The following is a 55632-nucleotide window of genomic DNA, read 5'->3' as shown; positions in this document are numbered from 1 at the left end:
CAGCGATCAGAGCGGTACAGGCGAAGATGTTCAGAAGAACAGGCGCTGCAGCGGCGGCTGCAAATCGCCCCGTTGCGTTCAGAACGCCCGAAAACAACGCCGCCATTGACATGAAGAGAATGTAGGGGAAGACGACATAGCCATAGTCGACCGCCAGATCGAAGCGTTCATCGCCGTAAAACCCCTCGGCCGTCAGCCAGACGAGGCCGGGCATGAATACCATCGCCAACCCGACCAGGGCCAATACTGCGGCGACCAACAGGTTGAAAGCGTCTTGCGCGAACCCTTGCGCGTTCTCTCCGCCCTCTAGCCGTTTGGAAAACATCGGCACGAAAGCTGCGTTGAAAGCGCCTTCGGCAAAGAAGCGGCGGAACATGTTGGGCAGGCGGAAAGCCGCGACAAAGGCGTCCATCACTGGCCCGGGACCGATGAAAGCGGTCAGCAGGATTTCACGCAGAAAGCCTAGAATGCGGCTGGCCAACGTCCAGAAGCCGACCGTGAAGAAGCCGGAAAACAGCCGGATCTGCTTCATGACGCCGCGCGCTCGGCGCCCTCGGTGATGGCTTTGCGCAGTTTGGTTTCAAGCCCGCGTTGTTTGCTTTCCGAGTGGTATTTCAGCCCGAACATGTCCTTGACGTAGAATGTATCCACCACCTGCTCGCCATAGGTCGCGATCACGGCGTTGGCGATATAGACATTGGCCGCTGCCAGCGTGCGTGTCAGGTCATAAAGCAAGCCGGGGCGGTCGCGGGTATCAACCTCGATGATCGTGTAGATCTCGGACCCGTCATTGTCGAAGGTGATATGGGTCGGCACGTTGAAGGCGCGTTCGCGTTTCTTGATCTTGTCGCGCGATTTCAACGCCTCGCGGGCCACGACCTCGCCCTTAAGCGTTTTGTGGATCATCTGGGTCAATCGCGGCAGACGGCTGGCTTCGAACGGGTGGCCTTCGGCATCCTGTATCCAGAACGCATCCGTGACGTAGCCATCCTTGGTGGTGTAGCTACGGGCATCCACAACGTTGGCACCGACCAAGGCCAAGGCCCCCGCGATCCGCGCAAAGATACCGGGGTGATCGCCCATGGCAAAGCAGGCGCGGGTGGCGTCGCGATCCTCGTCCGGATGCAGGCGGATCTCCATCGCGCCGGGATCGCCGCTGTGTTCCAGCGCCCGTAGCATCTCGGCAAATTCCACGTGTGTCGAGACGTTCAAGCCCTGCCAGTACGGGGCATAGTGCCGCCCGGTTTCTGTCTTCAGATCGGCCTTGGACCATTCGGCTAGTTCGGCGCGCAGCAGTTTCTTGGCCTCGGCCCCGCGATTGGCGCGGTTCAGATCCTCCATGCCCGTTTCCAAGGCACGTTTGGTTTCCGCATGCAGCGCGCGCAGCAACGTGGCCTTCCAGTTGTTCCACGTATTGGGCCCGACACCGCGAATGTCACAGACGGTCAGCACGGTCAGCAGATCCAGCCGTTTGACCGTTTGCACAGCCTTGGCAAAATCCCGCACGGTCCGAGGGTCCGAGATATCGCGTTTCTGCGCCATATCCGACATGAGCAGGTGATACCGCACCAGCCATTCGACCGTCTCGGCATCGGATTTGTTCAGCCCCAACCTGGGGGCTACTTTCCGCGCGATTTGCGCCCCGAGGATTGAGTGATCTTCGGGCCGTCCCTTGGCGATGTCGTGCAACAGCAGCGCAACATAAAGGACCTTGCGATTCACGCCCCCTTCAAGGATCGAGGACGCCAGCGGCAGGGATTCAACCAGCTCTCTGCGTTCGATCTGGGCGAGGTTGACGATGCACTGGATGATATGCTCGTCCACTGTGTAGCTGTGATACATATTGAACTGCATCATCGCTACGATCGGCTCGAATTCGGGTATGAAGGCTGATAGCACCCCAAGTTCGTTCATCCGGCGCAGGGCGCGTTCCGGATTGCCATGTTTCAGCATCAGATCGAGGAAGATGCGCTGGGCTTCTTTGTCGTTGCGCATATCTTCGTCGATCAGGTGCAGATTGGCCGTGACCAGCCGCATGGCATCCGGATGGATCAGCATACCTGTGCGCAGGCCTTCCTCGAACAGGCGCAACATGTTCAGCTTGTCGGTCAGGAATGTATCCGGATCGGCAATATCCAGACGACCATGAACCATGCTGTACCCGGGTTTGACCCGAGGGCGGCGGCGGAAAATCCGCTCCAGCAGCGGAGCACCTTTCATGTGCAGGGCTTCCAGCTTGGTCAGGAAGATCCGTGTCAATTCCCCTACGCTGGTGGCATGGCGGAAATACCGCTGCATGAACACTTCGACGGCTCGCCGCCCGGCCCGATCTTCATAGCCCATGCGCGCCGCGACCTCGACCTGCATGTCGAAGGTCAGTTGCTCGGTCGGGCGCCCCGTGACCAGATGCAGGTGCGAGCGCACGGCCCAGAGGAAGTTTTCGGCTTCGGCAAAGGTCTTGAATTCATCGGGCGTGAACAGGCCCAGCGGGACCAGCTCGGCCACGTCTTGCACGCCGTAGATGTATTTCGCGATCCAGTAGAGCGATTGCAGATCGCGCAGCCCGCCTTTGCCCTCTTTCACATTGGGCTCAACAACGTAACGCTGGCCCTGCTTGAGGTGGCGTTCGTCGCGTTCCTGAAGTTTGGCCTCGATGAAATCGCGCTCGGTTCCCTTGAACAGATCGGCCTTGAGGCGTTGGTCCAGCTCCTTTGCCAGGTTCGTATCACCAGCCAGATAGCGCTGTTCCAGCATCGCGGTGCGGATGGTGAAATCTTCGGTCCCCAGACGCAGGCAATCCTTGATCGTGCGTGAGGAATGGCCGACCTTCAGGCGCAAATCCCACAGGATATAGAGCATGGATTCAATCACACTCTCGGCCCAGGCGGTGATCTTGTAGGGCGTCAGGAACAGCAGGTCGACATCCGACGCGGGTGCCATCTCGCCGCGCCCATAACCGCCGACCGCCAGAACGGCGATGCGTTCCCCCTGCGTCGGGGTGGCAAGAGGGTGCAGATGCTTGCTGGCGACGCGCATCGCAGTGCCGACCAGACAATCCGTGAGGTAAGTATAGGACCGGGTCAGAGGGCGCGCGTCGAATGGGCGGGCGGCAAACGCCTCGGCAATGGCGGCGCGCCCGGCCTTTTGCGCCTCACGCAGAATGCGCACCGTTTCAGCACGCAGCGTGGAGTTGTCAGTGCCTGCCTCGAACGCTGCAGCAAGCTGAGCGTCAACGCGGGCGCCGTCGAAAATATCCTCTGGCGGGCAGATAAGTGAGTTTTCAGGCACTGCGGTCAGGTGAGGCTGGTCAGAAACCGGCCCCTGAGAAGCTTTGAGGGGCAGGGTCAATCACAACCACCTGTTTGTTCTGGATCGTGGCAACCGCCAGACCGCGTTCATTGGTACCGTCCGAGCGCAGGCGGAAGATGCCGCCAACGCCCTGAAAACCGGCGCTCTGGGTCAGCGCAGCCCCGGTCAGAGCGTTCGATTTGCCCTGGCTAACGAGCGCCCCGATGGCGGCGATCCCGTCATAGGCCAGCCCGCTGATCGGGTGAGGCGCTTCGCCATAGGTCGCATTGTAGCGCTGACGATAGGCTTGCGCTTTTGCGGGATCAGGCAGGGCAAACCAACCGCCTTGAACACCGGGCAGTTCAAGAGTTTGGGCGGGAATGTCCCACCGTGTCAGACCGATATACTGAGAGGTCGACGGCGACACCCCCGCTTCAGGCAGAAGCTGCGAGAACAAGGGCAGCGCGCCTGCGGTGGTTGCAGTCAGGAAGACCGAGTCCGCCCCAGTAGAATCCATGGCGGATTTGATGTTGGGCACCGCATTGATCACGCCCTGCTGCGACCGGTCGTATCCGACGCTACCGGCGTTGTTCATACTGCTGCTGGCCAGCGCATTGGCTATGGCCGAGCGGCCAGCCTCTCCGGCGGCATCATTGCTGTGTACGATGATTGCTCCGGTCTTGCCCTGTCTTCCGCCATAATTGGCCAGTCGATTGGCCGTGTTCTGGAATGTCGGCCCCAGCACAAAGACATTCCCGCCCGCGATGCTGGTGTTGTTCGAGAAGGACAGGACGTTCACGTTGTTGTTCAGCACCGCAAGGCCGGCCGCGTTGGCCGCCTGTGCATAGACCGGTCCGATGATGATCTTGGCACCGTCCGCCACAGCCTGTTGCGCCACGCCTGAGGCCGTACCCGCATTGCCTGCCGTATCATAGACACGCAGGTCGATTGTAACGTTCGGCAGGTCCGACATCGCCAGACGTGCTGCATTTTCAAGGCTTTGCGCCAGCGCCGCGTCACCAGACTGGCCTGATCCGCGCGGAACCAGAAGCGCAACGGGCACCGGTTCCGAGGTGTTGATCGAGGGGCCTCCGCCGACGCCCGTGGTTTCACATGCGGCCAGAAAAACGGCGGTGGTCAGGGCGATCGTGGTTTTGGCCAACTTGCTAACGGACTTGCAAACGGTAAACATCTAAAAGAAAACTCCCTGATCCGGCGGCTTGCGACGCTGCTGTTCTATCGAGCCGCGATAATAAACGTCACGCTGTGAGGGTCCAGCTTTGAATTTCCAAAACATAAGTTTGGCTGCTGGCCTGTACTTTGTTGCCACTCCGATCGGTACGGCGCGCGATATTACGCTCAGAGCGTTGGATGTGCTGGCCTCGGCCGACATGATCGCGGCAGAAGACACCCGCAGCCTGCGCCGGTTGATGGAAATCCACGGTATCCCTTTGGGCGGACGTCGTATTCAGGCCTATCACGACCACAGCGGAGCAGGCGCACGCGGCAAGATCATGGATGCTTTGGCTGCGGGGCAATCCGTTGCCTATGCGTCCGAGGCCGGTATGCCGCTAATCGCCGACCCGGGCTACGATTTAGGGCGGCAGGCGGCCGAGGCCGGGCACACCGTCACTTGCGCACCGGGCCCGTCCGCCGCGCTGACGGCGCTGACGCTGGCGGGCCTGCCAACGGATGCGTTCTTTTTCGCGGGTTTTTTGCCGAATGCGTCTGGCGCTCGTCGCAGCCGAATCGAGGCGTTGCGGGATATTCCCGGAACACTGGTGTTCTACGAATCACCCAAGCGCGTCGCTGGATGCTTGTCCGATCTGTCCGACATCCTGGGCGCCGACCGGCAGGCGGCTTTGTGCCGCGAGTTGACCAAGAAGTTCGAGGAAGTCCGACGTGGCTCTTTGCAAGAACTGGCTGAGGCCTACCAAGACCAAACCCCCAAGGGTGAGGTCGTTCTGCTGGTGGATCGCAGCCATTCGCCAAGCGTTAACGAATCTGACGTAGAAGAGGCTTTGAAACAGGCCTTGCAAACCCATTCGGTTCGGGACGCGGCGGATTTGGTGTCAAAGATGTATGATCTTCCTCGACGCCCCATTTACCAGCAGGCCCTCAAACTGGGAAAGGGATGACATGACGCAGCGTGCGGTGCGGGGGTCGGTATCTTATCATGCGGGGCAATCTGCGGAATTGCGGGTTGCAGCCGATTACGAACGCCGCGGATTCTCGATCGCTCACAGACGCTGGCGCGGTGCCGGGGGTGAGATTGACCTGATTGCGCGGGGTGACGAAGGGCTCGTTTTCATTGAGGTCAAGAAAAGCACCAGTTTCGACAGGGCTGCGGCTCGGATCACCCCACGGCAGACCCAGCGTATCTGCGCATCAGCGGCGCAGTTTCTTGAAAATGAACCCGGCGGGCAATTGACGAATGTTCGGTTCGACGCGGCGCTGGTCGATGGCACGGGCGCTGTTCAAATCATCGAAAACGCCTTCGGACCGGTCTAAGCCCCATTGAACCCCTCGGCCTGCTGCGCCATGTATCTGGCGTGAAGTTGAGGGACATGCCATGAAAATCGCCTTTCAAATGGACCCGATCGGGGCCGTGGATATCAACGCCGACAGCTCTTTCCGCCTCGCGGAAGAGGCACAGGCCCGCGGGCATGAGCTGTTCTTCTACGGGCCGGATCAATTGGCCTATCAGGAGGGGCGGATCACCGCGCGAGGACAAGACATGCAGGTTCAGCGCGTTGCCGGAGACCCCGCGGTCCTCGGTCCCGAGCGTGAAGTTGATCTGGCTGAGTTTGACGTGGTGTGGCTACGTCAGGACCCGCCGTTCGACATGCATTACATCACCTCGACGCATCTGCTGGATCGGTTGAAGGGGCAAACTTTGGTGGTCAATGACCCGTTTTGGGTACGCAATTACCCCGAGAAACTACTGGTTCTGGATTTCCCCGAATTGACTCCTCCGACCACGATTGCGCGGGACATGCAGACCATCAAGGCCTTCAAGGACAAACATCAGGACATCATCCTTAAACCTCTTTATGGAAATGGAGGGGCTGGGGTGTTCCGGTTGGATGCCAATGACCGCAACCTGACCTCGCTGTATGAGCTGTTCACCGGATTCTCGCGCGAGCCGTTGATTGTTCAGAAATTCCTGCCGGATGTGAAGAACGGCGACAAACGTGTGATTCTCGTGGACGGAGAGCCGGTGGGTGCCATCAACCGCGTCCCGGCCGAAGGTGAGACGCGTTCCAATATGCATGTCGGCGGGCGACCCGAAAAGATCGGTTTGACCGAGCGGGATCTCGAAATCTGCGCGGCCATCGGCCCTCTACTAAAGGAAAAAGGCCAGATTTTTGTCGGGATTGACGTGATCGGAGACTACCTGACCGAGATCAACGTCACCTCCCCCACCGGCATTCAAGAGCTTGAGCGTTTCAACGGTGAGAACATCGCCGAAAAGATCTGGCAGGCAATCGAGGCCAAAGTCTAAACGCTACAGGCGTTGGGCGGCGCTTAGCTGTTCGATACGGTCCGTTCATTGGAATGCACGGTCGCACTGAAGGTCGAGTTCCTCGCTTGAACATGGCGCAAGCGGTAAGCTGCCGGACTTGTCTAGGACGACGGCAATGATCAGTTCCGCCGTAGTTTGTATCCCAATCGGCCTCGCAACATACTGAGGGCGAACATCTAACCCATGGCCCGTGCGCTGATCCGAAAACTTAGCGCTTCGGCCACGTGTGGTCGCCGGATATCAGCGGAACTATCCAGGTCGGCTATGGTGCGTGCGACCCGTAGGATGCGATGAAAGGCGCGCGCTGACAGGCCGAACCGGTCGGCGGCCTTGAGCAGCAGCTCTTTGCCCTCAGCATCTGGGGCGGCGACGTCTTCCAGTAATTTACCCTCGATATCAGAATTTTGGCGTACGCCCTCGTGACCTTCAAGCCGAGCGCTCTGAACGGCACGTGCCTGCTCCACACGCGTGGCCACAGTGGCCGAACTGTCGCCAGACGGCGGCAGATCAAGGTCGGTGAACGCTACCGGAGGCACTTCGATGCGGATATCGAACCTGTCCATCAGCGGACCCGAGATGCGGTTCAGGTAGTCCTCCCCACAGCCCGGTGCGCGCGAGCAGGCGCGGGACGGGTCGGTCAGGTATCCGCATTTGCACGGGTTGGCTGCCGCAACCAGCATGAAACGGCTGGGGTATTTCACATGGGCGTTGGCGCGGGCGACCATGACCTCTCCGGTCTCAATCGGTTGGCGCAGGGTTTCCAAAACGGTGCGGGGGAATTCGGGGAACTCATCCATGAACAGCACCCCGTTGTGGGCCAGAGATATCTCTCCAGGTTTTGCACCGCGTCCACCGCCGACAATCGCCGCCATCGAGGCGGTGTGATGCGGTTCGCGAAAGGGCCGCGTCCGGTTGATGCCGCCTTCGTCCAATAATCCGCAGAGGGATTGGATCATCGACGTTTCCAGCGCCTCGATCGGGGTCAAAGGCGGCAGAATGCCGGGCAGGCGCGCGGCGAGCATGGATTTGCCCGATCCCGGCGTGCCGATCATGATCAGGTGGTGCCTTCCCGCCGCAGCGATCTCAAGCGCGCGTTTGGCGCGTTCCTGTCCTTTGACGTCGCGCAGATCGCGGGTGTTGGAGGACAGGCTGACTTCGCCCGGTGTAGCCGCTGCCAATGGGGCCTGACCAGAGAAATGGCGCACCACGTCGCCCAGCGAACCGGCTCCGATGACCTGAGTGGCGTCCACCCATGCAGCCTCGGCGCTTGAGGCGCGGGGGCAGAGCAGGGCGCGATCCTCGGCCGCCGCCGTCATCGCGGCAGGCAAAGCGCCCACGACCGGAACCAGCGATCCGTCCAAGGATAATTCGCCCAAAGCAACAGTGCCCTCGGCCGCGTCTGCCGGGATGATTTCTAAAGCGGACAGGAGAGCGACGGCGATGGGAAGGTCGAAATGGCTACCCTCTTTGGGCAGGTCAGCGGGGGACAGGTTGATGGTGATCCGCTTTGACGGCAAGGCGATGGCCATGGAACCAAGCGCGCTGCGCACTCGATCTCGCGCCTCGGACACTGCCTTATCCGGCAGACCGACGATAGAAAAGGCGGGCAAGCCCGGAGAGACGGCGCATTGCACCTCGACCGGGCGGGCATCAACCCCTTGAAACGCAACCGTATGAGCGCGGGCGACCATGGCAATCCTATTCTTGGTTAACAGGACGTTGCTGCCATGGCGGCGGTTTAGGAATGGTTAACGGCTGCGCGCATTGCGGTGAATTTGGGCCAGGCGTCCGGATCTGCGACTGTTTTGTCGCGGCAGAACGTGTTGCAGAACCCCCAGCGCTGGCCGTCGAGGTCGAGGAAATCGGTAACCGGGTCGCCGGAATACGGGCAGTGCGCGTTGACCGAGGGGCCTTCTTCGGCGGGTCGGGCCTCGGACGGTTCTCCAACGGTCCAGTGGGCCGAGGGGGAATATTCCGGGTAGGGATACGGATTGTATTGAACCGTCAGCCCCATCGCGCGCCATTGTCGGACCGATGTATCCGACAGCAAGCTTAGGCAATAGTTGTGACTTTCGGCTGAGACCGGCAGATCATACCCAATAATCCGAGCCGCGACGGGGGTGTAGAAGACATCAGCCAGCGAGTAGGCACCGAATAACGGCCCTTCTGACGCGCCCGAGATCGCCCGAGCATGCGCCCAAAGAGTCTCAATCCGTGAGAGGTCTTTCAATGTGTCGGCCGACGGCTGAAAACCCTTCCAAACATGCGCCAACTGCATCGGGCATTCACCGCGCAGTGCGGTAAAACCCGCGACCATTTCGGCGCACAGCCAACGGGCCGTTGCGCGCGCGGCTGGGTCTGACGGCCAAAGGCCAGCTTCGGGGTGCCGTTCAGCCAATGTCTCGGCCATCGCGAGGCTTTCGCCCACAACCGTACCATCGGGCAGACGCAAAGCAGGGACCAGACGGGCCGGGGCAAGGGATACCATATCCGCGGCCATGGTGCCGGAATAGAGGCCAACTAAGTGGCTGCGATAGGGCAGGCCGAACTTCTCGAGCATCAACCAGCCGCGCATGGACCAGCTGGAAAACAGGCGGTCACCGATAAAGAGATCATAGGTCATGATCAAAGGATGACGTAGCCGGAAGCGCTCGTAAATCAGTGATTTGTGACCTGCCGGATCACGGAAGATGATTGATGGCGCCGACGGACCATTCGCCCGCGTTATAGGCGATCTGGGTAACCGACAGGTTGTCGATCCGGTGTGAGAAAGCCTGTTGCGCCTCAATATTCAAAGCGCGCTGTACTTGCGTCAGGATCACTCCGAAATGGGCAACAATGACGAGATCCGCGCCCTCATGTGCGGCCATCAGCGCATCGACGGTTTTGTCGACCCGTGCGCGGACGTCGTTCCAGCTTTCTCCGTTCGGAGGGCGCACTTCGCCGGGATTGTCCCAATAGGCAAAGGCAAGCTCGGGGTCTTCGGCTTCGATCTCGGCGAAACCGCGCAGCTCCCATGTGCCGAAGTTGATCTCGCGCAGGTCAGGATGGTGGGGCAGACGCGGGCGCTGGCCTTGGATCGCCGTTGCCGTATCCGCGGCGCGCGACAGGTCTGATGAAACGACAACCGCGTCCGCTGGGATGTGATCGTGCAACCGCTGCAACGCGGCCTGATCGCTTAGATCAGCGGGCAGATCGGACCAGCCGACCATCGTTTTAGCATGGGTAGGACCGTGGCGGACCAGGTGCAGACGCGTCATGGCAAGTGTCCCTTCAAGACCATGGGCAGCCCCGCCGTGACTTGAATCACCAGGTCGGCCTGTGCTGCTAGCGCGATGTTCAGCCGGCCCTGTGCCTCACGGAACCGGCGGGCGAGAGCGTTTTCGGGCACGATGCCATGACCAACCTCATTCGAGACGATCACAAGCTGCGCCGGGCAGCTGCGCAGGGCGCTCATCAGGTGGGCTTGGGCCTGATCCAGATCGTTCTCGGCCAGCAGATGATTGGTCAGCCACATCGTGGCGCAATCAATCAGGCAGGCGTGATCTGGGCTGAGTTCGGCCAAAACCGGGGCAAGGTCGAACGGTGCCTCAATGGTTTCCCAGCCGGACCCGCGTTGTTCGACGTGGCGATCGACCTTTTGCTGCATCTCGCCATCAAACACTTGTGATGTCGCAAGATAGATCCGGTTTTTCCCAGAGGATACAAGTAGTTGTTCGGCATAGGCCGACTTACCTGATGCAGCCCCACCCAGCACAAAGGTTAAATTGGCGGTCACAATTCTTACCTTTCAAGTGATCCACTTGGTGATGATCTGCGTATCGACCCTAAGTCGGCAAGGCAAGCCCGGCTGATGCCTGCAAAAAGGGAGAGTTTCATGGCACTGGACAACGCATCCGATTTCTCGATGTCCCGCAAAGCGATGAAGGCCGAACTGCTGGACGCGGAAACCGAATTGCAACTGGCCTATGCGTGGCGTGACAACCGCGACGAACAAGCGCTGCACCGACTTATCACCGCGTACATGCGATTAGCTATCTCGATGGCGGCCAAGTTCAAGCGCTACGGTGCACCGATGAATGATCTGATCCAAGAGGCCGGTCTTGGATTAATGAAAGCCGCAGACAAGTTTGACCCTGATCGCGGTGTGCGGTTCTCGACCTATGCGGTGTGGTGGATCAAAGCCAGCATCCAGGATTACGTGATGCGTAACTGGTCGATGGTGCGGACCGGTTCGACCTCATCCCAGAAATCTCTGTTCTTCAACATGCGCCGCGTTCAGGCACGGTTGGAACGTGAAGCCGCCACCGAGGGGCAGGAGTTGGATCGGCATCAGCTGCACCAGATGATTGCCACGGAAATCGGTGTGCCCTTGCGCGATGTCGAGATGATGGAAGGGCGTCTGTCCGGCTCGGATTTTTCGCTCAACGCGGTGCAGTCAGCGGATGAAGATGGGCGTGAGTGGATTGATGCGCTGGAAGATGATCGTGAGCAGGCCGCCGAGGCGGTCGAACATCGCCACGACACCGAGCAGCTGCGCGAATGGTTGCTGATGGCGATGCAATCCCTCAATGACCGGGAAAGATTTATCGTGCGTGAACGCAAGCTGCGCGAACCGGCCCGGACCCTTGAAAGCTTGGGGAATGAGCTGGGTTTGTCGAAGGAACGTGTACGCCAGCTTGAGGCCGCAGCCTTCATCAAGATGCGCAAGAACCTTGAAGCCCAATCGCGTGAGGTGCAACACTTCATCGCATGACAAGATTTGCGATTCTGCTGTGTGTGCTGGCGTTTACAGCCAGCGCTTTGCGCCCGGTCCAAGCCGGTGAGTTGATCCCCGAGGATGTCCTCGCAGCTATGCAGGACGCAGATGTGGTGATCCTTGGTGAAATCCACGATAATCCGCGTCACCACCTTGTGCAGACCGAGGCGTTGGGCGCGATTTCTCCGTCGGCGGTGGTGTGGGAAATGGTCACCGAAGAAGGCGCGCAGCGTCTGGCGCAGACCGCCGCCTCCAACCCCGAAGAATTGTCTCGGATCCTGCGCTGGGCGGAGTCGGGTTGGCCCCCACTGAGTATGTATTACCCAGTCTTTCAGGCCTCGGACGCGCCGGTCTATGGCGCCATGGTTCCACGCACAGCTGCGCGCGCTGCGATGGAAAAAGGCGCGGCCACGGCCCTTGGCGCCGACGCCGCACGCTATGGCCTGACCGTTCCACTTTCGCCCGAAGATCAGGCCGCGCGCGAGGCGGATCAACTGGCAGCCCATTGCGATGCTCTGCCAGCCGAAATGTTGCCGCAAATGGTCTCGATCCAACGTCTGCGAGACGCTGTGCTGACCCGTGCGATCCTGCGTGCGGACGAGGAAACCGGTGGTCCGATTGCTGTAATCACCGGCAATGGCCACGCTAGGACTGACCGGGGTATCCCGACCTTTCTGTCGCGCCTGAAGCCGGGGCTGAAGGTCTTTGTGCTAGGCCAGTCCGAAGGCGGCGCAATCGACGGGACCTTTGATGCGGTGATCGACAGCCCGGAAATTGAGCGTGAAGACCCTTGCAAAGCGTTTGAGACGCAGAATTAACCGCTGGAACTACCCGGTGGCCTTGCCTAATGTCGGGACCGACAGGGACGGGAAGGGCTGAACATGCTGGCATCCAAACGCATTCTGCTGATCATCGGCGGTGGCATTGCGGCCTATAAGTCGCTCGATCTGATCCGAAGGCTGCAAGAGCGCGGTGCGCAAGTCACTCCCGTTTTGACCCGCGCCGCCGAGGAGTTCGTGACGCCGCTGTCGGTTTCCGCACTTGCAGGTCAGAAAGCTTATCGCTATCTCTTCGACCTGACCGATGAGGCCGAAATGGGGCATATCCAACTGTCGCGCTCGGCTGACCTGATCGTGGTTGCCCCAGCTACCGCAGATATGATGGGCAAGATGGCGGCTGGTCTGGCCAACGATCTGGCCTCGACCCTTCTGATGGCCACGGACACGCCGGTTCTGTGTGCGCCTGCTATGAATGTGCGCATGTGGGACCACCCGGCGACCCAGCGCAATCTGAAACAATTGCAGCAGGATGGCATCCGCTTTGTAGGACCCAACGAGGGCGACATGGCCTGTGGCGAATATGGTCCGGGCCGGATGTCCGAACCGCTAGGGATCGTTGCCGCCGTTGAGGCGCAACTGGCTGATGGGCCGTTGACGGGTAAACGCATCCTTGTGACCTCCGGCCCGACGCATGAACCCATTGATCCGGTGCGCTACATCGCCAATCGCTCATCCGGGGCGCAAGGGACTGCCGTTGCCTGCGCCTTGGCGGCGCTTGGGGCCGAGGTCGTATTTGTCACGGGTCCCGCCGACGTTCCGCCGCCCCAAGGCGTGCAGGTCGTGCAGGTTGAAACAGCACAGCAGATGTCGGACGCAGTGGATGCGGCACTCCCTGTGAATGCAGGTGTGTTTGCCGCAGCAGTCGCCGACTGGAAAGTGGCCAGCGCCTCGGATCGGAAACTGAAGAAAAGCCGCGATGGTCTGCCATCGCTGGAGTTCGCCGAGAATCCCGACATCCTGAAACGCGTCTCGCAGATGGGTGCGGGTCGCCCTGATCTGGTTGTGGGCTTTGCAGCGGAAACCGACGATGTGATCGACAACGCGACTGCAAAGCGCGCCCGCAAGGGATGCGACTGGATCGTGGCAAATGACGTCAGTCCGGCAACCGGCATCATGGGGGGCTCGGAAAATGCAGTCGTCCTGATTTCGGATCAAGGGGTCGAGAGCTGGCCGCGCATGGGCAAAGACATGGTCGCCGCGCGTCTGGCACAAAAGATCGCCGACGCGCTGGCCGGATAAGACAGAAGGAATACAGATGGTAGCTATCCGCGTGATCCGGGAAGAAGGGGCTGATACCTCGGTTCCCCTGCCTTCATATGAGACCTCAGGCGCAGCCGGCGCTGATGTGCGCGCCAACCTGCCCGAAGGCGCGTCGATTTTCCTGGAGCCCGGACAGCGCGCCCTTGTCCCAACCGGCCTGCGAATCGAGATCCCGGCGGGGTATGAGGTGCAGGTCCGCCCACGCTCCGGGCTGGCATTGAAGCACGGTATCACCCTGCCCAATACGCCGGGGACCATCGACAGTGACTATCGCGGCCCGCTGGGTGTGATCGTTATGAACGCAGGGCAGGACCGGTTCGAGGTCACCCACGGAGAACGCATCGCGCAGCTGATCGTCGCGCCTGTCGTGCAGGCCACGTTCGAGCTGACCGAAACCCTTGGCGAGACCGAGCGTGGCGCTGGCGGGTTCGGCTCTACCGGGCGCGGCTGATGCTGCTGGTTCTGGTCCTTGCTGCGGGTCTTTGGGGCGTCGGCTATATCGCGGGCGTGTCCCGGACGGCGCGTGTGACCTCGGTCAGTGTGCTTATGGCCGGGGTGATCCTGTCGCATTTGGTTTTGCCAAGCGGTCATCCCCTGCGCGAAGCAACCGGAGGATCGGCGGCGCTGTGGCTGATGCTGGCCGGAGCGGCTGCTCTGGTCATGGTCTATGGCAAGGGGCTGAAAGCGCTGCGAAACCGGGCGCAGCCCGAAGCGGATCAGGCCGAGGTCAAACCCTCGGACCGGTTCACTGAGACAGAGCTAGACCGCTACGCCCGCCACATCGTTCTGCGCGAACTGGGTGGACCGGGGCAGAAACGGTTGAAAAAGGCGCGCGTGCTGGTGATTGGGGCCGGGGGTCTCGGCGCTCCTGCCTTGCAGTATCTGGCGGCAGCGGGTGTTGGCACGATAGGGGTGATCGACGACGACGTGGTCGAAAACGCCAATCTCCAGCGTCAGGTCATCCACCGCGATGCCGATATCGGAATGCCCAAAGTGTTTTCGGCCAAGCAAGCGATGGAGGCACAGAACCCCAACGTCATTGTCCTGCCCTACAATCGTCGTCTGAGCGATGATATCGCGAACGACCTTTTGGGCGACTTCGACCTGATCCTAGATGGCACCGACAATTTCGAAACCCGCTATCTGGCCAATCGCACGGCCGTTGCGTTGGGCAAACCGCTGATCTCGGGCGCGTTGTCTCAATGGGAAGGACAGCTGAGCGTCTTCGATCCGGCCAATGATGCCCCCTGCTACCAGTGTATTTTCCCCGAAGCCCCCGCAGCCGGTCTGGCCCCATCCTGTTCCGAGGCAGGCGTGATCGGCCCCTTACCGGGCGTGGTTGGGTCCATGATGGCGGTTGAGGCGATCAAGGTGATCACCGGGGCCGGCCAAGCGCTGCGCGGCGAAATGCTGATCTACGACGCGCTTTATGGTGAAAGCCGAAAGATCACCCTCTCCAAGCGCTCTGACTGCCCGATTTGCGGCGCGGGTGGTGAATAAACGCCGTGTTGCTCTGGATCATCTGACCGGCCCTTCCTAGGTTGTGGCCAAAGGAGATCTGAATGACCAACCCGATCCTGTCCGACTGGACCACCCCGTTCGAAATCGCCCCTTTTGCCAAGATTTCGGATGATGATTTCGCCCCCGCTTTGGATGAGGCGCTGCAGGCGCATAACGCGCAGATTGACGAAATCGCCGCAAACACTGAGGCCCCGAGTTTCGCCAACACGATCGAAGCGCTTGAGGCGGCGGGTGAGCAACTGGACAAAGTGCTGTCGGTTTTCTTTACAGTTGCGGGTGCGGACAGCAATCCGAAACGAGAAGAGCTACAGCGGGAATTCTCGCCACAGCTGGCGGCGCATTTTTCGGGGATATCCTCGAACAAGGCGCTGTTCAAACGCGTGGCCAACCTGTGGGCGCGGCGCGATGATCTGGGCTTGAGCGAAGAACAGGCCCGCGTGTTGATGCTGTCTCATCGCGGTTTTGTCCGCGCCGGCGCGGCGTTGGAGGGCGAGCAGGACGCCCGGATGCAAGAGATCAAGGCGCGGCTGGCGTCACTGGGAACCTCATTCACTCAGAACCTGCTGGCGGATGAGCGCGACTGGTTCATGGACCTGTCTGAGGATGATCTGCAAGGCCTGCCGGATTTCGTTGTTGATGCTGCGCGCGCGGCGGGTCAGGAAAAAGGCGCCGCTGGTCCCGTAGTCACCCTGTCGCGGTCGATCATTGTGCCGTTCCTGCAGTTCTCCCCTCGTCGTGACCTGCGGGAAAAAGCCTATCGCGCCTGGACCGCGCGCGGAGCGAATGGTGGTGAGACTGACAACCGCGACATCGCAGCCGAAATCCTTAGCCTGCGCGAGGAACGCGCCAAGCTGTTGGGCTATGACAGCTTTGCTGACTACAAGCTGGAAACAGAAATGGCCCGCTCGCCCGACCGTGTTCGCGACCTGCTGATGCAAGTGTGGGAGCCTGCGAAGGCGCGCGCCGACGCAGATGCCGAGGTGCTGACCGCGATGATGCAGGAGGATGGTGTCAACGGCCCTCTGGCGGCATGGGACTGGCGCTACTACGCCGAGAAACGCCGCAAGGCCGAGCATGATCTGGATGAGGCCGCACTGAAGCCCTACCTGCAACTGGACCGGATGATCGAGGCCTCGTTCGCCTGCGCCAACCGTCTGTTCGGATTGGAGTTCAAACCGCTAAACGTGCCGCTTTACCACCCCGATTGCCGGGCGTGGGAGGTGACGCGCGACGGCAAGCATATCGCGGTCTTCATCGGTGACTATTTCGCACGTGGGTCCAAACGGTCGGGCGCATGGTGCAGCGCAATGCGGGGGCAGGCGAAGTTCCCCAAGAAACAGGCTCCGGTCGTGATCAATGTGTGCAACTTTGCGAAAGGCGATCCGGCGCTGCTGTCTTATGACGATGCGCGCACTTTGTTCCACGAGTTCGGACATGCCCTGCATCAGATGCTGTCGAATGTGACCTATGAAAGCATCTCGGGCACTTCCGTGGCGCGCGACTTTGTCGAACTGCCAAGCCAGCTCTACGAACATTGGCTGGAGGTCCCCGAGGTTCTGGCCGAGTTCGCCACCCACGCGGACACCGGTGAGGCAATGCCGCAGGAAATGCTGGAGAAAGTTCTGAAAGCCGCGAATTTCGATCAGGGGTTCCAGACGGTGGAATATGTCGCCTCGGCCTTGGTGGATCTGGCCTTCCATGAAAGCGCGGCCCCGGTGGACCCGATGGTGAAACAGGCCGAGGTTTTGGAGGACATCGGCATGCCCGCAGCCATCGGCATGCGCCACGCGACTCCGCATTTCGCGCATGTTTTCGCGGGTGATGGCTATAGCTCGGGCTACTACAGCTACATGTGGTCCGAAGTGATGGATGCCGACGCGTTCGAGGCCTTTGAGGAGGCCGGAGGGGCCTTTGATCCAGAACGCGCCAAAGCTCTGGAAGACAACATCCTATCCACCGGCGGCTCGCGCGAGGCTGAGGAGCTGTATCTGGCCTTCCGGGGTCGGATGCCGGGCGTTGAGGCCCTGCTGAAAGGGCGCGGTCTGATCGCAGCGTAAACTCTTCGCCCCCGATCCTAGATCGCTTCGGGTAAAACCTGCGACACGAATACCCTGCCACGCTTTCAGCGTTCTCGGGACATTCGTGTCACTTGATGATTCAGGTGAAACCCGAAAGGCTTTAGGTCAGGGGATCAATACCCCAGCTGGCGATCCACTAGATGAACAAATGGCTCGCCAGCTTCCCCGCGCCGGATATTTTCGACAATCACCTGCGCCGCTGTGACCGGTCGGGTTTCCGAGGCGATATGTGGCGTCACCGTCACGTTCGGATGCGCCCAATAGGAGTGATCGGCGGGCAGAGGCTCAACCCGGAACACATCCAGCGTGGCATGTCCGATCTGGCCTGTGTTCAACGCCTCCAATAGCGCGTCATCGTCAATCAGAGGCCCACGTCCCGGATTGATGATCCGCGCGCCTTTGGGCATCAAAGCAAGGGTTTCGGCGTTCAGGGTGTTCTCGGTCGCCGGTGTATCAGGCAGCAACAAGACGGCGATCTCGGCCTTTGACAGAGCCTCTCGCAACCCGTCTTCGCCGCTCAGGCAGGTTACTCCGGGGACGTCTTTAGGGGTGCGGCTCCATCCGGTGACGTTGAAATTCAATGCAGCCAGTGCTTGGGCTGCCTCCTGTCCCAATGCGCCAAGGCCCAGAATGCAGACCTGACGTTCGTTCGCCAATGGCGGCGCGTCAGGCGACCACACACCATCTTGCACTTTGATGTGCTGGTCCATCCCCAGATGATAGCGCAGCACATGCCCCACGACCCATTCGGTCATGCCTTGGGTCAGCCCGTGATCCACCATCCGCGCCAGAGGCACGGACAGCGTCTTGTTCCCCGCGATCTTCTCGACCCCGGCCCAGAGACTGAGAACCGCTTTCAGCTGGGTATAGGGCGTGAAATCCAGCAGCCCACCGCTTGGGGCGTAGACGATGTAGTCCACCTCATCCTCGGGGAATTCGGTTGCCAGATTGAACGCGACGCCTGCCTCTCGCAGGCCTTCGGTCAGAAGCGGCTGGTACACCGACCAAAGCTCAGGACGTGCGGAGAACAGGATATTGACGGGCATGGAGGGGCTTTCCGATCAGCGGGGGCGGTGGATATGGGCGCTTTGCACAACGCCGAAGGCAGCCATCAAAACCAGCATGGCCGACCCGCCATAGCTGACCATGGGCAAAGGCACCCCGACAACTGGGGCCAGCCCCATCACCATCGACATGTTGACCGCAAAGAACAGGAAGAAGTTCAGCGCGATCCCCATGGTGACCAGTGACGAGAACCTGTCTTTGGTCGACAGTGCGGTAACCATGCAAAAGATCAGAATCAGCGCGTAGAGCAGCAATAGGGTGATGCCGCCGACAAAGCCGAACTCTTCGGCCAATGTGGTGAAGATGAAATCGGTGTGTTTTTCAGGCAGAAAGTTCAGCCTTGATTGCGTGCCCTGCATGAACCCGCGCCCATTCCATCCACCTGATCCCAGGGCGATCTTGGACTGGGTGATGTGATAGCCCGCGCCCAGCGGGTCGGTAGACGGGTCAAGAAACGTATCGATCCGGCGGAACTGGTAGTCTTTCAACAACTGCCACTCGGTACCTCGGCTGTTGAAGACGGCCGCAATCAGGCCGACCACGGCTGCGATTACGGCTGCGAAATAGGCCCAGTGGACACCGGCCAGAAACATCAGCCCTCCGCCAGCGGCCAGCAGCAGGATCGAGGTCCCAAGGTCCGGCTGGCGCAGTACCATGAAGGTGGGGATCAGGATCAGCACGACTGGGATCAGAACCCAAAGTGGGCGTGAGGTTTTGTGCGAGGGCAGCCAGTCGTAGTAGGCGGCCAGCAGCATCACCAGCGCGACTTTCATGACCTCGGATGGTTGCAAACGCATGAATCCAAGGTCGATCCAACGCTGTGCGCCCATGCCGATGGTGCCGAACAGCTCCACAAACACCAACAGCGCGATCGAGGCCAGGTAAGCCAGTACCGACATGTTGCGCCAGAACCAGATCGGCACCAGCGCGACGATGAACATCACCGTCAAGCCCAGCCCGAAACGTTCGATCTGAGGCTCGGCCCACGGCATCCAAGAGCCACCCGCCACCGAGTATAGCATCAGGAACCCGGCACTGGCTGTACTGATCAGCAACAGCGTCAGCGGCCAGTTCATATACAGGAATTTACGGAACCCCGATGGCGTGGATTTGACCGCATATTCAAGATAGCTCATGCGCGGTCCTTCTCGCTGGGGCGCGCTTTGGGGCGGCGATCGCCCTCGAGCCGTTTTTGCTGTTCCTTGATGCGCTCTCGATCTCCGGCCGGGTAGGCCTCGAGCGGGGGCGTGCCGTTGTAAAGCGCCTGCAGCATGATGTCCCGCGCGACCGGGGCCGCCGCTTTGGAGCCGCCTCCGCCATGTTCGACGACCACCGCGATGGCATATTTGGGGTTGTCGTAGGGCGCGAAGCTGACGAACAGCGCATGGTCGCGCCGTTCCCATGGCAGGTCCTCGTTGCGGATCACACCTGCGGCACGTTCCGCTTTGGTGATGTTGCGTACCTGGCTGGTACCGGTTTTACCCGCCATGCGGAGGTCATCGGCGATGATCCGGCTGCGATAGGCCGTGCCGCGCCGGTCGTTCGAGACCGACCACATCGCCTCGCGGATGTAGTTCAGGTTGGCCGGGCTGATCTCAAGCGGTTCGCCCGCGCCCGTTGGCTGTTCGACCCCATCAATCGAGCGGACCAGTCGCGGTTTCACAACTCGACCGGTGGCGATCCGCGCGGTCATCACGGCAAGTTGCATGGGCGAAGCCAGCATGAATCCTTGCCCGATTGAGGCGTTGGCCGTATCGCCGCTCAACCATTCCTCACCATGGGTTCTCAGCTTCCACTCCTGATTAGGAGCCAATCCTGCCCGAACGGCGGACATGGGGATGTCGTGCTTGATGCCGAGCCCAAGGGTTCGCGACATTTCTGAGATTTTGTCGATGCCAACCTTCAGCGCAACGTCGTAGTAATAGACGTCGCAACTGCGCTTGAGCGAAGTATTGAGGTCGACCGTGCCGTGACCTCCGCGCTTCCAGCAGTGGAAGCGACGACTACCGACCTTTAGATGGCCGGGGCAATAAACAGTGCTGCCGGGGCCAACGACACCGGCCTCAAGCGCGGCCAAGGCGGTCACCATTTTGAAGGTCGATCCGGGCGGGTATGTGCCCTGAACCGTCTTGTTGGCCAAGGGGCGATATTTGTCTTGCGTGAGGATCTGGTAATCCGCGACCGAGATACCACGCACGAAAAGGTTGGGATCGAAACTGGGGGCTGAGGCCATCGCCCGCAGATCGCCGGTTTCGCAATCAATGACAACGGCGGCGGCGCTTTCTCCGGCAAGCCGTGCTTGAGCGTATTGCTGCAGGTCAGCGTCGACCGAGAGTTGCAGATCAGCACCCGGTTGGCCTTCCTGCCGGTCCAATTCGCGCATCACTCGGCCGGTGGCGTTGACCTCGACCCGCTTTGAGCCTGCTTTGCCGCGCAGGTCGATCTCTTGCTTGGCCTCAAGGCCAACCTTGCCGATCTGGAACCGGGGGATGCGCAGCACCGGCTCGGGGTCTTCGATCTGGCTGAGGTCATAGTCGCTGACCGGGCCGACATAGCCGACAATATGGGCGAAATCCTCGTAGCGCGGGTATTGCCGGGTTTGGCCGACCTCAGGCGTGACACCTGGTAGGGCCGGGGCGTTCACTGCTACTTTCGAGATATCTTCCCACGTCACCTGATCGACCAATGTGACCGGCAGGAACGGGGCCGAGCGGCGCATTTCCGTGCGTGCGCGCTCAATCTCATCCTCGTTCAGCGGGATCAGGTCCGAGAGTTTGGCGATCACCTTGTCGATGTCACCGGCATCCTCGCGCACAATTACGATGCGGTAGGAGGGTGAGTTCTGCCCTATGACCTGCCCGTTGCGGTCATAGATGCGCCCCCGCGTCGGCGGGATCAGGCGGATGTTGATGCGGTTTTCTTCGGCCAAAAGGCGATATTCATCCGCTTGATCTACTTGCATGTACCGCATGCGTGCGGCCAACCCGCCAATGAAAACCGCCTGTAAACCGCCCAGCAGCAAGGCCCGCCGGGGCAGACGTTTATAGGCGACACCTTCGCTTTTGATCTTGCGTTGTTTCATGCACGCGCCCCTGCCGCACTGGCATCCGCCGCCGAGACGCGGCGTACGCCGAATACACTTTGAGACAGTAGTACAATGACTGGATAGGCGAGAATTGTCAGCACAAGCTGGATCATAACCGGTAACAAAGCCGCCTGATCAACAGACAGGATTGCAAGGATGACCCGGTTGCCCAGAAAGACGCCAGCAACGACGGCGCTGACTGACATCCATTCAGCCACAAAGCCCGCATCTCGCATCCCAGGTGCCGCAGACCGCAAGTAAGCCGCGCCCAGCACCACCAGTGCGGCCAATAGGCCCGGAGGGCGTTGCAGCAGCAGATCGGCCAGCAACATGACCAGCGCAACCAATAGGGTCGGCACATAGTCCGGCCGACGGAGCACCCAAGCAAAGGTCAGGACGATCAGAAAGTCCGGAAAAGGCCAGCGATCCGGCTGCGTGTCCAGCGGTAGCAGATGCAGGAACAGAACAAACACCGCGAGCGCCCCGTAAAGACCGCGCATTGCCCATTTGTGAGAGGCCGGTTTATCCATCACCAGCTTCCTCAGGTGACAATGACGCGGCGGGGCGTGAGGGGCCAACGATCTGCCCCGGATCGCGGATTGTAGGGGCCGAGTTGTAGCGAAGAACGCGCAGGAACTCCAACCGTTCGAAATCGGCGGAGAGACGCACGCGCAGGCGCCCTCCGGGGTCGGCGGCGATCTGGCCGATCAGCAGACCTGCCGGAAACACGCCGCCATCACCCGAGGTCACGACTCGGTCGCCGGGGCGCACAAGCTCACGGTTTTCCAAAAACTCGACCGATGGGGCCGGGGTATTGTCGCCCGTGATCAAAGCGGTCTGGCCCGAGGGCTGGATGGTTGCGGGAATGACGCTTGAGGCGTCGGTCATCAGAATAACGCGCGCTGTATCCGGCCCAACGCCCGAGATACGGCCAACCAGACCGATCCCGTCCATCGTGGCCCAGCCATCAACGATCCCGTCCCGCTCCCCCACATTCAATAGCACCGACTGCCGGAAGGGCGAGCCGCTATCGGCCATCACAACGCCGGTGACATAGGTCAGGCGAGGATCAAGCCGCACATTGTTCAAATCCAGAAGCCGCGCGTTTTCCTGTTCCAGCTGCAACGCGGCCTCTTTCCAGGCGCGCATCAGCCGCAGTTCCGAGCGCAGCTCGCGGTTCTGCTCGCTCAGGCTTTGATAGCTTTGGAAATCACGGAACAGGTTGACGGTCGCGGTGACCGGAACCATGGCCCAATCCATCGAGGGCACAACAGCATCCACAACCTGCGCGCGGAACCGTTCAACCCGAGGGCTGTCGATCCGCCAGACGATGAAGATGCCCAGCAGGCACAGCACAACGATCCCCAGCAGCAGACGCCGCAGTGGGGCTGTGTAGTCATCGCGCTGTGATCGGTCTTTTGCCACAGGTTACCTTCCCGTGCTGCTCGGGCCGAGTTTACCCTATTTTCTAAAGGGTGCGCGCCTTAGCTTTCGTAGTCAATCGCGTGGCGCAGCTGTTTTTCGTATTCTAGCGCCTTGCCGGTGCCCAAAGCCACACAATTCAGGCTTTCATCGGCAATCGACACGGCCAGACCGGTCTGTTCGCGCAGAGCAAGATCCAGATCCCCCAGAAGCGCTCCGCCACCGGTGAGCATCACGCCGCGATCCACGATATCTGCGGCCAGATCGGGGGGCGTGGTCTCCAGCGCGGTCATCACAGCCTCACAAATCTGCTGGACGGGTTCCGACAGCGCCTCGGCGACCTGAGCCTGGCTGATCTCGATTTCTTTTGGCACGCCGTTCAGCAGGTCGCGACCGCGGATATGCATCGACTGGCCACGGCCGTCGTCGGGCATGCGGGCGGTGCCGATGGTGGTCTTGATGCGCTCAGCGGTGGATTCGCCGACCAGAAGGTTCTGCTGACGACGCAGGTATGAGATGATCGCCTCGTCCATACGGTCTCCACCCACGCGGACCGAGCGGGCGTAGACGATGTCGCCCAGCGACAGAACCGCGACCTCGGTGGTACCGCCGCCGATATCGACAACCATGTTGCCGGTCGGATCGGTGATTGGCATGCCTGCGCCAATCGCCGCTGCAATCGGTTCGGCAATCAGACCCGCGCGGCGCGCTCCTGCGGACAGAACCGACTGACGGATCGCGCGTTTTTCAACCGGGGTCGCGCCATGCGGAACGCAGACGATGATCTTCGGCTTCGAGAAGGTCGAACGCTTATGCACTTTGCGGATGAAATGCTTGATCATTTCCTCGGCGGTGTCGAAGTCGGCAATCACGCCTTCGCGCATTGGGCGAATGGCCTCAATGGATCCCGGCGTCCGACCCAGCATCAGCTTGGCGTCTTCGCCAACTGCCAGAACCTTTTTCACGCCGTCCTTGACGTGATAGGCCACAACCGAGGGTTCAGACAGGATCACACCGCGCCCCTTGACGTAGACCAGCGTGTTTGCCGTTCCAAGGTCGATAGCCATGTCCGCTGTGAACAGGCCGCCCAGATTGCCAAAGATCCCCATGTTTCCCCTGATCCTGTATGTCGGTTTTTCTACTGCCCGCGACTCGACGGTTCCGGGACGGATGACTTATAGGGTGCCAACTCGCCCGGTAAAAGGGCTGATTCCGCGGCAATCAGCACCTTTTCGCCTCATTTGCAGGGACTTTAGAAGGCAACATGCTCTCATATCAACATATTTACCACGCTGGGAATCTGGCTGATGTGCAAAAGCACGCTTTATTGGCATGGACGCTGTCCTATCTGACCCAAAAGGACAAACCGCTGACCTATGTCGAAACCCATTCGGGACGTGGGGTTTACAGGTTGGATTCAGACGAGGCGCTTAAGACGGGTGAAGCAGCTGCCGGGATTGAGCGTGTTCAGCGCGGCGCCTGGTTTGGTGATGATCATCCGCTGGCGCAGGCGATCGAGTTGACCCGCGCGCGTTTTGGAGAGGCCAGCTACCCCGGATCGCCCCTGATTGCGGCCAGCTTGCTGCGGTCGCAGGACAGTCTTCACCTAGCCGAATTACATCCGCAGGAATACACGGCATTGTCTCTGGCAGTGCCAGGGGGCAATACGCGCGTTTACAAGCAGGACGGGTATGAGCTGGCACAGTCCCTACTGCCTCCGACGCCCAGACGGGGCATGCTGTTGATTGACCCAAGCTACGAGGTGAAGGCTGAATATGACCGCCTGCCGGGGATCATCGTCAAGCTGCATCGCAAATGGAATGTGGGCGTGATCGCTTTGTGGTATCCGATCCTGAAGGACGGTCGTCAAAAACCGATGGTGGAAGCGCTGACGTCTCAGGATTTCCCGAAGGTGTTGAAACACCAGGTGACATTTCCCGCAGCACGCAAAGGGCATGGGATGGTCGGATCGGGAATGTTCGTGATCAACGCGCCTTTTGGTTTGGATCAGGAAACCCGCAGACTGTCCGCGTTGTTCAAACAACTCTGAGGTCTTGGAGAGGAGCAAGCAAAGCTCCCGCTCCGGTTGCCTGCATCAAAGATGCCGTCAAACGCGTTGGGCCCGGCAGCGCGCCGCAGACGCGCTGCCGGGCCCAAAACCCAAGGTGGGTCGGCGAAGCAGGGCCGCCGCGGGTGCGGGAGCCCTTTGCCGTTTCTAGGTTAGGTCTTTGTAGCTGATCTCACGCATGTCTGCGCCGGGGCCTGTTTTCTCGCGACGAACAATCAGGCGGTTCAGCGCGTGGATGTAGGCCTTGGCTGACGCAACGACCGTGTCTGTGTTGGCCGATTGGCCGGTTGCGATCATGCCGTCTTCGCTCAGGCGGACCGAGACTGTGGCTTGCGCGTCGGTGCCTTCGGTGACGGCATGGACCTGATACAGTTGCAACCGGGCTGTGTTGGGGTAGATCGCGCGGATCGCTTTGAACGTTGCATCCACAGGCCCGTCGCCATGTTCGGTGGCGATGATGTCCTTGCCGTCCATCTCAAGCTCAACAGTTGCCTCGGCCTGACCACCGGTGCCGCAGGTCACTTTCATCGAAACAAGCTGCAGGTAGTCGTCATGCTCGTCCATGGTCATCAAGGCGATCAAGTCGTCGTCGAACACCTCTTTCTTGCGGTCAGCCAGATCCTTGAACCGTACGAAGATGTCCTTGAGCTGGTTGTCACCGACGTCAAATCCCAACGTCTCGAGCTTGTCGCGCAGCGCGGCGCGGCCCGAGTGCTTGCCCAAGGGCAGAGAGGTGCCGGAGAGGCCGATGTCCTCGGGGCGCATGATCTCGAAGTTTTCGCGGTTCTTCAGCATCCCATCCTGATGAATGCCGCTTTCATGCGCGAAGGCGTTCTTGCCGACGATGGCCTTGTTGAATTGCACGTTGAAGCCCGACACGGTCGCCACGCGGCGCGAGATATGCATGATCTTGGTGGTGTCGATGCCCGTGTGCCACGGCATGATGTCGTTGCGCGTGCGCAACGCCATCACGACCTCTTCCAAAGCCGTGTTGCCCGCGCGTTCGCCCAGACCGTTGATGGTGCATTCGATCTGACGCGCACCGCCTGCAACAGCGGCCAGAGAGTTCGCGGTCGCCATGCCGAGGTCGTTGTGACAGTGGGTGGCAAAGATCACCTCATCCGCGCCCGGTACGGTCTCGATCAGGCGTTTGATCAGGTCGGCGGACTCGACAGGGGCGGTGTAGCCCACCGTATCAGGGATGTTGATCGTGGTTGCGCCTGCTTTGATCGCAATCTCTATCACACGACAGAGGTAGTCCCACTCGGTCCGCGTCGCATCCATTGGCGACCATTGCACGTTTTCACACAGGTTGCGCGCATGGCTGACGGTTTCGTGGATCTTCTCGGCCATCTCATCCATCGTCAGGTTCGGAATGGCGCGGTGCAGGGGGGATGTGCCGATGAAGGTGTGAATACGGTTCTTCTCGGCGTGTTTCACCGCCTCCCAGCAGCGGTCAATGTCGGCGAAGTTCGCACGGGCCAGACCGCAGATACGGCTGTTTTTCGACCGTTGCGCGATCTCGGAAACGGCCTTGAAGTCGCCCTCGGATGCGATGGGGAAACCGGCTTCGATAATGTCGACGCCCATTTCGTCCAACAGCTCGGCAATCTCGAGCTTTTCGTCGTGGGTCATGGTTGCGCCGGGGCTCTGCTCGCCGTCGCGCAAAGTGGTATCGAAGATCAAGACGCGGTCTTGGTCGGTCACGTTAGTCATGGGGTTCTCTTTCTTCTTCTGTCCTAAAGCCTCTTGGCGCGCTAGCGTCCTCCTCTGAGCGGGCGCGCCGGTTGGCACGCTCAGAGGCGGATTAGGATCAGTAGGCCACGCAGCGACGGACCGCGAAGGGCGGTGTCGGCAACAAGGATATCTGCGCGGTTGATCATGAGGATGAGGTTATACCCAGCTTGCGCGGAATGAAAAGAACCAAAATTAGGACGTGGTCCTTTCTGTGCGAATTCTTAGGGACCCATCATTGATCCAGCCATTGCCGCCGCTAGGTCGTTAGAGATGAAAACAGCTTTGGTTATAGGTGCCTCTGGCGGAATTGGCTCGGCGCTTTGCACGCGTCTTGAGGAGCACGGGATGCAGGTGACTAGCCTGTCCCGGTCGGTTGACGGGTTTGACCTGACCCAACCGGAACAGGCGCTGAAGGTTTTGGATGACTTGCCTGACCCGTTCGATCTGGTTCTGGTGGTTTCTGGCGCGTTGGAGATCAACGGGGCAGAGCCGGAAAAGACGATCCGCACTGTATCTGCGCAGGCCATGATGGATCAGTTTGCGTTGAATTCGGTTGGCCCGGCCCTGGTCCTCAGCCGTGCGCACAGATTGCTACCACGCGACAGGCGATCTGTTTTTGGTGTTCTGTCGGCGCGTGTGGGGTCGATCGGAGACAACCGGATCGGGGGTTGGATCAGCTACCGGGCCGCAAAAGCTGCGGTGAATCAGATCGTCCATACCTCGGCGATCGAACTTTCGCGCACGCACAAACAGGCGATCTGCGTGTCTTTGCATCCCGGCACTGTCAAAACGGCCTTCACGCAGAAATACCTTGGTCGGCATCCGGCGGTGGAGCCTGAAGAGGCCGCGATGAACCTGCTGAACGTGGTCAGCGGTCTGACGAGTGATGACACGGGTGGGTTCTTCGACTGGGCCGGAAAACCCGTTCCGTGGTAGCGGGTTAGCCGTCGGAGGGTTCAGCCTGCGCTGGTTCCTCAGCGTTTTCGGCCTGAGCGGGTTGATCCTCTTGCGCGGGCGCTTCTTCTGCTGCGCTTTGCGCGGGCAGGGCGTCATTGTCCCACACGCCAGTCTCCTCTTGGCCGTTGGCATAGCGCATGGTGCCTTCGCCGTGGCGTTTGTTGTCGAGGAAACCGCCTTCGTAAACGTCGCCTGTGCTGTAGGTCGCGACACCCACTCCGCTGATTTTGCCGTCAACCCAATCGCCCGTGTAGGTGAAGGTGCTGGGCGTTGTGATCGTGCCTTTGCCGTGGCGCTTGCCGTTCAGGAAATCTCCGTCATAGATCGTGCCGTCCGCGTAGCTGGCCTTGCCTTTGCCCTGCCGCGCGCCATCGACCCATTCGCCCTCATAACGGTAGCCATTGGCAAAGGTGACGACGCCGGTGCCGTGGCTGACCGCATTCCGGAACTCGCCGGTATAGACGACGCCGTTTGGGTATGTGGCCTTGCCTCGGCCCTCGAAGACACCCGCAACCCACTCACCATCATAGACGGTGCCGTCGGGATAGGTGTTCTGGCCCTTGCCATGCGGCAGGTCCGCACTGAGTTCGCCGATATAAGTTGAGCCGTCGGGATAGGTAATCTCGCCAAAACCTTCGATCTGACCACGGGACCAGTCGCCTGTGTAGCTGTAGCCATCCGTTCCGGTGAAAGTGCCTTTGCCGTGGCGCTGATCGTCTTCGTAGTCGCCCTCATAGACGTTGCCGTTGGCATAGGTTTCTTTGCCTTTGCCCTGACGGCGCCCTTCCAGCAATGCGCCCTCGTAGACATCTCCGTTGGCCAGCGTCAGCCGCCCGGTGCCTGTCATCACGTTGTCCTGCCACTGACCGTCATATTCAACGCCGTCCGACTGAACCAGACGACCTTGACCATGGCGCTGGCCCTGTTCGATCTCACCTTCATAGACCGAGCCATCGGCCGAGGTGATCTTGCCCATGCCTTGCTTTTCACCGTCGACCCAGTCACCTTCGTAGGAATAGCCGTTGGGGTCGGACAGAGTTCCCTTGCCGTGATGGCGCGCGTCTTTGAACTCGCCTTCATATCGCAGGCCATTGGCATATTGGGCCACGCCGGTTCCGTTGATGGCCCCGTTGGACCACGTCCCCTCATAGGTGCCGCCATCGGGATAGGTGATCTTGCCCTGGCCGTCCGGCTGGCCATCGGCGAAGGAACCTTCATAGATCGCGCCATTCGCAAAACGCGCCGTGCCTTGCCCCTGAATCTTGCCCTCGATCCATTCGCCCGAATACTCGAAGCCGTTGGGTAGCCGATACGACCCGGTCCCGTGCCGCAAGCCGTTCAGGAAGGTGCCTTCATAGACACCTCCGACCTCGTCATCCTTGACGATGACGGTTCCGTCCTGTGCAAAGGCTGCCGCTGCGATCAGGGTCATGGCCCCTGCAGCAATCGAATTGCGGATAACATCCATTGTTGTTCCTGCCTGCCCGGTCATCATTGCTTGCTTTCTTCGGCGCAAAACTAAGGGACCGTCACGGGCAGAGCAACGGCTTTTGCCGCATGGCCCTTTCACTCGCGCGGTGATCTGCTAAATGCAAATGGACTGACGAAGGCAAGAGGGCAGCATGGCCGACCGTTTCCGCATCACTCTGGCGCAGCTTAACCCCACCGTGGGGGATATTTCCGGCAATGCCGCCAAAGCGCGCGCAGCGTGGCAGGAGGCCCGCGAGGCCGGGGCGGATATTGTCGCCTTCCCCGAGATGTTCATCACCGGCTACAACACGCAGGACCTTGTGATGAAACCCGTGTTTCACCGCGCTGCCGTGGCCGCGATCGAGGCTCTAGCTGTGGATTGTGCGGAGGGTCCTGCCATTGCCATCGGCGGGCCGTGGGTTGAGGACGGGCGCCTCTACAACGCTTATCTGATTCTGAATGGCGGCCGAATCACCAGCAAGTCCCTGAAACACCATCTGCCGAACGAAACTGTGTTCGATGAGGTGCGTCTGTATGATTCCGGCCCGCTGGGTGGGCCGTACTCGGTGGGCAATTTCCGCATCGGTAGTCCAATCTGTGAAGATGGCTGGCACCCGGACGTGGCTGAGACGCTGGAGGAAACCGGGGCCGAGTTTCTACTGATCCCCAACGGCTCGCCCTATTTTCGTGATAAATACGATGTGCGCCTGAACCACATGGTGGCCCGCGTGGTCGAGACCGGCCTGCCGCTGATCTATCTGAACATGGTTGGCGGGCAGGATGATCAGGTCTTTGACGGGGCAACCTTCGGCCTGAATCCGGGTGGTGAGCTTGCATTCCGCATGCCCGTATTCGACGAAGCGATACGCCACGTGGACCTTGAGCGTGGCGATGACGGCTGGCGCATCGTTCCGGCCGAGATCGTCCCCCAACCGGATGTGTGGGAGCAAGACTACCGCGCCATGGTCCAATCCTTGCGTGACTACATGGGTAAGACCGGTTTCAAAAAAGCGGTTCTCGGGCTGTCAGGCGGGGTCGATTCAGCCCTGGTTGCGGCCATTGCCGTCGACGCGCTTGGCGCTGAAAATGTTCGCTGCGTGATGCTGCCATCGGAATACACCAGCCAGGCCTCGCTGGACGATGCCGAGGCGGTCGCCAAGGCACTGGGTGTTCACTATGACTATGTGCCGATCTCGGACAGCCGCGCGGCGGTGACCGAGACTCTGGCGCCTCTGTTCACCGGTCGCGATGCCGATCTGACCGAAGAGAACATCCAGTCCCGCCTGCGCGGCGTGTTGCTGATGGCGATCTCGAACAAATTTGGTGAGATGCTTTTGACCACCGGTAACAAATCCGAGGTTGCGGTTGGTTATGCTACCATCTACGGCGACATGAACGGGGGCTATAACCCGATCAAGGACCTCTACAAAACCCGCGTGTTCGAGACCTGCCGCTGGCGCAACGCCAATCATCGCGACTGGATGATGGGGCCTGAAGGCGAGGTCATCCGACCGTCGGTCATCGACAAACCCCCAAGCGCCGAGCTGCGCGAAGATCAGAAAGACAGCGACAGCCTGCCGGACTATCCGGTTCTGGATGGCATTCTGGATATCCTGGTCGATCAGGATGGCTCAATCGCCGATTGTGTTGCGGCCGGTTTCGATGAGGCCGATGCTAAACGGGTCGAGCATCTGATTTACATCAGCGAGTATAAACGGTTCCAATCCGCCCCCGGCACGCGCCTGACCAGCCGGGCCTTCTGGTTGGATCGTCGCTATCCGATCGTGAATCGTTGGCGTGATCAGGGGTAAATAAGGCTCATTGTTTCCCGTTTGTGGTTTAGTGTTGCCCTGATCTCTTGCATTGTTTCCGATAGAGCGCGTGCCCCGTTCATTTTCCGGGGTGATCCGCAGGCTGTCCTTGTTTTTGCGACATTTTTCCGCCACATTTATGCTTGGATATTGCCTCATGTGAGGCGGGTGTGACGTATTGCTGCGAGGGGCGCAGGGTCATGGCAAACTGTTTTTAGCCTGACGACGCCACATCCGGGTGGGATGTCTGAGTGAACAGTGTGGTGTTACGATGAATGAGCAATATGATAAATCGCTTCACGCGCCGCGTGCGCTGAATACGATGGAATCTCCTCCCCAAGAGTTGGACGAGGAGAAACTGGATGCGGCCATTGCGGACATGCTGAGGGAAGATGCAGGTCAGCAGAATGTCGCGCCGATGAAGCGGCCTGAGTTCCCTGATCTCGTCCCTCAGGAAGAGGTCCGGACCGGGTCAAAGCCCAAGGTCAGCGGGTTCTCGGCCAATCTGCGTCAGAAATGGGCTGAGCTGTCAGGCGCTGCGTAAATCACCAGGCTAAAGTCGTAAAAGGTGCGGCGTGTTTCGCGGCACCTTTGGCGTGCGCGCCACAGGTCTGCACAATCCTGTTGTGATCCTCAAAAAACCGGTTGCCAGTGGCGCAGTGGTCGGTCTCCATGGCGGTCCATGCGATTGTCCATGAGCTTTTGATGCCCGGTCCCAAGCCTACTGTCTTCGATTCCGATCTTTCATTGCCGAAACAAGTCGATGTCGTCGTGATTGGCGGCGGTATTATCGGTGTATCGACGGCCTTGGAACTGGCCGAGCGGGGCGTTTCGGTCCTGCTCTGTGAAAAGGGTCAGATCGCGGGCGAGCAAAGCTCTCGCAATTGGGGTTGGGTGCGTCTTGGTATGCGCGACCCGAGGGAAATCCCTCTGATGCAAGAGTCGCTGCGCCTTTGGCGAGGGATGGATGGCCGGACCGGGCGTCAGACAGGTTACACGCAGTCGGGGATTCTGTTCGGAGCCTCAGGCCAACGAGAAGCAAACAATCTTGAAAGTTGGATGCGCCATGTCGATGGCTTGGACACTGGCGCGCGGATCGTTGCTGGTGCCGAATTGGCTGAGCTGATGCCCGGGGCGCAGTCGGATATCTCAAGCGGTCTTTATATGCCGCAAGACGGTCGGGCCGAGCCGCAATGGGCCGCCCCCGCCATCGCTGAGGCCGCGCGTGATCGCGGAGCGATCGTCATGACCAATTGCGCCGTCCGTAGCGTCGATATGCAAGCGGGCCGCGTCGCCGGAGTTTTCACGGAACGGGGCCGCGTGGCGTGTGACCGGGTTGTTTTGGCCGGAGGGGCGTGGTCGCGACTGTTTGCGGGAAATGCCGGGATCGACTTGCCTCAATTGAAGGTGTTGAACACAGTCATGCGCGTGTCGCCGGTGGTCGAGGGGCCCGAGGTCGCGCTGTGGTCGGATGGGTTTGCAATCCGAAAGCGGGAGGATGGCGGCTATACCATCGCCTCGGGTCATGAAAACACGGTGGATATCGTGCCCGACAGTTTCCGGCTGGCCCTCAAGTTCCTGCCAGCATTCGCTCAGGAATGGAGATCGCTGCGCTTTCGCCTGTCAGGCCGGTGGGCGACCGAGGCGCGCGAAGATCGGCGCTGGCTGCCCACCGATGTGACTCCGTTCGAACATTGCCGCGTTCTGGATCCGGAGCCATCGCAAAAGGTCATCCGTGGCGCATGGGCGAATGCGCGAAAGAGTTATCCGGCGCTGGAGCAGGCCGAGATCGTCCAAAGCTGGGCGGGGATGATTGACGTGACACCAGACGCAATCCCGGTGATGTCGTCGGTTGATGATCTGCCGGGCCTGTTCATTGCCACCGGATTTTCCGGCCACGGTTTCGGCATCGGCCCCGGTGCGGGCCTGTTGATGGCAGATCTGGTCATGCACAGAACGCCCTGTGTGGATCCGGCCGCGTTTCGCCTGTCTCGATTTACCGATGGCTCAAAGGTCCGGCCGGACCCAGGGTATTGAAGGCTTAGCCCATCATTTGATAGCTGACGGGTACAAAGCGGAATCCGTCGCCACGGGTCTCGACATAGCCAGCGCCCGGGAAGGGCATGTGATAGCCGATCATCGGCACCTTGTCGGTGGCCAGCAGGCCCAAAATTTTGCGGCGTGATTCTGTTGCGGCAGCTTTGTCCATGTCGAACCGTACTTCCCATTCAGGGTGCGCAAAGGACCAGACATAGTGATTGGCAAGGTCCGCTGTCAGGATTAGACGCTGGCCGTTGCTTTCCAGGTGATAGACCATGTGACCGGGTGTATGCCCAAAGGTCACCATCGCCGTCACGCCCGAGGCTACGTCTCCGCCATCCTCAATAAAACTCATCTTCTCGGCCAGTGGGGTGACTTTGGCAGCAACCAGATCGCCGACCCGGTTCCCGGCTTCCTGAGCGGACCAGAAATCATATTCGGGTGCCGCAGTGACATAGCGGGCATTGGGGAATGTCGGCGCGTCATTGGTGGTCATGCCGCCGATATGGTCCGGGTGCATATGGGTCAGCACGACCACGTTAATCTGATCAGGCGTGACACCTGCATCTGCCAAAGCGGCCTGAATGCCGCCCTGACCAAGTCCGGTGTCGAACAAGATCAGCTCCGAGCCTGTGTTCACCAGAGTCGGCGTGAAAAAGAACTGTGCCACGTCAGGCGAGATGAAGTTTTCGGCTGATACTTTGGCGAATTCCTCATCCGAGGCGCCGCCACCGAAGATTTCCTGCGCGCCGTCGCGTGGCAGGCTGCCATCCAACAGGGTTGTGACCGTGAAGTCGCCCAGCTGGAATGATCTTGCGATGGTCGAGTTCGCCTTTGTCTCGGCTCCGGCCGCCAAAAGAGGGGTCGCTGCGGATGCAAATGGAAGGGCTGCTGCGGCGCCCAGGGCCGCTCTGCGTGTTAAATTGATGGCCATTTCTTAGTCTCCCTGTGAGAACGCCAGCGAAAAAGGTAGTTCGCTTCGGGTCGCGTGCCACTTTATACACCGGTACTTAGTCTGCGTGGATGAACATTGCGTGTTAATATTTGTTCATCTTGCGATCTGGGGGGCGCAGGAACCGAGCCATCCGAAACGCCTGCTGGACAAAAACGCGCCTTTGTGACAAGAGCCGCGCCAACAGGAGACACCCATGACAACCACCCGTTTCGCCCCGTCGCCCACCGGTTACATCCATGTGGGCAACCTGCGCACCGCTCTGATGAACTACCTGATCGCCCGCAAGGCAGGCGGCACCTTCATCCTGCGCATCGACGATACCGATCCTGAGCGCTCGAAAGAGGAATATGTCGACGCGATCAAACAGGATCTGGAATGGCTGGGTCTGCACTGGGACCGGGTTGAGCGTCAGTCCGAACGTCTGGACCGCTATGCCGAGGCTGCCGACAAGCTGCGCGAGATGGGTCGTTTCTATGAGGCGTTTGAGACGCCGACCGAGCTGGACCTCAAGCGCAAGAAGCAGCTGAACATGGGCAAGCCGCCGGTCTATGACCGAGCCGCGTTGAACCTCAGCGAGGCCGAGAAAGACGCCCTGCGTGCTGAGCGTGGCAATGGCGTCTGGCGCTTCAAACTGGATCACCAGCGGATCGAGTGGAAGGACGGCATTCTGGGCGACATCTCGATTGATGCGGCCTCGGTCTCTGATCCGGTTCTGATCCGGGGCGATGGGCAGGTGCTTTATACGATTGCGTCTGTCGTGGACGATACCGAGATGGGCGTGACCGATGTGGTACGCGGCTCGGACCACGTCACCAACACCGCAACGCAGATTCAGATCATCGAGGCGCTGGGTGGCACTTGCCCGCGCTTTGCCCACCATTCGCTGCTGACCGGCCCCCAGGGTGAGGCGCTGTCGAAACGTCTGGGCACACTGGCGCTGCGCGATCTTCGAGAGCAGGGCGTCCAGCCGATGGCCTTGCTGAGCTTGATGGCGCGTTTGGGCTCGTCTGATCCGGTTGAGCTGCGGTCCGAGATGGCCGAGCTGATCGATGGGTTCGATATCAACCGTTTTGGCGCAGCTCCGACCAAGTTCGATGTACAGGACCTGTTCCCGCTGACCGCGAAGCACCTGCAATCGCTGCCGCTGGCCGATGTTGCAGACGCCGTTGCCGAGGTCGGCGTTCCGGCTGACCTGGCCGAGCCGTTCTGGGCCATGGCGCGCGAGAACATCACCACTCTGACCGATCTCAAGGGCTGGTGGGAGCTTTGCCGGGATGGGGCCGAGCCTCTGATCGCGGATGAGGATCAAGATTTCATCGCCGAGGCGATTGCGCTATTGCCGGAAAGTCCGTTTGATGGTGAAACGTGGGGCACTTGGACCAAGGCCGTCAAAGAGGCCACGGGCCGCAAGGGCAAGGGCCTGTTCATGCCACTGCGCAAGGCGCTGACCGGGATGGAGCGCGGGCCGGAAATGGCGGCGCTGTTGCCTCTGTTGCAAGTGATCCGCGCGCGGGGATAGGAAACGCGCCTGACGGCGCAGACCGGGGCTCCGCCCGTTCGAGGCTGAAACTGTCCGCCGGACAGTTTCCGGGACGCCCCTCACCCTCCGGCGGAGGTATTTTTGAACAGAAGAAGGGCTGGAGGAAGAACCCGGCCTTTTTTACAGGGTGTGGATGAGGTTTACTGACAGGCCCCTCAAGCGGGTGTCCACAAACTCGGTTTCGTGCAGTCTCAACTGCTGATGGCGCGGGTAGCGGGGTTCGGCGCGGTCGTTGAGGATGGGCGCGTCCCATCCGTCGGTGGTGGCAAAGAACCGATCGGCCCCGTCTACGCCAAAGGCGCGCAGATAGCCTTGAACCACGACATCGATATAGCTGAGAAGCAGCGGATGCCGGTTCGTCGGTTCAGTGTGCTGACCTTTGGGAACGGCGTAGACGGCGATCTCTACCTCGTGGGTCAGAGTATGGTCGATAGATCCTGTGGCGGGAATGCGGTCATAGGCCCACTCACGCTCATCCAGCGCGGCCCAGTCGTTTTTGGGCACATGGGCGATCATTCCTTCGATCTCGGAGTCAGGATCAGGGACTGCCGTCAGGAACGCGACCGAACGCAAGTCGGTGTGTTTCCATGCCCGTCGCCAACCTTTGAGCTTTGCTGGCCGGGGATCGGGAAAGTCATGTGTGGCCAGGTTCACGAGGCTGCCATAGCCAAAGAAATAGGGGTCTGCCATCAGCGCGGGATGTCCTTTGGGTCGATTGATGTATGTCAAACCGCTTTTTTGCCGGACATGCAATAAGATCACATCATTGATTTAGGGAGGCCCTTATGCGGATTACCAAACGGACGAATATTGCCGTGCGCCTGTTGATGTATTGCGCGGCACATCCCGACAGGCTGGTGACCAAGGCCGAGATCGCCGAGGTTTGCAACATTTCCGAAAACCATCTGGCCCAGGTGATCAACCAGTTGAGCCAGTTGAACTATCTGAGCACCCAACGGGGTCGCAATGGGGGCATGTCGCTGGCGCACTCGGCAGATGAGATCCGGGTGGGGGCTGTGTTTCGCGATGTGGAAGGCGCATTGCCGATTGCCGAGTGTTTTGCGGATGCCGACAACACCTGCCCTCTGACCGATGCGTGTCGATTGAAGCTGGCGCTGAAAGACGCGGCTGAGGTATTTTACGCCTCACTTGACGAAATCACATTGGATGCTTTGGTTTGCGACAACGATCCTTTGTTGAAAATCCTGCAACCCGTCGCCTGCGTGCGCTAAGGGGTCAATCGCTGGCGCGAAGGATGCGGGCCGGTCTTACCGATAGCGGACGTAGAGCGAATGCAAGCCCTGCACCCAGTGTCACGACCATTCCGGCCAATACGATGCCAACGGCTGAAGGCCAGATAACCGTATAGCCGGTGTCGAAGATATAGGTGGCGACGGCCCAGCCCCCCAGAATTCCGACCAGAAGGGCGACTCCCCCAGCGGCCGCTCCCAGCAAGACAGCGCGCAGAGCAAAGCTGAACAGGATACGCTGCCGGTTCGCCCCGAGTGTTTTCAGAACGGCAGCCTCGTAGCGTCGCGCGGGCTCTCCGGCGGCGGCTGCACCGATCAGGACCAGAAACCCGGTCAAAAGCGAGACGCCTGCCCCATAGGAGGTTGCCGCCGCCAACCCGGCCAACAGGCCCGACACCCGGTCAATCGCGTCCCGCACCCGGATCGCGGTGATGTTGGGGTATTGGTCGGCCAGATCGCGCAGGATCGCGGTTTCGGCCTGTTCCTCAGCATAGACAGTGGCGATGAAACTGTGTGGTGCCCCGGCCAGCGCCGAGGGGTTCATCGACATTATGAAGCCCATGCCTGCCGTCGAAAAGTCAACCTCGCGCAATGAGGTCAGGCGGGCCGTGATATCTCGGCCCAAGATGTTGACCGTCAGTTCATCCCCAAGGGTCAGGCCCATCTCCGCGGCCTCTTCAGCGGCGAAGCTGACCTGCGGTTCTCCGGAATAGTCTTCGGCCCACCAATCGCCTGCTGTGACGCGGGCGTTTTCGGGCGGGTGAGTCGAGTAGGTGATGCCCCGGTCGCCTTCCAGAACCCAATGGTCCCCGGCAACGTCGCGCGCGGGGCGTCCGTTGATCTGGGTGATGATGCCGCGCAGCATCGGCGCGCTTTCGATGCGGCTGACGGATGGGTCGGTCTCAAGACGCTCGGTGAAGCCCGGCATCTGGTCCTTTTGGATGTCGACAAAGAAATAGGATGGCGCGACGTCAGGCAAGTTGCCTGAGATCGCATTGCGTAAGGTCCCGTCAATCTGCCCGACGGCTGCCAGAACAGACAGGCCGAGACCGAGGGACAAGACAACCGATGCCGCGCCCTCGCGCGGGTCGGAAATAGCCGAAAGCGCCCATCGCAGGGCAGGGCGGCCACGCACGGCGGGTTTGCCAGCGCGGGCGATGCGACCGATGGCGATGGCCGACAGGGACAGCAGGATGAGCGCGCCCACCAAGCCGGCGCTGGTCCAGAGCGTCAGTCGGGCCGAGCCGCTGAACCACGCGGCGATTGCGATCAGCAGGAGCAGCCCGAAACTGGTGGTCACGACATAGATGGGTCGGGGGAGGGCGCGGGCCGTGGTCAGCGCATCGCGGAACAGGGTGGCGGCGCGCACCTCCTCGGTGCGGGCCAGTGGCCAGAGGGTAAACAGGAAAGCGGTCAAAATGCCGTAGATCGCAGCCTCGGCCAAGGCTTGCGGGTAGACGGCGAAAACCGCCGGGATCGGCAGCAGGCTTTCGATCATCGGAGCCAAGGCCAGCGGCAAGACCCCGCCCAATGTGACGCCGATTGCTATTCCGATGCCTGACAAGAGCCCGATCTGGATCATGTAGGTCTGAAAGATCGTCGCGCGGTCGGCCCCCAAGGTGCGCAAGGTAGCGATGGTTTCGGTCTTCTGCGACAGGTACGCGCGGACGGCTGCGGATACGCCTATGCCACCGACTGCCAGCCCCGAAAGACCGACCAGAACCAGAAACGCGCTGAGGCGGTTGACGAATTCAGTGATGCCAGGTGCCCCGTTGCGGGCATCGGTCCAGCGCATGCCGGTGCCATCGAAGGCCTCCTTGGCCTGCTGGGAGAGGTCTCCAAGATCAGTGCCTCTGGGCAGATCGAGACGGTATTTGGTCGAAAATAGCGTGCCAGGCGCCAATAGGCCCGAGGCCTGCAAGTCTTCGGTTCGGACCAGTGTCCTTGGCCCTAGTGCGAAACCGTCCGCCGCACCGTCCGGCTCATGACGCAGGGCCGCCATCAGGACAAACTCCTGCGTGCCCAAGGCGAAGCGATCTCCGATCGTCAGCCCCATCCGGTCGATCAATGCGGGGGCCATGGCGGCACCGGGCAGGCCCTCTGCGCCCGCAAAAGCGTCGTCCAGAGGCATCTCCGGGGCAAGAGTGACAGACCCCACTAAGGGATAAGTGCCATCCACCGCTTTGACTTGTGTCAGGGCCCGCTCGGTTCCGATGTCTTGCGCGGCGACAGCCATAGACCGGAAATCGACAACCTCGGATACCAGTTGCGCTGTCTCGTCCATCCAGCGCCGTTCTTCGTCGCTGGCAAAGCGATAGGTGAACTCAAGCTGCGCGTCTCCGCCCAGCAAGGCGGCCCCTTCCTGGGTCAACCCTGTCTGGATGGCCGAGCGGACCGTGCCGACCGCAGCGATGGCGGCAACCCCAAGGGCGAGACAGGCGAGGAAGATACGGAAGCCGCGGAGGCCTCCGCGCAGTTCACGACGTGCCAGCCGTCCGGCCAGTCGCAGGCTCATTCCGCTGCCTCTTGCTTGGTCTCATCCGAGATGCGGCCGTCGCGCAGGCGCACAACGCGGTCGCAGCGCGCCGCCAGTGATGGGCTGTGCGTAACCAACACCAAGGTCGCGCCGTGCTTGTCCCGCAGACCGAACAGTAGATCGACGATTGCGGCACCGTTGGTTTCATCCAGATTGCCCGTCGGCTCATCAGCCAGAAGGATCTGAGGGCGCGGGGCCGAGGCGCGGGCCAGGGCAACACGCTGCTGCTCACCCCCGGACAATTGCGCCGGATAATGGTCGCGCCGATGGGACAGGCTGACGGTGTCGAGTTCCTCCTCCGCGCGTGTGAATGCGTCCTTGTGGCCAGCCAGCTCCAATGGGGTGGCGACGTTTTCCAGTGCCGTCATGGTGGGGATCAGGTGGAAGTTCTGGAACACGATACCCATCGTGTCGCGTCGAAAGCGGGCCAGAGTATCTTCATCCATTGTCGTCAGATCCTGACCCAAAGCCGAGACGCAACCGCCGGTCGCTTGCTCCAACCCGCCCATCAGCATCAGCAGCGAAGATTTGCCCGACCCGGATGGCCCGATCAGCCCCAGACTCTCACCCTTCGTCACGGACAGAGAGATTTCATGCAGGATATCGACCCGCCCGGCATTGCCATCTAGAGACAAAGAGGCATTTTGGAGCGTAAGAACAGCTGAAGTCATCGGTCTTTCCATCGGAGGGCAGTCAATTGGGATATGGAGCGTTTGTAGCTCTGCGCAAGGTTCTGGTTTCAGGGCTGTTTGTCAGTTGGGGCTATACTGCAACAGCCGAGCCTGTGGTGATTGCCGCATTGGGGGATTCGCTAACCCAAGGCTATGGGCTGGTCGAACAGGATGGGTTTGTCCCACAGCTGGAACGCTGGCTGCAGGCGAACGGGGCCGAGGTTCGTTTGATCAACGCAGGTGTCTCGGGGGATACAACGGCGGGCGGCGCGGCGCGGGTCGAGTGGACTTTGACGCCGGATGTGGACGCGATGATCGTTGCGCTGGGTGGCAACGACTTGCTACGCGGTCTCGATCCCGATCTGTCGCGCGCCAACTTGACCGCAATCCTGAGCGCGGCTGAAACAAGCGATGTCGACGTTTTGCTGATCGGCATGCAGGCCCCCGGCAACTATGGTCCGGACTACAAACAGGCGTTCGACACGATCTACCCGGATTTGGCTGAACAGTTTGATGTCCTCTACGCCGAGAGTTTCTTTGACGGTCTCGCCTCGAGTGGTGATCCGAACGCAGTCAGCCAATACATGCAGCCTGATAGGATTCACCCGAATGCCCAAGGCGTCGCGCGGATTGTTGAGGCGCTTGGCCCATCCGTGCTGGAACTGGTCAAGATGTCGGGTGAACAGGGCTAGGGGCCGTCAAACCACTGTGACGACCGTTCCGATCGGCACACGGTTGTAGAGATCTACCACGTGTTCGTTCATCATCCGGATACATCCGTTCGACGCGGCCCGCCCGATCGTCTGGGGCTGCGTTGTGCCGTGGATACGGAAATAGGTGTCTACCCCGTTCTGGAATAGATAGAGTGCGCGCGCGCCCAACGGATTGTCGCCGCCGCCAGGCTGAACATAGTCGTTATCCTTGAAACGGGCATAGGCCACCGGATCCCGCTCAATCATCTCTTGCGTGGGACGCCAGGTGGGCCATTCCTTCTTGACGTCGATCGTCGCAGTACCGGTGAACTCCAACCCGGCTTTGCCGACCCCACAGCCATAGCGGACCGCCTTGCGCGGTTCGGTCACGTAATACAGGTAGAATGATCGTGGCACGACCAGCAGCTGCCCCGGCTGAAACTGCTTTTTGATCCGGACAAATTGCGGTGTGGGATCATACTCGGCAGCCTTCTTGGCAACGGCAATACCGGGGAGAAGGCTCAGGGCCGTTCCGGCCAGAAAAACACGACGTGTGAACATGTGCGCCTCTTGAATTGACCTGAAAAATCATCACTCGAATGCAAGAATGATATCTTAATTGGTCAATTATGGGGCAGATATTACGAAATTGTGATGTGAGGCCTTACGGCCACAAAAAAGGGCGAGGTTTACCCTCGCCCGTCTGAGTGGCTTACGCCAGCTCGATATTGTCCGCGCTTTCGCGACCGTCACGACCCGAGCGCAGCTCGTAGGTGACTTTCTGGTTGTCGGCCAGACCGGTCAGGCCCGAACGCTCGACAGCCGAGATGTGAACGAAGATGTCTTTGCCGCCATCTTCGGGTGCGATAAAGCCGTAGCCTTTGGTGGTGTTGAACCATTTTACGGTGCCTGCAGGCATATCCGTGTCTCCTGTTTAGTGCTGCCCACGTGGATGCGGCAGCCTGGCGTCGTCGGTCTGGATCGAATGACTGAGCGCCGTAGAAGGAGACAGTGGGTCGAAATAGAAAAACGTTAGCTCTTTGGATATGGCATTGGGGTGGGGATGTGGCAAGGGTTGAATCGGTTAACGCGTTGGCAGCCATAAGCGCGTTGGGATGCCTTTATGAGAAACTACCGCCGCGTTCGAATACTCGGAGCGAAGTATTTCTTCACTGTCTCTTTGGCCGACAGGTCGTCCGATTTTTTGGTGCGAAACGTTGCGCATTCGCGTGCGGCTTTTGGGGCGCCACGATATGAGCTGTCTTTCTGGTGCGATGCGTTTGTGGTCTTGCCCAATTGTTTGCACGCAATTTGGAGTTCGCCACCGGGGGATGCGGATTACTCGACGCGTTTGGGCGCGATCACAGCGCGATTAACCATGCGTGTAAACAAAACAAGTCGTAGGTCGGGATTCAGCCCGGCACCCGCGACGTCAAACCTGAGCGTCGTGACAACTGGCAGATTTACCGAGCTGAAGCCCGGTCTACGGCAGAACAAACGCGAAGCGACTTCTTGGCAACGCAAGTTTTGGAAGCACCGTATCTGTGATGAAACGGATTACCGCAATCACATGGCATATTGTTGGAGCAATCCGGTCAAGCATGAGTTCGTACAACATCCAACCGATTGGCCGTATTCGTCGATCCATCGCGATATCCGTGCGGGTCGGGTGGGTCCATAGTGGAGGCAACATCACCGTGGGCACGTACGGAGAACCTTAGGATGGGGTTAAACCTAGTCCTATGCTTGTTACTAGAAAAGACATTCGGAGATATATGCTCCAAGACGCGCGAACTTGCTGTTGGAACTTTCAATCGCAACGGTGCAAGAAAAAACGAGCGCATTCTTCGACGAATAGCGAACCGGGACAATCACATACCGATTCAAACCTTCTTCGTGGCTCATGTTTGAGATAAAGAATACACCGACGATCCCGTGCGCTCCTTTATCGTCACCAAAACTACTATTGGCGATAACGTCATCAAAAAAGCGTTCTTGTTCGAACCTAACAGTGGAGTGCCACGATCTGTCGTGAAAGTCGCCTACCTGCCGATATTCACCGTGGCTTCCCAAACTTGGAAGATGGCGATCATCGTGTCCAAGTTCGAACTCCACTACGCCCGGAAACTCTGCTGAGTAGTAAATTGCATCAGGATGATCGCACGTATCATGATCCACGATCAGGTCGAGAACTACCAAAGACCATGCATTGTCGTTCAAGAACTGAAGAAATTCTTGCCTTTCAGCTTCGCGATTGCCGAGGCCGTCGCTTACTTGTTCGGGTGAACAGGATGTAATGTGCGTGTTGATATAGGGTGCAGTTCTAGTAGCCCAAAAATACTCATACAAACCTACGAAAGTCGCTAGCGCCCCAATTGCCGTTAGCGACCAATTCGCGAAACGAAAAGTAGTGTTCATAGACCCCTGATGGGAGCTTAGAGCACTGATTTCAAGCGGAAATCACCGCGCAAACTTCTTATGCTTCAGGCGCTTGGGCTCCAGCGCGTCTGGTCCCAGACGGCGCTTTTTGTCCTCTTCGTAATCCTCGAAGTTACCCTCGAACCACTCCACATGGGCATCGCCCTCAAACGCCAGAATATGCGTGCAAATCCGGTCGAGGAAGAAACGGTCGTGTGAGATCACAACGGCGCAGCCGGCGAAATCGACCAAGGCGTCTTCCAGCGCGCGCAGGGTTTCGACGTCCAGATCGTTGGTCGGTTCGTCGAGCAGTAGGACGTTGCCGCCCTCTTTCAGCAGGCGGGCCATGTGGACGCGGTTGCGCTCACCACCTGACAGCAGCGAGACCTTTTTCTGCTGGTCACCGCCCTTGAAGTTAAACGACGAGCAATAGGCGCGGGAATTGACCTGTGCGTCGCCCAGTTGGATGATCTCGGCGCCGCCGGTGATTGCCTCCCAAACGGTGTCGTTGTCGGCAAGGTCGTCGCGGGACTGGTCGACATAGGACAGCTCGACCGTGTCGCCCAATGTGATGGTGCCGCTGTCGGGTTGTTCCTGACCGGTGAGCATCTTGAACAGCGTCGATTTACCGGCACCGTTGGGGCCGATGACGCCGACAATGCCGCCGGGGGGCAGGGCAAAGTCCAGCCCTTCGATCAGTTGCTTGTCGCCCATGTGTTTCGATAGGCCCTCGACCTCGATCACCTTGCCGCCAAGGCGCTGGCCGTTGGGGATGACGATCTGGGCGCGGGTCAGCTTTTCGCGTTCGGACTGCTCGGCCAGTTCGTTATAGGCGTTGATCCGCGCCTTGGATTTGGCCTGGCGGGCCTTTTGACCCTGACGCATCCATTCCAACTCGCGTTGCAGGGTCTTTTGCTTGGACTTGTCCTCGCGGGCTTCCTGCTCAAGCCGTTTGGCTTTTTGTTCCAGCCACGCGGAGTAGTTGCCCTCGTAGGGGATGCCGCGGCCGCGGTCGAGTTCCAGAATCCAGCCGGTGATGTCATCCAGGAAATACCGGTCGTGAGTGACGATCAGGATGGTGCCTTTGTAGTCGATCAGGTGCTGTTGCAGCCAAGCGATGGTCTCGGCGTCCAGGTGGTTAGTCGGCTCATCAAGCAACAGCATGTCGGGCGCTTCCAGCAGCAGCTTGCAGAGCGCCACGCGGCGTTTCTCACCACCCGAGAGGTTGGCGATGTTTGCGTCGTCCGGCGGGCAGCGCAGCGCCTCCATCGAGACGTCGATCTGGCTGTCGAGGTCCCACAGGTTTTCCGCGTCGATCGCGTCCTGCAGGGTGGTCATTTCCTCCATCAACTCGTCCGAGTAATTCTCGGCGATCTCCATGGCGATCTCGTTGAACCGGTCCACCTTGGCTTTTTTTGCCGCGACGCCCAGCATGACGTTTTCGCGGACCGACAGCGATTCATCCAGCTGCGGTTCCTGCGGCAGATAGCCCACCTTGGCGCCCTCGGCCGCCCATGCCTCACCGGTGAAGTCGGTATCGAGTCCGGCCATGATCTTCATCAGTGTCGATTTACCCGCGCCGTTGACGCCGACGACACCGATTTTCACGCCGGGCAGAAAGCTCAGGTGGATGTTTTCAAAGCACTTCTTGCCACCGGGATAGGTCTTTGAGACACCCTGCATGTGGTAGACATATTGATAGGCGGCCATGTCGCGTCCTCTGGGTCGGGGAAATTGGGTTGAAACGCTTGATATCCAAGCGGAGCGGGCGGGGCAAGCTGGTGGTTTCGTGATTTTTGCGTAGACCTTGCGTGGGCTAGAGTGGCCAAGGTTTGAGAGGCGCATGAGATGTCAGAACTTGCGGAATTGATTGCTGGTTGGGCAAAGCCCGGTCGGGTCGATTGGATCGGAGTGCGTCCAGCCCGACGGGCGGAGATCGTCACTTTAGGTGAGGCTATGATTTCCGCTGATGTTTTAGATGGAGATCGCAGTCGAGCGGGTAAGAGGGCTTTGACTTTGATCCAGCAGGAGCATCTGGAAGCGATTGGCTCGTACCTTGGACAAGGGCCGATCGCGCCAGAGATATTGCGGCGCAATCTGGTGGTTTCGGGGATTAACCTCTCCGCGCTCAAAGGACGCGAGGTGCAGGTAGGAGAGGCGGTTCTGCGCTTTACCGTGATCTGCGCACCTTGCAGCCGGATGGAGGAAGCGCTGGGAAAAGGCGGCTATTCCGCCGTGCGTGGGCATGGCGGGTGGTGTGCGGAAGTGGTGCGCCCTGGACGCGTTCGGGTGGGCGACACGGTGCAACCGATTGATTGACAAGCTGCTTCACTTCTGAACAACAGCAAAGGATGTTGCGCAGCCAGATACCATATGCTCGGCCCGGACAGGTCATTGGGCTGTTCGGGGGGTCCTTTGATCCTCCGCATCAAGGTCATGTGCATGTCAGCCTTGAGGCGATGAAGGCTTTCGGTTTGGATCGTGTGTGGTGGCTGGTTTCTCCGGGTAACCCTCTGAAACAGCAAGGGCCTGCGCCTTTGCCGCGTCGGTTAGAGGCCGCGCGGGCGGTGATGCAGCACCCTCGGGTGGACGTTACGGATATCGAGGCGCTGACGGGTACGCGGGCGACTGCGGATACTCTGGCGGTCCTCCGGCGGCTTTATCCTCAAGTTCGGTTCGTCTGGATCATGGGGGCCGACAATCTGGCGCAGTTTCACCAATGGAAGGACTGGCGGCTGATCATGGACAGCGTCCCCGTGGGCGTTGTGGCGCGACCGGGGGATCGAATTTCCGCGCGGATGTCGCCAGCGGCGCGGGTCTACGCACCCTACAGAATTGACGGGCAGGCGCGGCATCTATTGGGACGCGCGCAGGCGCCGGCATGGTGTTTCGTGAACGTGCCGATGGTCAATCTCAGTTCAACTGAACTTCGCAATCGCGGCATCTGGGCAAACGGAGTGTTGCCCGAATAGCCACATTGCCTGCATATTCTCATGCAATGGTTGTCCAAATTTCATCTCTGGGATTTTAATTGACCCATGGTTGATCTTATTTCACGCCGATTGTTTCTGGCAGGGTTGAGCGCATCTGCGATCCCTGCGGCTGCCATGGCGCAGGCGCCTTTGGTATCCTTGCGGCCTCAGGCCCGAGGGCCTCAGCTGACCGGGGCCGAGCGGTTTGTGCGCGCAGCCGGGCTGCGGGGCGATGTGATCTTTGCTGTGGCAGATGTTGAGACAGGCACTCAGCTTGAGGCGCTGGGGGGTGAGGCCGGGTTGCCTCCGGCGAGTGTGGGCAAGGCGCTGACCGCGCTCTATGCGTTGGACGTACTGGGTCCAGATCATCGCTTTGAGACCAAGCTTCTGGCGGATGGGCCAATTGAGAATGGCATTCTTAAAGGCGACTTGATCCTTGTCGGTGGCGGCGACCCTTTGTTGGATACTGATGCATTGGCAAGCATGGCAGCCAATCTGCGCGAGGCTGGGGTGACCGAAGTTCGCGGGGCGTTCAAAGTCTATGACGGAGCCTTGCCCTACGTGTACAGCATCGACCCAGGGCAGCCAGATCATCTGGGCTATAGCCCGGCGATCAGTGGAATTTCTTTGAACTTCAACCGTGTTCATTTCGAATGGAAGCGGGCCGGGACGAGTTACAACGTCACGATGGATGCGCGCAGCGCCAAGTACCGCCCGGATGTCGATATGGCCGTGATGCGGGTGGAACCGCGCAGCCTGCCGATCTACACCTATCAACCCAGCGCACGTCAGGACCGCTGGACCGTGGCCAAAGGCGCGCTAGGCAATGGCGGCGCACGTTGGTTACCCGTTCGAAAACCTGCGCTTTATGCGGGCGATGTGTTTCGCACGCTTGCCCGCTCAAACGGGATTGTTCTGGGTCGGGTGCAAGTCACGCAGGAAACCCCGAAAGGCACTGCGTTGGTTGTCCACCAGAGCGACCGGTTGGAGAGCATCCTGAGAGGGATGCTGAAATACTCGACCAATCTAACTGCAGAAATGGTTGGTATGGCGGCTACTAAAGCACGCGGGGTCAGGCCGAGCGATCTGGCGGACTCGGCGGCTGAGATGAACCGCTGGGCGGCTGAGAGCTATGGGGCCAGTCAAATCGCCATGGTGGATCATTCGGGCCTGGGTGATGCGTCTCGCATGCCTCCCGGCGATTTGGTGAAGGCGCTTGTTGCTGCGCGCAAAACCGGGGCGCTGCGGCCCTTGCTCAAGCCTTTCACGCTGACCGATAGTCAGGGTCGGGCGGTCAAGGATCACCCCATCAAGGTGAATGCAAAAACCGGAACGCTGAACTTCGTCTCGGGTCTTGGCGGCTTTCTAACCACGGCCGACGGGTCCGAACTGGCCTTTGCGATCTTTACCGCAGATGTGGACCACCGCGCCACGATCCCGCGCGAACAACGCGAGCGTCCCGAAGGTGCCCGTAGTTGGAACCGCCGGTCGCGCAAGCTTCAGCGGGCGCTGATTGAACGCTGGGGGTCTCTCTACGGCAGTTGAACCTAAATCGTGTGGCGCGCGCGGGCACCGCGTTCGATCGCGGCTGCGTGCAGACGGTCGATGTTCAGCTCATAGCGGATTTCTTCCAGCAAACGTAGCTCGGTCTCGGCCAGCGAACCGTCTGCGGCGGCTACGTCGCAGGCCAGCGCATAGGCGGTTTCATTCAGGCGTTCGGGCAGGTTTTCTCGGATCAGGCCAAACAGCGCATCCAGCCCGTCTTCCTGCTCGAACAGGTCGAACACGATCTGCGAGACCCGGCGCGTGCGGTCGATATCATAGCCCGCAAAAACAGGCAGCATATTCACCGCGCCTTCGATCTTGACCAGTTCGGCGGTGCGGATCGTCTCATCCGACGCCGAGATCGCAACCATGATCGCCACAAGGCAATCTTGCGGAGACATCGGGTGTGGTACTTGATCGGTCATTGGGTCGTCCTGAGTCATTTGCTGCCGTCGCACGATAGGAGGGCTGGCGGGCAGGTTCAACGGCTTTTGCTGGCGCGCGTCAGAGAATTGGCAATGGCCCTCGAGTTTTGGTTTGGCGCAACACGAAGTTGCTACGGGTGTCACGTACCAGGCCTGACTTCAAAAGGCGCTGCATGATGAAAAGCTCAAGATCTTCGGGCGATTTGGCATAGACCTTGAGGAGGAAGTCATGATCTCCGGTAATCGACGCGCATTCCACGATCTGAGGTTCTGTCTCAACCAGACGGAGGAAGGCGTTGATGCTGTCTTCCTGATGGCTCTGCAATGCGACGTGGATATAGGCAATGGCGTTCAGTCCGACAGACTTGGCGCGGACCTGCGCAGTGTAGCCCGATACAACGCCTGAGGCCTCAAGATCCCGCACCCGACGCCAGCATTGCGAGGCAGACAGGCCCGTGCGGTCTGCAAGCTCCTGCATCGATAGTCGGCCATCGGTTTGCAGCTGTTGCAGGATGGCCAGATCAGCAGGTTGAAATGTTTGTGTCAATTTCTCTCCAGACGCAAAATGAATACTTCAACTTTAGTCGATTTCTCCATCCAGAGAAACTGAATTCGCCATCTCCCTTGAATAGAATGTCTGCGAAGGGGAGGAGAAGATGCCGAAAACAACGAAATACCGCGCTAAAATCGCCGATGCGAAGGGTCATATCGCGTATACGGCTGAAGAGGATGCAGTTTGGGCCGATCTCTATGCGGCGCAGCAGGACAACGTGCAGAAATACATGGCGCGTGACTATCTCGACGGCCTGAAACGGTTGGAGTTGCCGAAGACCCGTGTGCCCTCCTGCACGGATATCTCGGAACGTTTGTTGGACCTAACTGGATGGCGGGTTCAGCCTGTGCCGGCTCTGATCGGGTTCAAGACCTTCTTCGGGATGCTGGCTGACAGGGTGTTTCCGGCGGCGTCCTTCATCCGCTCACGCGAGGATTTCGACTATATTGAAGAGCCGGACATCTTTCACGAGATCTTTGGGCATACGCCCTTGCTCAGCGATCCCAGATTTGCGGCGTTCAGTCAGGCCATCGGCAAGGCCGGGGTGCAGGCTGGGCCGAAGGACTATGCTTGGCTGATCCGGCTCTATTGGTTCTCGGTCGAGTTCGGGTTACGATGGCAAGATGGTGAAATCAAAGCGCTGGGTTCGGGTCTGGCGTCCTCGCCTACTGAACTTGTCTATGCGGTCGAAAGCGATATTCCGGACCGGGACCCGTTCGACGTGCTGACGATCCTGCGTACTCCATACCGGATCGACATGCACCAGATGGGCTACTTTGTTCTGCAAGACCCCGAGGCGCTGTTCGCCGCGGCCGACAGGGACCTGTTGGCAGATGTAAAGCAGGCGCAGTCGCTTGGATTGTTGCCCAACAAGTTCCCACCCAAAGCAACAGCAGCGGAGTGATCGAAAATGACTACAACAGGACAAACCTGCAATTTGTCAGACCGTACTTGTGTACCTTGTTCCGGCGGCATTCCAGCCTTGACGGCAGATGAAGCGAATGCTCATTTGGGCGAGCTGTCGTCGGAATGGACACTGAATGCCGGGTCGACCGAGCTAAGCCGCCACTTCGCGTTCAAGGGTTTTGCTAAGGCGACCTACCTGGCCAATCTTTGTGCATGGCTGGCGGATCAGCAGGGCCACCACCCTGATATCTCGTTCGGCTGGGGCTATGTGGATGTCAGGCTGACAACCCACGAAATCGGCGGGCTCAGCGAGAATGACTTTATCTGGGCGGCGAAACTGGACCAGTTGACCGGTTAAATCGGCCTTGTTCCTCGGAAAAACCCCTCGCTTTTATTGACTCATGCTGCAACGGCACAATAGGAGGGGCCGGTCGGTTGCAAAGTGCGATCGGCGCCGTTTTTCCCGATGGAGCAAATCTGATGTCTGAACTGCGTGAAACCGCAATGTCGTCCAAGGCCTGGCCTTTCGAAGAGGCGCGCCGGTTGCTCAAACGCTATCAGAAGAACGCTCCGGAGAAGGGGTTTGTGCTGTTCGAGACCGGCTATGGCCCCTCGGGCCTGCCACATATCGGTACCTTTGGGGAGGTCGCGCGGACCACGATGGTCAAGCGCGCATTCGAGGCCCTGTCGGATATCCCCACCAAGCTGATCTGTTTCTCGGACGATCTGGACGGCATGCGCAAAGTGCCAAGCAACGTGCCGAACCCGGAGATTCTGGAGCAGCACCTGCAGCGTCCGCTGACTTCGGTTCCCGATCCATTCGGTGAATACGAAAGCTTTGGGGCGCACAACAACGCTATGCTACGCCGATTCCTCGACACCTTTGGGTTCGAGTATGAGTTCTATTCGGCCAAGGAATTCTACGAGTCCGGACAGTTTGACGAGATCCTAAAGCGTGCTGTCGAACGCTACGATGAGATCATGGCGATCATGCTGAAAAGTCTCCGCGAAGAGCGGCAGCAAACATATTCGATCTTCCTGCCTCTGCATCCCGAAAGCGGGCGGGTGATGTATGTGCCGATGAAAAAGGTATGTGCCGAAACCTACACCGTGACCTTTGATGATGAGACGGGCAAGGAATGGACCGTTCCCGTGACCGGCGGCAACGTAAAGTTGCAGTGGAAGCCGGACTTTGGCGCGCGCTGGGCTGCGCTTGGTGTCGATTTCGAGATGTACGGCAAAGAACACGCCACCAACGAAAAGATCTATGACGCGATCTGCCGTGCTTTGGGTGGCCGAGCGCCCGAGCATTTCTCGTATGAGCTGTTTCTGGATGAAAACGGCCAGAAGATCTCGAAATCGTCGGGCAATGGCGTGTCGATCGACGAATGGCTGACCTATGCGCCGACGGAAAGCCTGTCGTATTTCATGTATCAAAAACCCAAGACGGCCAAGCGGATGCATTTCGACGTCATTCCCAAAGCCTATGATGAGTACCATCAACAGTTGCGGGCCTATCCGGGGCAGGATCTGAAGGCGCAGCTGAACAATCCGGTCTGGCATATCCATGGCGGTGACGTTCCGGAATCGACCCTGATCGTTCCGTTCGCCATGCTGTTGAACCTCGCGTCGGTTTCCGGGGCCGAGGACAAAGAGGCGCTTTGGGGCTTTATCCGCCGTTACGCGCCTGAGGCGACGGCAGAAAGCCACCCCGATCTGGATCAGGCGGCGGGTTTTGCCGTGCGTTACTTCAACGATTTCGTCAAACCAACGCGCAAGCACCGCGTCCCGACGGATCAAGAGCGCGAAGCGCTGGAGGCGCTGAAAGCCGCGCTTGAGGCCTATGACGGCCCTGCCGAGGATGAGGCGCTGCAATCGGTGGTCTATTCCATCGGACGTGAGCGGTTTGACCCGATGCGTGGCTGGTTCACCGCCCTCTACGAGGTGCTGTTGGGGGCCTCGCAAGGTCCGCGTTTTGGTGGTTTTGTTGCCCTCTACGGCGTGCCGGAAACGATCGCGCTGATCGACAAGGCCTTGGCCGGAGAGCTGGTCTGATTTGACCTGATCCCGCATGGGGCTACCGTTCCGTCAGGAGGTAGCCCCATGCGTCGTTTACTGCTTGCCCTGTCCCTGAGCGCCGGTTTGGCCTCGGGTGCGTTTGCCCAGAATGCCGAGATCGAGGCCAATATCGCGGCCCAGATTCAGGCCTTCAAGGCGGATGATTTCGCCACCGCCTTTACCTTTGCCAGCCCCAATATTCAGCGTCTATTCGGAAACTCGGACAATTTCGGAGCGATGGTACGCAATGGCTATCCCATGGTCTGGCGTCCCTCTGATGTGCGGTTTCTGGAACTGCGCGAGGTCGCAGGCGCGTTGTGGCAGAAGGTCATGATCACCGATGGCGATGGCGCGGTTCACATTCTCGACTATCAGATGATCCAGCAGGAGAATGGCTGGAAGATCAACGGTGTGCAGCTACTTGGGCGCGCCGACCCCGCAGCCTGATGCAACACCACCGTCACGGTCGCATGAGTGGCAGTTAATCCCTTTTGGATACTCAGACTGTCGCGTTCGGGATGGACCTGAACACGGCGTTTGAACGTGCAGCCATTGGGCTTCGCGACGAGGAAAGGGATTTCTATGAACAAGGCAATCACCGACGGCATTGTGTTCATGCCGCCTGCTTTCAAAAACGGTCTGGGCGTGTGGTCTGCGGGCGATGGTACGCCGGGCTCACCGACCTATGATGGCTCGGGCACCGGGGCGTTTGTGCCGTCGGATGCGGATTTTGGTGGCTGTCTTGAGATCCTGAAGATCAACAGCCCGCAACAGTTGCGCTACATGGGCCAGACCCCGATCCTGCCGGGGTGCTATTTGCAGATCAAGGCGCGGGTCAAGGCGATCAGTGGCCCTCTGCCCGAGGTGCGGATCGCCGCCTGGGCCGGTGCAGCAGGCGACACCCATCTGACAGGCGTGATCGAGCAAGGCCCAGCCACCCAGCTGACAAGTTATGGCGCGGTGACCGAGATCACCGCGATTGTGGGCACCGGGCGACGTCCAGGCGTGGATATGGCTTGGGGTGTCAGTGCGCTCTATGGTCATTTCGGCATTGATATTGAGGGTGCCAACGGGGCCGTCATCCGCGTCGATGATCTGGAGATTACAGATGTCACCGGCGTGTTCCTGCGTGAGATCATCAGCCGCGTCGATGTGCGCGACTATGGCGCGGTGGGCGACGGCATTGCCGACGACTCGGCCGCGTTCGAGGCGGCGGATCAGGCCGCCGGAGGCCGACGCATTTTTGTGCCCCAAGGCACCTATCGTCTGGCCGAGAACACCACGCTGTCCTCAGAGGTCGAGTTTGAAGGCACGGTCACGATGCCCGACGACAAGATGCTTTTGCTGCTGAAAAACTATGATCTGCCCGCCTATATTGGCGCGTTCGGGAATGAAGAGCTGGCCTTCAAAAAGGCGTTTCAGGCGCTGCTGAACAACTCGGACCATGAATCGCTGGATCTGGGCGGGCGCAAGATCGAAGTGACGGCCCCTATCGACATGTTTGCCGCCGTTCCCAACAAGCCGGGGTTTTCGACCCGTCGGGTCATCCGTAACGGTCAGTTCGATGTCAAAAGCAGCTCGGCCTGGGATACCGAGACCTTCACCTCGGTTGCGACCTATGATCCGGCGGATTCGACCCGTCTGACCAATGTGGCCAATGTGGCGAATATCCCAATCGGTTCGCTGGTTCAGGGCAGCGGCGTCGGGCGCGAGATCTACGTGCGCGGCAAGGATGAAAGCGCCGGAGAGCTGACGCTGAACGCGCCAATGTACGACGCGGCAGGCACCCAGACCTTCACTTTCGTGTCCTTCAAATACCTGCTGGATTTCGGCAATTTCGGAGTGCTGCGCAAGTTCGGGATGGAGCAGATCGAGTTCCAGTGCAACGGCCGATGCAGCGCCATTCGCCTGGCACCGGCGGGCAGCACATTCTCATTGTCGGATTGTTTCATCAGCCGTCCGCTGGATCGCGGCATCACCTCGATTGGCACGGGCTGTAAAGGGATGCTGATCGACAATTGCCAGTTCCTGTCCTCGGAAGAGTCCTTCATTGTCCCGGATCGCAAGTCCATCGCGCTGAACACTACCTCGAATGACGTGAAGATCCGCCACAACCGGGCAGTGCGCTTCAAGCATTTTGCGGTTATCGGCGGTGACAACAACATGATCCTTGGCAACCACTTCTTCCAGGGCGACAGTATCCCGCAAGGCGTGCGGACCGCAGGGTTGATCATGATCGGCACCTATAACAGCTCGACCGTCGCCGAGAACTACGTGGACAATTGCTTTGTGCAGTGGACGAACGAGCGGGACACGACGCCCGCCTATGTCTCGGGCTATTCCTTCAGCGCCATGAGCATCACCGACAATATCTTCTATTCCAGCGAGGCTCCGCCCTGGTTCAGCTATATCGTGATCCGTCCGCACGGTCCGGGGCATTTTCTGAACGGGCTGGCGGTGACGGGCAACAAGTTCCGCTCAAACGGGACGGACCTAGAGCGCGCCGACCGGGTGGATACGTCCTTTGCGGATCTGGATGCGGATCAGCACATCAACGTCACGTTCAGCAACAACACCTATCACGGTATTGATGCCAAGGTGGAAAACCCGCTGCGGGTGCGACACAGCCAGAACTCGGCCTCGCAGGTCTGGACCATCGACTCGGACGGTCGGTTGCCGTTTGGCTCCAAGGCTCGCAGTTGCGATGCGGTGGCGGTTCTGGGGCCGCTCAGAACGGCGCTTGGGTCGGTGCGCCATTCCTTTCCCTATGCCGATGTGGAACAGGGCAGCAATGGCGATGCCGTCCAATTGCGCTGGGCCGAAAGCCTGAGCGGCGATGTATCGGTACAGATGCGTCTGGAAGAGTAACGATAGCAGCCAGTCGCCCCTGTATCGGGGCGGCTTCGCTTTGGGTGACAGGAAAGACAAGACGTTTGGGAATCCTGTGCTAGGCTGAAGGTAAGCCAAAGGAGGACTCAGATGCCGACCATAGCCAAAACCGCCAGCGTTCAAACTGTTATCACCACATTTGAGATGACACCCGGCACCTGTCAGGACCTGCTAGAGGCGCTGACGGATGCTTACTCCGAGTTCATCTCGAAACAGCCCGGTTTTGTATCGGCCGGCCTGCATGTCAACGACGCCCAGACCCGGATTGCCAATTATTCGCAATGGGAACGGCGCGAGGATTTTCTGGCTATGCTGCGCACACCGGAAATGCGCGACCGCAACCGCAAGATCAATGAGCTTTGCAAGAGTTTCGAGCCGGTCATGTATGACGTGGCTGAGACCTTCAATTGACGCAGGTCCCGTGTCCCGGTGTCAGATGTCTGTGGCATCAATGCGGTAAGCTTTGCCAAACCCGCCGTTCAACAGCCCATCTTCAATCTCAAAGCGGACAAAGCTGAAATCGGCGAAATCTGCATAGAGTTTAGCCTTCGGGCGCAGTGACAGATACCTCTGGCGGAGGTCGTCATGATCCGCCGTTCCCCTTGCAACCAAACGAGCCGTCGCGTGCAAGGTCAGCCGAGGATGCGTCAGCGGATCCCCCTTTGGGCCTGGATCCCCGATCAGAAGGGCGCAGGCCGGGTTGTTCTGTAGCGCCAGGCTATGATCCGATAGGCTTGAAATCAGCGAGATCGGCTGCCCCTTGGCATCTATCGCCAGAGCAATCCGCGATACTGATGGCAAAGCGGTGCCCGGGCTCAGAACGGCGAGCGCAGCATGGGTCGCCTCATCCATCAATTCGCGGATCAAGCCCCGGGCGGTGTCGTCCAGCGGTTGGTAGGGGTCTTTGGTTGGCATTTTGCCTCGCATTGGTAAGCGTGAGGGCAATCCTATCCGCTCTGATCTTTGTGTGCGAGCCGTGTTCTGCCTCGGCTTCGCCACAAATCCCCTGTATCGCGGTGGAATGATGTTTCGCAAATCCAAGTTGGACGAACCCTTGCCGACCAAACGTCAGCTCCGGGCCGAAGCTGCCCGGCGACGCGCGCTCTCTCCCGTGCGTATTCTGCTTATGGTTCTGTGCCTGCCGCTGACCGTCGCGTTGATTTCCTTCAACATGTTCGTGCGCCTTTCAGACTATGGTCGGGATGAAGCCATGGTGCACCTAATCGCGCTGGCCGGTTGCGATGCCTCTCGGGCCGTGGGGTTCGGCACGTTTTACGAAGGCTATGCGGGATATCA

54 protein-coding genes (2 of these 54 only partly in view) are annotated in these 55632 nt (G+C 59.7%); 28 read left to right on the top strand and 26 right to left on the bottom strand.

The features are described 5' to 3' along the window. The 3 genes in view from murJ to ACR0NO_RS10545 are tightly spaced (each overlapping or abutting the next) and all read right to left on the bottom strand, a layout consistent with a single transcriptional unit that may run on beyond the window. Positions 1-532, bottom strand: the beginning of a protein-coding gene (gene murJ, locus ACR0NO_RS10555; RefSeq protein WP_480723911.1) for a murein biosynthesis integral membrane protein MurJ. 1010 nt of this gene lie to the left of the window's left edge; 532 of the gene's 1542 nt are visible here — the first part of the coding sequence; its start codon is at positions 530-532; its stop codon lies beyond the left edge, outside the window. Further along, complete coding sequence (locus tag ACR0NO_RS10550) at positions 529-3348, bottom strand: [protein-PII] uridylyltransferase (RefSeq protein ID WP_480723910.1); 2820 nt, start codon at positions 3346-3348, stop codon at positions 529-531. The genes murJ and ACR0NO_RS10550 overlap by 4 nt, the downstream gene beginning before the upstream one ends. Next, positions 3308-4480, bottom strand: coding sequence for a penicillin-binding protein activator (locus tag ACR0NO_RS10545; protein ID WP_170378902.1), 1173 nt, complete (start codon positions 4478-4480; stop codon positions 3308-3310). Before ACR0NO_RS10545 ends, ACR0NO_RS10550 begins: the two co-directional genes overlap by 41 nt. An 88-nt stretch (positions 4481-4568) precedes the next feature. Between ACR0NO_RS10545 and rsmI the strand changes: the two genes are divergently transcribed. The 3 genes from rsmI to gshB all read left to right on the top strand — a co-directional run bounded on the left by rsmI (position 4569) and on the right by gshB (position 6793). Continuing rightward, a complete protein-coding gene (gene rsmI / locus ACR0NO_RS10540) occupies positions 4569-5426 on the top strand; it encodes a 16S rRNA (cytidine(1402)-2'-O)-methyltransferase (protein WP_480723909.1) in 858 nt (285 codons plus the stop codon). 1 nt (position 5427) lies between these two features. Next, positions 5428-5799: a YraN family protein gene (locus ACR0NO_RS10535; RefSeq protein ID WP_170639945.1), complete on the top strand. Its 372-nt coding sequence runs from the start codon at positions 5428-5430 to the stop codon at positions 5797-5799. A gap of 61 nt (positions 5800-5860) precedes the next feature. Next, complete coding sequence (gene gshB / locus ACR0NO_RS10530) at positions 5861-6793, top strand: glutathione synthase (RefSeq protein WP_170378897.1); 933 nt, start codon at positions 5861-5863, stop codon at positions 6791-6793. Positions 6794-6990: 197 nt separating this feature from the next. Here the strand turns inward: gshB and ACR0NO_RS10525 are convergent, their stop codons facing one another. From ACR0NO_RS10525 to cobU, 4 genes are read right to left on the bottom strand one after another with little or no spacing between them, the layout of a single operon-like run. Next, a complete protein-coding gene (locus tag ACR0NO_RS10525) occupies positions 6991-8505 on the bottom strand; it encodes a YifB family Mg chelatase-like AAA ATPase (RefSeq protein ID WP_480723908.1) in 1515 nt (504 codons plus the stop codon). A gap of 47 nt (positions 8506-8552) precedes the next feature. Next, the gene (locus ACR0NO_RS10520) at positions 8553-9437 is read right to left on the bottom strand and encodes a glutathione S-transferase (protein ID WP_480723907.1); all 885 of its coding nucleotides are present in this window, start codon (positions 9435-9437) and stop codon (positions 8553-8555) included. 58 nt (positions 9438-9495) lie between these two features. Beyond that, positions 9496-10074 carry a histidine phosphatase family protein gene (locus ACR0NO_RS10515; protein WP_480723906.1) on the bottom strand — a complete coding sequence of 193 codons (579 nt, stop codon included), beginning with the start codon at positions 10072-10074 and terminating at the stop codon, positions 9496-9498. Further along, on the bottom strand, positions 10071-10592 hold the full coding sequence (cobU, locus tag ACR0NO_RS10510; RefSeq protein ID WP_480723905.1) for a bifunctional adenosylcobinamide kinase/adenosylcobinamide-phosphate guanylyltransferase: 522 nt from the start codon (positions 10590-10592) through the stop codon (positions 10071-10073). Before cobU ends, ACR0NO_RS10515 begins: the two co-directional genes overlap by 4 nt. A gap of 99 nt (positions 10593-10691) precedes the next feature. On the opposite strand from cobU, the gene ACR0NO_RS10505 reads away from it, so the two are divergent. The 6 genes from ACR0NO_RS10505 (at position 10692) to ACR0NO_RS10480 (ending at position 17250) form a co-directional block, all read left to right on the top strand. Then, on the top strand, positions 10692-11570 hold the full coding sequence (locus tag ACR0NO_RS10505; protein WP_480723904.1) for an RNA polymerase factor sigma-32: 879 nt from the start codon (positions 10692-10694) through the stop codon (positions 11568-11570). Then, positions 11567-12391, top strand: coding sequence for a ChaN family lipoprotein (locus tag ACR0NO_RS10500; protein ID WP_480723903.1), 825 nt, complete (start codon positions 11567-11569; stop codon positions 12389-12391). The genes ACR0NO_RS10505 and ACR0NO_RS10500 overlap by 4 nt, the downstream gene beginning before the upstream one ends. A 63-nt stretch (positions 12392-12454) precedes the next feature. Next, a complete protein-coding gene (coaBC, locus tag ACR0NO_RS10495; RefSeq protein WP_480723902.1) occupies positions 12455-13651 on the top strand; it encodes a bifunctional phosphopantothenoylcysteine decarboxylase/phosphopantothenate--cysteine ligase CoaBC in 1197 nt (398 codons plus the stop codon). Positions 13652-13667: 16 nt separating this feature from the next. Next, positions 13668-14123, top strand: coding sequence for a dUTP diphosphatase (gene dut, locus ACR0NO_RS10490; protein ID WP_480723901.1), 456 nt, complete (start codon positions 13668-13670; stop codon positions 14121-14123). Further along, complete coding sequence (locus ACR0NO_RS10485; protein WP_480723900.1) at positions 14123-15172, top strand: HesA/MoeB/ThiF family protein; 1050 nt, start codon at positions 14123-14125, stop codon at positions 15170-15172. Before dut ends, ACR0NO_RS10485 begins: the two co-directional genes overlap by 1 nt. Before the next feature lie 62 nt (positions 15173-15234). Then, positions 15235-17250: a M3 family metallopeptidase gene (locus ACR0NO_RS10480; protein ID WP_480723899.1), complete on the top strand. Its 2016-nt coding sequence runs from the start codon at positions 15235-15237 to the stop codon at positions 17248-17250. Between the two features lie 134 nt (positions 17251-17384). On the opposite strand, the gene ACR0NO_RS10475 is transcribed toward ACR0NO_RS10480, so the two are convergent. From ACR0NO_RS10475 to ACR0NO_RS10450, 6 genes are read right to left on the bottom strand one after another with little or no spacing between them, the layout of a single operon-like run. Next, complete coding sequence (locus ACR0NO_RS10475; RefSeq protein WP_480723898.1) at positions 17385-18317, bottom strand: 2-hydroxyacid dehydrogenase; 933 nt, start codon at positions 18315-18317, stop codon at positions 17385-17387. A 15-nt stretch (positions 18318-18332) separates the two neighbouring features. Continuing rightward, positions 18333-19472: a rod shape-determining protein RodA gene (gene rodA, locus ACR0NO_RS10470; protein ID WP_170462716.1), complete on the bottom strand. Its 1140-nt coding sequence runs from the start codon at positions 19470-19472 to the stop codon at positions 18333-18335. Next, entirely contained in the window at positions 19469-21418 is a 1950-nt protein-coding gene (gene mrdA / locus ACR0NO_RS10465) for a penicillin-binding protein 2 (RefSeq protein WP_480723897.1), read from the bottom strand. The genes rodA and mrdA overlap by 4 nt, the downstream gene beginning before the upstream one ends. Continuing rightward, positions 21415-21951 carry a rod shape-determining protein MreD gene (locus tag ACR0NO_RS10460; RefSeq protein ID WP_480723896.1) on the bottom strand — a complete coding sequence of 179 codons (537 nt, stop codon included), beginning with the start codon at positions 21949-21951 and terminating at the stop codon, positions 21415-21417. Before ACR0NO_RS10460 ends, mrdA begins: the two co-directional genes overlap by 4 nt. Then, positions 21944-22846 carry a rod shape-determining protein MreC gene (mreC, locus tag ACR0NO_RS10455; RefSeq protein ID WP_170480731.1) on the bottom strand — a complete coding sequence of 301 codons (903 nt, stop codon included), beginning with the start codon at positions 22844-22846 and terminating at the stop codon, positions 21944-21946. The genes ACR0NO_RS10460 and mreC overlap by 8 nt, the downstream gene beginning before the upstream one ends. A gap of 59 nt (positions 22847-22905) precedes the next feature. Further along, the gene (locus ACR0NO_RS10450; protein WP_039523195.1) at positions 22906-23952 is read right to left on the bottom strand and encodes a rod shape-determining protein; all 1047 of its coding nucleotides are present in this window, start codon (positions 23950-23952) and stop codon (positions 22906-22908) included. A 155-nt stretch (positions 23953-24107) separates the two neighbouring features. On the opposite strand from ACR0NO_RS10450, the gene ACR0NO_RS10445 reads away from it, so the two are divergent. Beyond that, positions 24108-24893, top strand: a complete 786-nt coding sequence (locus ACR0NO_RS10445) for a 23S rRNA (adenine(2030)-N(6))-methyltransferase RlmJ (protein ID WP_480723895.1) — start codon at positions 24108-24110, stop codon at positions 24891-24893. A gap of 165 nt (positions 24894-25058) precedes the next feature. Here the strand turns inward: ACR0NO_RS10445 and ACR0NO_RS10440 are convergent, their stop codons facing one another. Continuing rightward, on the bottom strand, positions 25059-26627 hold the full coding sequence (locus ACR0NO_RS10440) for a 2-isopropylmalate synthase (RefSeq protein ID WP_480723894.1): 1569 nt from the start codon (positions 26625-26627) through the stop codon (positions 25059-25061). Between the two features lie 291 nt (positions 26628-26918). Between ACR0NO_RS10440 and ACR0NO_RS10435 the strand changes: the two genes are divergently transcribed. Next, positions 26919-27584, top strand: a complete 666-nt coding sequence (locus tag ACR0NO_RS10435; protein ID WP_480723893.1) for an SDR family NAD(P)-dependent oxidoreductase — start codon at positions 26919-26921, stop codon at positions 27582-27584. Between the two features lie 4 nt (positions 27585-27588). Here ACR0NO_RS10435 and ACR0NO_RS10430 read toward each other — a convergent pair whose 3' ends face one another. Then, complete coding sequence (locus tag ACR0NO_RS10430; protein WP_480723892.1) at positions 27589-29073, bottom strand: MORN repeat-containing protein; 1485 nt, start codon at positions 29071-29073, stop codon at positions 27589-27591. A gap of 154 nt (positions 29074-29227) precedes the next feature. Between ACR0NO_RS10430 and ACR0NO_RS10425 the strand changes: the two genes are divergently transcribed. From ACR0NO_RS10425 to ACR0NO_RS10415, 3 genes are all read left to right on the top strand, one after another. After that, complete coding sequence (locus ACR0NO_RS10425; protein ID WP_480723891.1) at positions 29228-30886, top strand: NAD+ synthase; 1659 nt, start codon at positions 29228-29230, stop codon at positions 30884-30886. Between the two features lie 322 nt (positions 30887-31208). Beyond that, the gene (locus tag ACR0NO_RS10420; RefSeq protein ID WP_425084262.1) at positions 31209-31430 is read left to right on the top strand and encodes a hypothetical protein; all 222 of its coding nucleotides are present in this window, start codon (positions 31209-31211) and stop codon (positions 31428-31430) included. Between the two features lie 161 nt (positions 31431-31591). Continuing rightward, positions 31592-32923, top strand: a complete 1332-nt coding sequence (locus tag ACR0NO_RS10415; RefSeq protein WP_480724035.1) for an NAD(P)/FAD-dependent oxidoreductase — start codon at positions 31592-31594, stop codon at positions 32921-32923. Positions 32924-32927: 4 nt separating this feature from the next. Here the strand turns inward: ACR0NO_RS10415 and ACR0NO_RS10410 are convergent, their stop codons facing one another. Continuing rightward, positions 32928-33860: an MBL fold metallo-hydrolase gene (locus ACR0NO_RS10410; protein ID WP_480723890.1), complete on the bottom strand. Its 933-nt coding sequence runs from the start codon at positions 33858-33860 to the stop codon at positions 32928-32930. 214 nt (positions 33861-34074) lie between these two features. On the opposite strand from ACR0NO_RS10410, the gene gltX reads away from it, so the two are divergent. Further along, the gene (gene gltX / locus ACR0NO_RS10405; protein WP_480723889.1) at positions 34075-35400 is read left to right on the top strand and encodes a glutamate--tRNA ligase; all 1326 of its coding nucleotides are present in this window, start codon (positions 34075-34077) and stop codon (positions 35398-35400) included. A gap of 141 nt (positions 35401-35541) precedes the next feature. Here gltX and ACR0NO_RS10400 read toward each other — a convergent pair whose 3' ends face one another. Then, on the bottom strand, positions 35542-36111 hold the full coding sequence (locus ACR0NO_RS10400; protein WP_480723888.1) for a gamma-glutamylcyclotransferase family protein: 570 nt from the start codon (positions 36109-36111) through the stop codon (positions 35542-35544). A 95-nt stretch (positions 36112-36206) separates the two neighbouring features. Between ACR0NO_RS10400 and ACR0NO_RS10395 the strand changes: the two genes are divergently transcribed. Then, positions 36207-36653 (top strand): RrF2 family transcriptional regulator, encoded by a 447-nt coding sequence (locus ACR0NO_RS10395; protein WP_480723887.1) that lies wholly within the window; start codon positions 36207-36209, stop codon positions 36651-36653. A 4-nt stretch (positions 36654-36657) separates the two neighbouring features. Here ACR0NO_RS10395 and ACR0NO_RS10390 read toward each other — a convergent pair whose 3' ends face one another. Together ACR0NO_RS10390 and ACR0NO_RS10385 are read right to left on the bottom strand one after the other, a co-directional pair. Continuing rightward, a complete protein-coding gene (locus tag ACR0NO_RS10390) occupies positions 36658-39186 on the bottom strand; it encodes an ABC transporter permease (RefSeq protein WP_480723886.1) in 2529 nt (842 codons plus the stop codon). Then, positions 39183-39878, bottom strand: coding sequence for an ABC transporter ATP-binding protein (locus ACR0NO_RS10385; RefSeq protein ID WP_480723885.1), 696 nt, complete (start codon positions 39876-39878; stop codon positions 39183-39185). Before ACR0NO_RS10385 ends, ACR0NO_RS10390 begins: the two co-directional genes overlap by 4 nt. Before the next feature lie 26 nt (positions 39879-39904). Here ACR0NO_RS10385 and ACR0NO_RS10380 point away from each other — a divergent pair, with 26 nt between their 5' ends. Further along, on the top strand, positions 39905-40570 hold the full coding sequence (locus tag ACR0NO_RS10380; RefSeq protein WP_170378842.1) for an arylesterase: 666 nt from the start codon (positions 39905-39907) through the stop codon (positions 40568-40570). Positions 40571-40576: 6 nt separating this feature from the next. Here the strand turns inward: ACR0NO_RS10380 and ACR0NO_RS10375 are convergent, their stop codons facing one another. Then, on the bottom strand, positions 40577-41131 hold the full coding sequence (locus ACR0NO_RS10375) for a L,D-transpeptidase (RefSeq protein ID WP_170378840.1): 555 nt from the start codon (positions 41129-41131) through the stop codon (positions 40577-40579). Positions 41132-41282: 151 nt separating this feature from the next. Beyond that, complete coding sequence (locus ACR0NO_RS10370; protein WP_170378838.1) at positions 41283-41489, bottom strand: cold-shock protein; 207 nt, start codon at positions 41487-41489, stop codon at positions 41283-41285. 204 nt (positions 41490-41693) lie between these two features. Here ACR0NO_RS10370 and ACR0NO_RS10365 point away from each other — a divergent pair, with 204 nt between their 5' ends. Beyond that, complete coding sequence (locus ACR0NO_RS10365) at positions 41694-42251, top strand: REP-associated tyrosine transposase (protein ID WP_480723884.1); 558 nt, start codon at positions 41694-41696, stop codon at positions 42249-42251. A 71-nt stretch (positions 42252-42322) separates the two neighbouring features. Here ACR0NO_RS10365 and ACR0NO_RS10360 read toward each other — a convergent pair whose 3' ends face one another. Both ACR0NO_RS10360 and ettA read right to left on the bottom strand, forming a co-directional pair. Next, positions 42323-42988 carry a hypothetical protein gene (locus ACR0NO_RS10360; RefSeq protein ID WP_425084252.1) on the bottom strand — a complete coding sequence of 222 codons (666 nt, stop codon included), beginning with the start codon at positions 42986-42988 and terminating at the stop codon, positions 42323-42325. Positions 42989-43030: 42 nt separating this feature from the next. Then, positions 43031-44698, bottom strand: coding sequence for an energy-dependent translational throttle protein EttA (gene ettA / locus ACR0NO_RS10355; protein WP_171122439.1), 1668 nt, complete (start codon positions 44696-44698; stop codon positions 43031-43033). Between the two features lie 138 nt (positions 44699-44836). Between ettA and ACR0NO_RS10350 the strand changes: the two genes are divergently transcribed. The 3 genes from ACR0NO_RS10350 (at position 44837) to dacB (ending at position 47505) form a co-directional block, all read left to right on the top strand. Continuing rightward, a complete protein-coding gene (locus ACR0NO_RS10350; RefSeq protein ID WP_170666874.1) occupies positions 44837-45307 on the top strand; it encodes an MOSC domain-containing protein in 471 nt (156 codons plus the stop codon). A 32-nt stretch (positions 45308-45339) separates the two neighbouring features. Continuing rightward, positions 45340-45960 (top strand): nicotinate-nucleotide adenylyltransferase, encoded by a 621-nt coding sequence (locus ACR0NO_RS10345; RefSeq protein WP_170678854.1) that lies wholly within the window; start codon positions 45340-45342, stop codon positions 45958-45960. A gap of 66 nt (positions 45961-46026) precedes the next feature. Beyond that, entirely contained in the window at positions 46027-47505 is a 1479-nt protein-coding gene (gene dacB, locus ACR0NO_RS10340; protein ID WP_480723883.1) for a D-alanyl-D-alanine carboxypeptidase/D-alanyl-D-alanine endopeptidase, read from the top strand. Positions 47506-47507: 2 nt separating this feature from the next. On the opposite strand, the gene ACR0NO_RS10335 is transcribed toward dacB, so the two are convergent. Continuing rightward, a complete protein-coding gene (locus ACR0NO_RS10335) occupies positions 47508-47930 on the bottom strand; it encodes a tellurite resistance TerB family protein (RefSeq protein WP_170378829.1) in 423 nt (140 codons plus the stop codon). Between the two features lie 79 nt (positions 47931-48009). Then, on the bottom strand, positions 48010-48501 hold the full coding sequence (locus ACR0NO_RS10330; protein WP_480555501.1) for an Lrp/AsnC family transcriptional regulator: 492 nt from the start codon (positions 48499-48501) through the stop codon (positions 48010-48012). Between the two features lie 85 nt (positions 48502-48586). Between ACR0NO_RS10330 and phhA the strand changes: the two genes are divergently transcribed. From phhA to ACR0NO_RS10300, 6 genes are all read left to right on the top strand, one after another. Next, positions 48587-49387 (top strand): phenylalanine 4-monooxygenase, encoded by an 801-nt coding sequence (gene phhA, locus ACR0NO_RS10325; RefSeq protein WP_480723882.1) that lies wholly within the window; start codon positions 48587-48589, stop codon positions 49385-49387. A gap of 6 nt (positions 49388-49393) precedes the next feature. Then, entirely contained in the window at positions 49394-49747 is a 354-nt protein-coding gene (locus tag ACR0NO_RS10320; protein ID WP_170553353.1) for a 4a-hydroxytetrahydrobiopterin dehydratase, read from the top strand. 122 nt (positions 49748-49869) lie between these two features. Beyond that, on the top strand, positions 49870-51444 hold the full coding sequence (locus tag ACR0NO_RS10315; protein ID WP_480723881.1) for a lysine--tRNA ligase: 1575 nt from the start codon (positions 49870-49872) through the stop codon (positions 51442-51444). Positions 51445-51492: 48 nt separating this feature from the next. Next, positions 51493-51894, top strand: coding sequence for a DUF4864 domain-containing protein (locus ACR0NO_RS10310; protein WP_170639979.1), 402 nt, complete (start codon positions 51493-51495; stop codon positions 51892-51894). Positions 51895-52029: 135 nt separating this feature from the next. Then, a complete protein-coding gene (locus ACR0NO_RS10305) occupies positions 52030-54315 on the top strand; it encodes a glycosyl hydrolase family 28-related protein (protein WP_480723880.1) in 2286 nt (761 codons plus the stop codon). A gap of 111 nt (positions 54316-54426) precedes the next feature. Beyond that, positions 54427-54747, top strand: coding sequence for an antibiotic biosynthesis monooxygenase family protein (locus ACR0NO_RS10300; RefSeq protein WP_170462743.1), 321 nt, complete (start codon positions 54427-54429; stop codon positions 54745-54747). Between the two features lie 21 nt (positions 54748-54768). On the opposite strand, the gene ACR0NO_RS10295 is transcribed toward ACR0NO_RS10300, so the two are convergent. Continuing rightward, complete coding sequence (locus ACR0NO_RS10295; protein WP_480723879.1) at positions 54769-55251, bottom strand: HugZ family pyridoxamine 5'-phosphate oxidase; 483 nt, start codon at positions 55249-55251, stop codon at positions 54769-54771. Positions 55252-55357: 106 nt separating this feature from the next. Between ACR0NO_RS10295 and ACR0NO_RS10290 the strand changes: the two genes are divergently transcribed. Further along, positions 55358-55632, top strand: partial view of an excalibur calcium-binding domain-containing protein gene (locus tag ACR0NO_RS10290; protein ID WP_480723878.1) — the 5' portion only. The gene runs 148 nt beyond the window's last position; 275 of the gene's 423 nt are visible here — the first part of the coding sequence; it begins with the start codon at positions 55358-55360; the stop codon falls past the right edge of the window.

This window comes from Ruegeria sp. CL3, assembly GCF_056536505.1.
The sequence above is the reverse complement of the archived record's forward strand: the minus strand, read 5'-3'. Positions and strand labels throughout refer to the sequence as shown.

What these genes read in the sequence shown, in the direction of transcription:
- ACR0NO_RS10545 (WP_170378902.1), bottom strand. Translation starts at nt 4,480, where the DNA reads ATGTTTACCGTTTGCAAGTCCGTTAGCAAGTTGGCCAAAACCACGATC.
- ACR0NO_RS10535 (WP_170639945.1), top strand. Translation starts at nt 5,428, where the DNA reads ATGACGCAGCGTGCGGTGCGGGGGTCGGTATCTTATCATGCGGGGCAA.
- gshB (WP_170378897.1), top strand. Translation starts at nt 5,861, where the DNA reads ATGAAAATCGCCTTTCAAATGGACCCGATCGGGGCCGTGGATATCAAC.
- ACR0NO_RS10525 (WP_480723908.1), bottom strand. Translation starts at nt 8,505, where the DNA reads ATGGTCGCCCGCGCTCATACGGTTGCGTTTCAAGGGGTTGATGCCCGC.
- ACR0NO_RS10520 (WP_480723907.1), bottom strand. Translation starts at nt 9,437, where the DNA reads ATGACCTATGATCTCTTTATCGGTGACCGCCTGTTTTCCAGCTGGTCC.
- ACR0NO_RS10515 (WP_480723906.1), bottom strand. Translation starts at nt 10,074, where the DNA reads ATGACGCGTCTGCACCTGGTCCGCCACGGTCCTACCCATGCTAAAACG.
- ACR0NO_RS10505 (WP_480723904.1), top strand. Translation starts at nt 10,692, where the DNA reads ATGGCACTGGACAACGCATCCGATTTCTCGATGTCCCGCAAAGCGATG.
- ACR0NO_RS10500 (WP_480723903.1), top strand. Translation starts at nt 11,567, where the DNA reads ATGACAAGATTTGCGATTCTGCTGTGTGTGCTGGCGTTTACAGCCAGC.
- coaBC (WP_480723902.1), top strand. Translation starts at nt 12,455, where the DNA reads ATGCTGGCATCCAAACGCATTCTGCTGATCATCGGCGGTGGCATTGCG.
- dut (WP_480723901.1), top strand. Translation starts at nt 13,668, where the DNA reads ATGGTAGCTATCCGCGTGATCCGGGAAGAAGGGGCTGATACCTCGGTT.
- ACR0NO_RS10485 (WP_480723900.1), top strand. Translation starts at nt 14,123, where the DNA reads ATGCTGCTGGTTCTGGTCCTTGCTGCGGGTCTTTGGGGCGTCGGCTAT.
- ACR0NO_RS10480 (WP_480723899.1), top strand. Translation starts at nt 15,235, where the DNA reads ATGACCAACCCGATCCTGTCCGACTGGACCACCCCGTTCGAAATCGCC.
- ACR0NO_RS10475 (WP_480723898.1), bottom strand. Translation starts at nt 18,317, where the DNA reads ATGCCCGTCAATATCCTGTTCTCCGCACGTCCTGAGCTTTGGTCGGTG.
- rodA (WP_170462716.1), bottom strand. Translation starts at nt 19,472, where the DNA reads ATGAGCTATCTTGAATATGCGGTCAAATCCACGCCATCGGGGTTCCGT.
- mrdA (WP_480723897.1), bottom strand. Translation starts at nt 21,418, where the DNA reads ATGAAACAACGCAAGATCAAAAGCGAAGGTGTCGCCTATAAACGTCTG.
- ACR0NO_RS10460 (WP_480723896.1), bottom strand. Translation starts at nt 21,951, where the DNA reads ATGGATAAACCGGCCTCTCACAAATGGGCAATGCGCGGTCTTTACGGG.
- ACR0NO_RS10450 (WP_039523195.1), bottom strand. Translation starts at nt 23,952, where the DNA reads ATGGGGATCTTTGGCAATCTGGGCGGCCTGTTCACAGCGGACATGGCT.
- ACR0NO_RS10445 (WP_480723895.1), top strand. Translation starts at nt 24,108, where the DNA reads ATGCTCTCATATCAACATATTTACCACGCTGGGAATCTGGCTGATGTG.
- ACR0NO_RS10440 (WP_480723894.1), bottom strand. Translation starts at nt 26,627, where the DNA reads ATGACTAACGTGACCGACCAAGACCGCGTCTTGATCTTCGATACCACT.
- ACR0NO_RS10435 (WP_480723893.1), top strand. Translation starts at nt 26,919, where the DNA reads ATGAAAACAGCTTTGGTTATAGGTGCCTCTGGCGGAATTGGCTCGGCG.
- ACR0NO_RS10430 (WP_480723892.1), bottom strand. Translation starts at nt 29,073, where the DNA reads ATGGATGTTATCCGCAATTCGATTGCTGCAGGGGCCATGACCCTGATC.
- ACR0NO_RS10425 (WP_480723891.1), top strand. Translation starts at nt 29,228, where the DNA reads ATGGCCGACCGTTTCCGCATCACTCTGGCGCAGCTTAACCCCACCGTG.
- ACR0NO_RS10420 (WP_425084262.1), top strand. Translation starts at nt 31,209, where the DNA reads ATGGAATCTCCTCCCCAAGAGTTGGACGAGGAGAAACTGGATGCGGCC.
- ACR0NO_RS10415 (WP_480724035.1), top strand. Translation starts at nt 31,592, where the DNA reads ATGCCCGGTCCCAAGCCTACTGTCTTCGATTCCGATCTTTCATTGCCG.
- ACR0NO_RS10410 (WP_480723890.1), bottom strand. Translation starts at nt 33,860, where the DNA reads ATGGCCATCAATTTAACACGCAGAGCGGCCCTGGGCGCCGCAGCAGCC.
- gltX (WP_480723889.1), top strand. Translation starts at nt 34,075, where the DNA reads ATGACAACCACCCGTTTCGCCCCGTCGCCCACCGGTTACATCCATGTG.
- ACR0NO_RS10400 (WP_480723888.1), bottom strand. Translation starts at nt 36,111, where the DNA reads ATGGCAGACCCCTATTTCTTTGGCTATGGCAGCCTCGTGAACCTGGCC.
- ACR0NO_RS10395 (WP_480723887.1), top strand. Translation starts at nt 36,207, where the DNA reads ATGCGGATTACCAAACGGACGAATATTGCCGTGCGCCTGTTGATGTAT.
- ACR0NO_RS10390 (WP_480723886.1), bottom strand. Translation starts at nt 39,186, where the DNA reads ATGAGCCTGCGACTGGCCGGACGGCTGGCACGTCGTGAACTGCGCGGA.
- ACR0NO_RS10385 (WP_480723885.1), bottom strand. Translation starts at nt 39,878, where the DNA reads ATGACTTCAGCTGTTCTTACGCTCCAAAATGCCTCTTTGTCTCTAGAT.
- ACR0NO_RS10375 (WP_170378840.1), bottom strand. Translation starts at nt 41,131, where the DNA reads ATGTTCACACGTCGTGTTTTTCTGGCCGGAACGGCCCTGAGCCTTCTC.
- ACR0NO_RS10370 (WP_170378838.1), bottom strand. Translation starts at nt 41,489, where the DNA reads ATGCCTGCAGGCACCGTAAAATGGTTCAACACCACCAAAGGCTACGGC.
- ACR0NO_RS10365 (WP_480723884.1), top strand. Translation starts at nt 41,694, where the DNA reads ATGAGAAACTACCGCCGCGTTCGAATACTCGGAGCGAAGTATTTCTTC.
- ACR0NO_RS10360 (WP_425084252.1), bottom strand. Translation starts at nt 42,988, where the DNA reads ATGAACACTACTTTTCGTTTCGCGAATTGGTCGCTAACGGCAATTGGG.
- ettA (WP_171122439.1), bottom strand. Translation starts at nt 44,698, where the DNA reads ATGGCCGCCTATCAATATGTCTACCACATGCAGGGTGTCTCAAAGACC.
- ACR0NO_RS10350 (WP_170666874.1), top strand. Translation starts at nt 44,837, where the DNA reads ATGTCAGAACTTGCGGAATTGATTGCTGGTTGGGCAAAGCCCGGTCGG.
- ACR0NO_RS10345 (WP_170678854.1), top strand. Translation starts at nt 45,340, where the DNA reads ATGTTGCGCAGCCAGATACCATATGCTCGGCCCGGACAGGTCATTGGG.
- dacB (WP_480723883.1), top strand. Translation starts at nt 46,027, where the DNA reads ATGGTTGATCTTATTTCACGCCGATTGTTTCTGGCAGGGTTGAGCGCA.
- ACR0NO_RS10335 (WP_170378829.1), bottom strand. Translation starts at nt 47,930, where the DNA reads ATGACCGATCAAGTACCACACCCGATGTCTCCGCAAGATTGCCTTGTG.
- phhA (WP_480723882.1), top strand. Translation starts at nt 48,587, where the DNA reads ATGCCGAAAACAACGAAATACCGCGCTAAAATCGCCGATGCGAAGGGT.
- ACR0NO_RS10320 (WP_170553353.1), top strand. Translation starts at nt 49,394, where the DNA reads ATGACTACAACAGGACAAACCTGCAATTTGTCAGACCGTACTTGTGTA.
- ACR0NO_RS10315 (WP_480723881.1), top strand. Translation starts at nt 49,870, where the DNA reads ATGTCTGAACTGCGTGAAACCGCAATGTCGTCCAAGGCCTGGCCTTTC.
- ACR0NO_RS10310 (WP_170639979.1), top strand. Translation starts at nt 51,493, where the DNA reads ATGCGTCGTTTACTGCTTGCCCTGTCCCTGAGCGCCGGTTTGGCCTCG.
- ACR0NO_RS10305 (WP_480723880.1), top strand. Translation starts at nt 52,030, where the DNA reads ATGAACAAGGCAATCACCGACGGCATTGTGTTCATGCCGCCTGCTTTC.
- ACR0NO_RS10300 (WP_170462743.1), top strand. Translation starts at nt 54,427, where the DNA reads ATGCCGACCATAGCCAAAACCGCCAGCGTTCAAACTGTTATCACCACA.
- ACR0NO_RS10295 (WP_480723879.1), bottom strand. Translation starts at nt 55,251, where the DNA reads ATGCCAACCAAAGACCCCTACCAACCGCTGGACGACACCGCCCGGGGC.